Origin of the sequence: Shewanella sp. 5S214 (assembly GCF_041439795.1) — a bacterium.
In the GTDB taxonomy this organism is placed as follows: Bacteria; Pseudomonadota; Gammaproteobacteria; order Enterobacterales; family Shewanellaceae; genus Shewanella; species Shewanella vesiculosa.
In genome coordinates this window covers 1,987-48,321 of the sequence record NZ_JBGOOV010000014.1, presented here as the reverse complement: position 1 = coordinate 48,321, position 46,335 = coordinate 1,987, and the positions used below count along the sequence as shown (strand labels likewise).

General features: G+C 41.5%; 39 protein-coding genes and 2 tRNA genes. 20 read left to right on the top strand and 21 right to left on the bottom strand.

From position 1 onward, the window contains the following. Positions 1-314: 314 nt before the first annotated feature. The 3 genes from ACED29_RS11155 to fadI all read right to left on the bottom strand — a co-directional run bounded on the left by ACED29_RS11155 (position 315) and on the right by fadI (position 4,290). On the bottom strand, positions 315-605 hold the full coding sequence (locus tag ACED29_RS11155) for a hypothetical protein (protein WP_371697690.1): 291 nt from the start codon (positions 603-605) through the stop codon (positions 315-317). A gap of 242 nt (positions 606-847) precedes the next feature. Next, the gene (gene fadJ / locus ACED29_RS11150) at positions 848-2,974 is read right to left on the bottom strand and encodes a fatty acid oxidation complex subunit alpha FadJ (RefSeq protein ID WP_371697689.1); all 2,127 of its coding nucleotides are present in this window, start codon (positions 2,972-2,974) and stop codon (positions 848-850) included. 5 nt (positions 2,975-2,979) lie between these two features. Continuing rightward, entirely contained in the window at positions 2,980-4,290 is a 1,311-nt protein-coding gene (gene fadI / locus ACED29_RS11145; protein ID WP_371697688.1) for an acetyl-CoA C-acyltransferase FadI, read from the bottom strand. Positions 4,291-4,538: 248 nt separating this feature from the next. Between fadI and ACED29_RS11140 the strand changes: the two genes are divergently transcribed. The 15 genes from ACED29_RS11140 (at position 4,539) to ACED29_RS11070 (ending at position 24,569) form a co-directional block, all read left to right on the top strand. Further along, on the top strand, positions 4,539-5,495 hold the full coding sequence (locus tag ACED29_RS11140) for a MoxR family ATPase (RefSeq protein WP_182723297.1): 957 nt from the start codon (positions 4,539-4,541) through the stop codon (positions 5,493-5,495). A gap of 41 nt (positions 5,496-5,536) precedes the next feature. Next, on the top strand, positions 5,537-6,472 hold the full coding sequence (locus ACED29_RS11135) for a DUF58 domain-containing protein (protein WP_273059617.1): 936 nt from the start codon (positions 5,537-5,539) through the stop codon (positions 6,470-6,472). Beyond that, positions 6,473-7,021, top strand: coding sequence for a DUF4381 domain-containing protein (locus ACED29_RS11130; protein ID WP_273059618.1), 549 nt, complete (start codon positions 6,473-6,475; stop codon positions 7,019-7,021). Next, a complete protein-coding gene (locus ACED29_RS11125; RefSeq protein ID WP_371697687.1) occupies positions 7,015-8,022 on the top strand; it encodes a VWA domain-containing protein in 1,008 nt (335 codons plus the stop codon). The genes ACED29_RS11130 and ACED29_RS11125 overlap by 7 nt, the downstream gene beginning before the upstream one ends. Then, positions 8,019-10,121 carry a VWA domain-containing protein gene (locus ACED29_RS11120; protein WP_371697686.1) on the top strand — a complete coding sequence of 701 codons (2,103 nt, stop codon included), beginning with the start codon at positions 8,019-8,021 and terminating at the stop codon, positions 10,119-10,121. Before ACED29_RS11125 ends, ACED29_RS11120 begins: the two co-directional genes overlap by 4 nt. Beyond that, positions 10,115-11,746 carry a BatD family protein gene (locus ACED29_RS11115; RefSeq protein ID WP_371697685.1) on the top strand — a complete coding sequence of 544 codons (1,632 nt, stop codon included), beginning with the start codon at positions 10,115-10,117 and terminating at the stop codon, positions 11,744-11,746. The genes ACED29_RS11120 and ACED29_RS11115 overlap by 7 nt, the downstream gene beginning before the upstream one ends. A gap of 101 nt (positions 11,747-11,847) precedes the next feature. Then, positions 11,848-12,411, top strand: a complete 564-nt coding sequence (locus ACED29_RS11110; RefSeq protein WP_124016313.1) for a sigma-70 family RNA polymerase sigma factor — start codon at positions 11,848-11,850, stop codon at positions 12,409-12,411. Then, on the top strand, positions 12,404-13,111 hold the full coding sequence (locus tag ACED29_RS11105) for a DUF3379 domain-containing protein (protein WP_371697684.1): 708 nt from the start codon (positions 12,404-12,406) through the stop codon (positions 13,109-13,111). The genes ACED29_RS11110 and ACED29_RS11105 overlap by 8 nt, the downstream gene beginning before the upstream one ends. A 135-nt stretch (positions 13,112-13,246) precedes the next feature. After that, positions 13,247-14,707 (top strand): sodium/proline symporter PutP, encoded by a 1,461-nt coding sequence (gene putP / locus ACED29_RS11100; protein ID WP_371697683.1) that lies wholly within the window; start codon positions 13,247-13,249, stop codon positions 14,705-14,707. 441 nt (positions 14,708-15,148) lie between these two features. Beyond that, on the top strand, positions 15,149-16,432 hold the full coding sequence (locus tag ACED29_RS11095) for an OmpP1/FadL family transporter (RefSeq protein ID WP_124016310.1): 1,284 nt from the start codon (positions 15,149-15,151) through the stop codon (positions 16,430-16,432). Positions 16,433-16,674: 242 nt separating this feature from the next. Beyond that, the gene (locus tag ACED29_RS11090) at positions 16,675-17,724 is read left to right on the top strand and encodes an efflux RND transporter periplasmic adaptor subunit (RefSeq protein WP_371697682.1); all 1,050 of its coding nucleotides are present in this window, start codon (positions 16,675-16,677) and stop codon (positions 17,722-17,724) included. Positions 17,725-17,729: 5 nt separating this feature from the next. Continuing rightward, complete coding sequence (locus tag ACED29_RS11085) at positions 17,730-21,011, top strand: efflux RND transporter permease subunit (protein WP_371697681.1); 3,282 nt, start codon at positions 17,730-17,732, stop codon at positions 21,009-21,011. Positions 21,012-21,055: 44 nt separating this feature from the next. Continuing rightward, the gene (locus ACED29_RS11080; protein WP_124016307.1) at positions 21,056-21,268 is read left to right on the top strand and encodes a DUF2892 domain-containing protein; all 213 of its coding nucleotides are present in this window, start codon (positions 21,056-21,058) and stop codon (positions 21,266-21,268) included. 13 nt (positions 21,269-21,281) lie between these two features. Then, entirely contained in the window at positions 21,282-21,659 is a 378-nt protein-coding gene (locus ACED29_RS11075) for a rhodanese-like domain-containing protein (protein WP_371697680.1), read from the top strand. Positions 21,660-22,121: 462 nt separating this feature from the next. After that, the gene (locus tag ACED29_RS11070) at positions 22,122-24,569 is read left to right on the top strand and encodes a S8 family serine peptidase (RefSeq protein ID WP_371697679.1); all 2,448 of its coding nucleotides are present in this window, start codon (positions 22,122-22,124) and stop codon (positions 24,567-24,569) included. Between the two features lie 77 nt (positions 24,570-24,646). Here the strand turns inward: ACED29_RS11070 and ACED29_RS11065 are convergent, their stop codons facing one another. The 5 genes from ACED29_RS11065 to ACED29_RS11045 form a co-directional block, all read right to left on the bottom strand. Further along, positions 24,647-25,249: a histidine kinase gene (locus tag ACED29_RS11065; RefSeq protein ID WP_165870087.1), complete on the bottom strand. Its 603-nt coding sequence runs from the start codon at positions 25,247-25,249 to the stop codon at positions 24,647-24,649. 216 nt (positions 25,250-25,465) lie between these two features. Next, positions 25,466-26,002, bottom strand: coding sequence for a YaeQ family protein (locus tag ACED29_RS11060; RefSeq protein WP_124016303.1), 537 nt, complete (start codon positions 26,000-26,002; stop codon positions 25,466-25,468). Between the two features lie 78 nt (positions 26,003-26,080). After that, the gene (locus tag ACED29_RS11055; RefSeq protein WP_371697678.1) at positions 26,081-26,992 is read right to left on the bottom strand and encodes a bifunctional precorrin-2 dehydrogenase/sirohydrochlorin ferrochelatase; all 912 of its coding nucleotides are present in this window, start codon (positions 26,990-26,992) and stop codon (positions 26,081-26,083) included. A gap of 8 nt (positions 26,993-27,000) precedes the next feature. Further along, entirely contained in the window at positions 27,001-27,360 is a 360-nt protein-coding gene (locus tag ACED29_RS11050) for a rhodanese-like domain-containing protein (protein WP_182698082.1), read from the bottom strand. 115 nt (positions 27,361-27,475) lie between these two features. Further along, positions 27,476-27,796, bottom strand: a complete 321-nt coding sequence (locus tag ACED29_RS11045) for a putative signal transducing protein (protein ID WP_124016300.1) — start codon at positions 27,794-27,796, stop codon at positions 27,476-27,478. A gap of 164 nt (positions 27,797-27,960) precedes the next feature. On the opposite strand from ACED29_RS11045, the gene ACED29_RS11040 reads away from it, so the two are divergent. Next, positions 27,961-28,362: a DUF3224 domain-containing protein gene (locus tag ACED29_RS11040; protein ID WP_124016299.1), complete on the top strand. Its 402-nt coding sequence runs from the start codon at positions 27,961-27,963 to the stop codon at positions 28,360-28,362. 267 nt (positions 28,363-28,629) lie between these two features. On the opposite strand, the gene secF is transcribed toward ACED29_RS11040, so the two are convergent. The 5 genes from secF to queA form a co-directional block, all read right to left on the bottom strand. Next, a complete protein-coding gene (gene secF, locus ACED29_RS11035; RefSeq protein WP_124016298.1) occupies positions 28,630-29,577 on the bottom strand; it encodes a protein translocase subunit SecF in 948 nt (315 codons plus the stop codon). 14 nt (positions 29,578-29,591) lie between these two features. Further along, positions 29,592-31,442, bottom strand: a complete 1,851-nt coding sequence (gene secD, locus ACED29_RS11030) for a protein translocase subunit SecD (protein ID WP_124016297.1) — start codon at positions 31,440-31,442, stop codon at positions 29,592-29,594. Between the two features lie 18 nt (positions 31,443-31,460). Then, the gene (gene yajC / locus ACED29_RS11025; RefSeq protein ID WP_124016296.1) at positions 31,461-31,793 is read right to left on the bottom strand and encodes a preprotein translocase subunit YajC; all 333 of its coding nucleotides are present in this window, start codon (positions 31,791-31,793) and stop codon (positions 31,461-31,463) included. A gap of 25 nt (positions 31,794-31,818) precedes the next feature. After that, positions 31,819-32,943: a tRNA guanosine(34) transglycosylase Tgt gene (gene tgt, locus ACED29_RS11020; RefSeq protein WP_124016295.1), complete on the bottom strand. Its 1,125-nt coding sequence runs from the start codon at positions 32,941-32,943 to the stop codon at positions 31,819-31,821. Between the two features lie 142 nt (positions 32,944-33,085). After that, positions 33,086-34,126, bottom strand: a complete 1,041-nt coding sequence (gene queA, locus ACED29_RS11015; protein ID WP_371697677.1) for a tRNA preQ1(34) S-adenosylmethionine ribosyltransferase-isomerase QueA — start codon at positions 34,124-34,126, stop codon at positions 33,086-33,088. Positions 34,127-34,583: 457 nt separating this feature from the next. Here queA and ACED29_RS11010 point away from each other — a divergent pair, with 457 nt between their 5' ends. The 3 genes from ACED29_RS11010 to ACED29_RS11000 all read left to right on the top strand — a co-directional run bounded on the left by ACED29_RS11010 (position 34,584) and on the right by ACED29_RS11000 (position 36,618). Next, on the top strand, positions 34,584-35,183 hold the full coding sequence (locus ACED29_RS11010; protein WP_124016293.1) for an ACP phosphodiesterase: 600 nt from the start codon (positions 34,584-34,586) through the stop codon (positions 35,181-35,183). Positions 35,184-35,209: 26 nt separating this feature from the next. Further along, positions 35,210-35,800, top strand: a complete 591-nt coding sequence (locus tag ACED29_RS11005) for a protein disulfide oxidoreductase (RefSeq protein WP_182723282.1) — start codon at positions 35,210-35,212, stop codon at positions 35,798-35,800. 164 nt (positions 35,801-35,964) lie between these two features. Beyond that, the gene (locus ACED29_RS11000) at positions 35,965-36,618 is read left to right on the top strand and encodes an RluA family pseudouridine synthase (protein WP_371697676.1); all 654 of its coding nucleotides are present in this window, start codon (positions 35,965-35,967) and stop codon (positions 36,616-36,618) included. A 79-nt stretch (positions 36,619-36,697) separates the two neighbouring features. On the opposite strand, the gene sstT is transcribed toward ACED29_RS11000, so the two are convergent. From sstT to ACED29_RS10970, 6 genes are all read right to left on the bottom strand, one after another. After that, positions 36,698-37,930 carry a serine/threonine transporter SstT gene (sstT, locus tag ACED29_RS10995; RefSeq protein WP_182698087.1) on the bottom strand — a complete coding sequence of 411 codons (1,233 nt, stop codon included), beginning with the start codon at positions 37,928-37,930 and terminating at the stop codon, positions 36,698-36,700. Between the two features lie 497 nt (positions 37,931-38,427). After that, on the bottom strand, positions 38,428-39,330 hold the full coding sequence (locus tag ACED29_RS10990; protein WP_124016289.1) for a chemotaxis protein CheV: 903 nt from the start codon (positions 39,328-39,330) through the stop codon (positions 38,428-38,430). A 523-nt stretch (positions 39,331-39,853) separates the two neighbouring features. Beyond that, positions 39,854-40,333 (bottom strand): dual specificity protein phosphatase family protein, encoded by a 480-nt coding sequence (locus ACED29_RS10985; RefSeq protein WP_124016288.1) that lies wholly within the window; start codon positions 40,331-40,333, stop codon positions 39,854-39,856. Between the two features lie 11 nt (positions 40,334-40,344). Further along, on the bottom strand, positions 40,345-41,628 hold the full coding sequence (locus tag ACED29_RS10980) for a DEAD/DEAH box helicase (RefSeq protein ID WP_124016287.1): 1,284 nt from the start codon (positions 41,626-41,628) through the stop codon (positions 40,345-40,347). A 71-nt stretch (positions 41,629-41,699) separates the two neighbouring features. Beyond that, entirely contained in the window at positions 41,700-42,251 is a 552-nt protein-coding gene (locus tag ACED29_RS10975; RefSeq protein ID WP_371697675.1) for a methylated-DNA--[protein]-cysteine S-methyltransferase, read from the bottom strand. 4 nt (positions 42,252-42,255) lie between these two features. Beyond that, on the bottom strand, positions 42,256-43,791 hold the full coding sequence (locus ACED29_RS10970; protein WP_371697674.1) for a DNA-3-methyladenine glycosylase 2 family protein: 1,536 nt from the start codon (positions 43,789-43,791) through the stop codon (positions 42,256-42,258). A gap of 223 nt (positions 43,792-44,014) precedes the next feature. Here ACED29_RS10970 and ACED29_RS10965 point away from each other — a divergent pair, with 223 nt between their 5' ends. Beyond that, on the top strand, positions 44,015-45,844 hold the full coding sequence (locus ACED29_RS10965) for an ABC transporter ATP-binding protein (protein ID WP_371697673.1): 1,830 nt from the start codon (positions 44,015-44,017) through the stop codon (positions 45,842-45,844). A gap of 319 nt (positions 45,845-46,163) precedes the next feature. Here ACED29_RS10965 and ACED29_RS10960 read toward each other — a convergent pair. Both ACED29_RS10960 and ACED29_RS10955 read right to left on the bottom strand, forming a co-directional pair. Further along, positions 46,164-46,239: transfer RNA gene (locus tag ACED29_RS10960), tRNA-Val, on the bottom strand. Between the two features lie 28 nt (positions 46,240-46,267). Beyond that, a tRNA-Val gene (locus tag ACED29_RS10955) sits at positions 46,268-46,335 on the bottom strand.

The window sequence follows — 46,335 nt, the reverse complement described above, 5'->3', positions numbered from 1 at the left end:
TGCCGGTATTCCTGCAATCAAAGTCCTAGACACACAAACAGCCGGTATTCCTGCAATCAAAGTCCTAGACACTCAAATAGCTTAAGGAGAACCCTATGTTTACTTCTCTAAAAATAGCACTTGGTTTAGCAAAACCAGCTCGTAAAAAAGTAAAATTGCCTGAAGGTTTAAATCACCTTGAAGTTATCCAAGCCAGAGCTTGGTGGAAGTAATTCTTAAGATACTGATGGTTAACCATCAGCCATAAAAAAGGAGCATAAGCTCCTTTTTTGTTATTTGAAATATGAATTTTGATATAACAAACTGAAATGAGATTAGCCTTCTATGCTATAACGGCCATATCGCCAAACCTTCATATCAGCTAAGCGTTTGTGTGTGCTAAACAATGGGTAAGTAAGTGGCCCTAGTATACAACCAACACATCCCCACCGCTTTACTGCTAATCCATGCTTATAAGCTGCAAAACCAAATAGAAAACCACTACTAATACTCAATAAAACAAGCATGAATAACCAACTGAACTGCATTATCGCAAACTCCAAATAAGTCAGTAAATTAAATAACTCAGTAAATCTCATCCCTACCAGCACATCATTACGACTCATCTTTGACTCGCAAGTCATAATATTAACGCCATCAGATCCAAGCTATGACAGCTTAATGGCGAAATATCACCCACATAATAGTTTACGCTATCATCATCAACAATGAGTATTATACCCTAAAGAGGCATCTATCTGATTAAAAATCAGGCAAAAGCATGCCTTAAATAAATAAAAAAGCGGCAAACAATTGCCGCTTTTTTACAACTTGATAACTTTTTATTCGCTAAATAAAAACAGCCTTATTACTTTTTATAAAATTGGCTTCTATCACTGGCCATTTTGACTAACGTGTCGCACGGTGCGAAACGGTCACCGTAGAGTGATTGATAGCCGTGTAAAGTTGCCACTAAATTGCTCGCACCTAAGGTGTCGATATAACGGAACGGGCCACCTAAGAATGGGGGGAAGCCAATACCGAATATCGCACCGATGTCACCATCTCTTGCAGAGGCAATAATCCCCTCTTCCAGACAACGAACGGCTTCATTAAGCATTTGAATGGTACAACGCTCTGCAACATCTTTTGCTTCTTTATCTGAAGCTATTGCGATATCGAGTACCTTATAAACTGACTCATCAACCAATTTGGCTTTTTTAGCTTTAGGCCCGTATTGGTAGAAACCTTTGCCATTTTTACGACCTTTACGGTCATCGGCTAATAACTTGTCAAAAGCTGCGGGGGCTTTAAAACGATCGCCGAGCTCTTTTTCTAAAATTGGCGAAATTTTAGCTCCTACGTCAATGCCCACTTCATCGAGCAACGTCATTGGCCCCACAGGGAAACCAAACTTGACTAACGCGCGATCTAGATGCTCAACACGCTGACCTTCAAGTAATAACTGTGCCGCTTCGTTCATATACAGGGCTAGAATACGGTTAACGTAAAAACCAGCACCATCTTGAACTACGATAGGTGTCTTTCCTTGCTTGCGTGCGAACGCCACTGTAGTAGCAATGGTTTCGGGTGATGTGGTTTTATGCGCAATCACTTCAACTAAGGGCATTTTTTCTACCGGAGAGAAATAATGTAAACCGATCACATTTTCAGGACGGCTTGCCGCTGCAGCAATCTGACCAATAGGTAAAGATGAAGTGTTCGATGCAAAAATGGTGTTTTCACCACATTCACGCTCAACATCCTGAACCATTTTATGTTTAAGCGCTAAGTCTTCAAATACCGCTTCAACCACGATATCGGCATCTTTAATACCGGTATATTCAGTGGTTGTTGTCATTAATGCCATGACATTATCACGCGCGATGGGTGTCATATGACGACGTTTTACGCCTTTATCTAAAAGCTTGTAAGCATATGATAGTGCGTTACTGAGTCCCTGCTCTGAAATGTCTTTTACACGTGCTGGAATTTTAGCTTTAGTAGTCGTAACAGAGGCAATACCACCGCCCATCAAACCACCACCTAATACCATTACTTTTTTAACTTTACGTGGCACAGCGCCTTCAGCACCGGTTTCTTTTTTCATTTCCGTAGTGGCAAAGAACAAGCTACGTAATGCAGCAGACTCTTTTGACATCACCAAATTAGCAAAATGGGTCGCTTCAACCTCAAGCCCTTTCACCATGCCTTTATTCATACCTTGGCGAACACAATCAATAATTTTGGCAGGTGCAGGATAATTACCCTGAGTTTTCTTCATTACCTGTTTACGAGCTTGATCAAACATAATATCGCGAGTAAACGAAGATGATTCTAAAAACTGATTAATTTTAGATTGCACCACAGGTTTTGCAGCTTGTTTGCCTTTTTTTGCTAACTCAATCGCAGTTTCAAGCAAAATAGAGTTAGGGACAACATCATTCACTAAACCCATTTTTAATGCTTGTTTAGGACGAATTTGCTTGCCAGTAAGCATCATATCTAACGCAGTTGCAATTCCGACTAATCGAGGTAAACGCTGTGTACCACCGCCGCCAGGCAGCAGACCTAGTTGTACTTCAGGCACACCTAGCATGGTTTTTTTATCATCGCTACATACACGTAAATGACACGCTAGCGCTAACTCTAAACCACCGCCTAAACAAGCACCGTTGATAGCGGCAACAACCGGAATGGATAAGCCTTCAAGCTCAGAAAAAACCACATGACCTTGTTGTGACAATGCTTTGGCATCAGCTTCACTCTTGCAAGCGGCTAACATTGTGATATCAGCACCAGCAACAAATGAATCAGCCTTGCCAGAAATAACCACCAAGCCTTTAATGCTATTATCAGCTTTAATTTCGGTTAAAATGTCACTAATTTCAGGGCCAAATTGTTCTTTTAAGGTGTTCATGGTTTCACCAGGAACATCCATTGTTAAAATCGCAATACCATCGTCACGACGAGCTAAATTAAATGTTTTTTCCATGCTCATTACTCCACCTCTAAAATCATTGCAACACCTAAACCACCCGCGGCACAAGCTGTCGCTAATCCCGTTCCACCACCACGACGCTTAAGCTCTCGACACACTTGGGTAATCAAACGTGTTCCGGTTGCCGCAAAAGGATGGCCATAAGCCAACGAGCCCCCCAAAACATTAAATTTACTCATGTCGATTTCGCCAATGGCGCGACTACGACCTAACTTCTCTGCAGCAAATTTCTTTGAAGCAAACATTTGCATGTTAGCTAATGTTTGCGCCGCAAATGCTTCGTGCATTTCAATGAGAGTTAAATCTTCTAATTCCATTCCTGCGCGTTTTAATGCTAATGGCGTGGCATAAGACGGCCCCATCAACATATCTTGCCAAACATCAATAGCGGTAAATGCATAACTTTTGATATAGCCAATTGGCTGATAACCTAGAGCTTTGGCTCGACCTTCACTCATTAAAATGATTGCCGATGCACCATCAGTTAATGGCGTACTATTCGCGGCAGTCACGGTACCGTGTTTACGGTCAAATGCGGGACGTAATTTGGCATAAGACTCTAATACAGAGTTTTCACGAATATTATTATCGCGGTCAATAAATTGTTTAAAAGGTGGAATATGAGCTGTCATCACCTCTTGTTGAAGCACGCCAGAATTCCAGGTTTCAGTGGCTAATGTATGTGAACGATGCGCTAATGCATCTTGATCGGCACGACTGATGCAGTAAGTCTTAGCCATTTGTTCTGCGGTTTGCCCCATAGACAAACCCGTTGAATATTCAGCAACCGCAGGCGGGACAGGCATTAAGTCTTTCAAACCTAAACGGCGTGCAATCGCAAATTTCTGCTTAAAAGTGCGTGCTTTATTTAAGTCGACTAAAGCATGTGCCAGCTTCTTTGATACCCCAATCGGTAACACAGAAGAAGAATCCGAACCACCCGCTAAACCGATTTCAATGTTGCCAGTCATAATTGACTCAGCGACGTTAACCGCAGACTGGAAACTAGTTGCACAAGCTCGAGTGACAGAATAGGCATCAGTTGACACATTCATTCCGGTACCCAGTACAATTTCACGGGCTATATTTGGCGCTGCTGGCATTTGTACAACTTGGCCATACACTAGTTGTTCAATTAATTGAGGATCAATTTCAGAGCGAGACAGCAACTCATTTACCACCATTTTGCCCATATCTAGCGCAGATACGCCATGAAAGGCTGTTGCTTGTTTTGCAAATGGTGTTCTTAAACCGGCAACAATCGCAATGCGTTCACCCCGGGAATTCGTTACTTGTTGTCTATCACTCATGTGTCACCCTCTATTATTGTTAGCTCATCTCGGCTCAGCCGGTAAGTTTATATGTTGCCAGATAATCTGGTCAGACCATCAAAGTGTGACCTGATTCTAACTTTTTATTGAACGGTTTTAAACAGGCGTTTACAACTATCTACTTCATAAAGAGTTAAATTGTGTTAATCCTACTAGCCAAAAACCAATAGAATTCATAACATAGGATTTAATACACCCAATGCCAACTAAATAAATTGAGTACTACTATGCCGTTAAGTCGTTTTCACTCACTCCGCGCCTATTTAGATACTGTTGTCTTAGGTCAACCCGTATTAACAGAAAACTTGCTGATAGCACTTATCGCAAATGGTCATTTATTAGTTGAAGGTCCACCAGGTTTAGCAAAAACGCGAGCCGTAAAAGCACTATGCGACGGTGTCGAAGGTGAGTTTCATCGTATTCAGTTTACGCCCGATTTGCTGCCTGCCGATTTAACCGGTACCGATATTTATCGCCAACAAACCGGTACATTTGAATTTGAAGCAGGGCCCATTTTCCATAACTTAATCCTTGCAGATGAAATTAACCGAGCCCCTGCCAAAGTACAATCTGCTTTATTAGAAGCCATGGCTGAAGGCCAAGTTACTGTAGGAAAACACAGTTATCCTCTGCCGCCACTTTTTTTAGTCATGGCAACCCAAAACCCACTCGAAAACGAAGGTACCTACCCCTTACCGGAGGCACAGTTAGATCGTTTTTTAATGCATTTAAACCTCGATTACCCCAATGCCGAAACCGAATGCGAAATCTTACGCCAGTCCCGTAAAGAGGCTAAGACACACCAATTACCAACGATAGATCCTGTTGCGCAAGCAGATGTATTTGCTGCAAGAGATCAGGCATTAGATATTTATTTAGCTGAGCCACTCGAAAAGTACATCGTTGAGATTATTATGGCGACTCGCCAACCAGCAAGATATGGCGCAGATTTAGCAAAATGGCTCGAGTATGGCGTCAGTCCACGCGCCACGATTTCATTAGAACGTTGTGCAAGAGCACGCGCTTGGCTGTATGAACGAGACTTTGTATCGCCAGAAGATATTCAAGCGGTTGCGCCCAATGTTTTACGGCACCGCTTGTTACTCAGCTATCAAGCTCAAGCTGAAGGTGTTACGGCAGATCAAGTGATTGATCATATTCTGAGTCAAGTTGCCGTACCGTAGATGTTGCAATAGGTGCACTTATTATTGAGCATGATTAGATTATGATGAACCAAACCTACTCATTACCCCTTTACAGTGATGGTATGAGCTTAAATGAGCAAGAATTAATTGCTTGCCAAAGCTTGTCGCGCGCCCTCCCCGATCATAAATCGCGGGCAAAAGCAGCCTTGTCGGGCCATCGAAGCAGTCAAATAAAAGGCCGCGGTATGGAGTTTGCTGAAGTTCGTCATTACCAAAATGGTGATGATGTTCGAACCATTGACTGGCGAGTAACTGCGCGAACCGGAGTTGCGCACACTAAGTTATTTGTGGAAGAACGCGAACGTCCTATCCTGCTGTTGATAGATTTGAGCCACAGCTCATATTTTGGCTCGCAATTATTACTTCAATCTGTCCAGATAGCCCATTTAGCGACCACATTAGGTTGGAATGCAATCAATAATGGCGACAGACTTGGGGCGTTAATCGCCAGTGAAACTAATCACTTAGAACTTAAACCGCGAAGTCGCCGCCAAGGTATTTTGCAATTAACGTCGGGGTTAATTGATGTTCATCAGCAGCAATTAAAGCAAATTAATCAATTGTCACCTGATCCAGGCCATATGTTTAAAGCCTGTCAACGTTTACAACGTATTGCAAAACCTGGTTCTCTAATCTGGATTATTACCGACGGTCAACATCTTAACCAACAATGCTTAGCACCATTAACTGAGTTATCACGTCACTGTGATATCGGAGCATTTGTGGTAACCGATCCATTAAGACAAGGAACCTTGGCGTTACCAAAACAATTTGCCTTACCCGTTCGAGATGGCCAACAACAATTGACCTTAACTCGGCAAAGTTACGAGGCTTGGTTAGCGAATCAACAAGCGCAGCAACAACAATTTTTTGCTTTAATGAATTTGATTAAAGTGCAACCAAAATTAATTGATGCCGCTAAACCGCTCAGTGCCCAATTGGATATTTTACGTTAAATGACCACGCCAAACATACCATCACAACCAATGCCAATTGATGCCAACGCATCGGCTTTAGCTCAATTGCACGATATTGCGTTACCCGCCCCGATCAGCACCATGCCGATTGCGCCAGGATATTGGATAATCGCAGCCGTATTGATTATTTTAGCCGTTTGGTTGGGCAAGCGTTTATATAAACAACATCAATATCATGCACCACGCAAAATAGCCCTAACACTCTTACAAAGTTATAATGTCGAAGATGATAGCTTTGCAGCACAAGTCAATAGCTTACTCAAGCGTACCGCATTAACTTATCTACCACGAGAACACCTCGCTAAACTCAATGGTCAACCTTGGTTTGATTGGTTAGATACTCGTCTCGCGCCAGATCAACAACATCAAATAGGAAAATTACTCGTTAAGCGTCACCAAGCGAGCGGCTTAGATCAAGCCGAAAAAGTCCAATTACTCCAGTTAGCACAAGCTTGGCTCAACAATAAGCATGCTTTTAGTGATGCGACCTTAATATCCAACAATCCACATCAGGAGGCCAAATGTTAGCATTTTACTGGCCATGGTTATTACTCTTACTGCCACTGCCGTTATTGATTAAGCGTATTAATATAGACAGTGCCGGTGGACATTTACAGTTACCAGGCATCGCTACTACGATGACGCACTCAAGGGCGGTCAATCAAAAAGTGAGTCGTAAACGGTATTGGTTAATGTGGACTTTTTTTCTATTAGCAATAGCAAGGCCACAATGGTTAGGAGACCCGATTGAATTACCCGCCAAAGGTCGTGATTTAATGATGGCGGTTGATTTATCGGGCAGTATGCAAATTGAAGATATGGTGATAAACGGGCAAACGGTTAATCGATTTACGTTAATTCAGCATGTATTAAGTGATTTTATTGAGCGTCGAAAAGGAGATCGGCTCGGACTCATATTATTTGCAGACCACGCCTATTTACAAGCACCGTTGACCCTAGATCGCCGCTCTGTAGCCACGTTTTTAGATGATGCGCAAATAGGCCTAGTAGGTAAGCAAACCGCTATTGGTGAAGCGATTGCCTTAGCGGTAAAACGTTTTGATAAAGTCGATGAAAGTAACCGTGTACTAATTCTCCTCACTGACGGTTCTAATAATGCTGGCAATATTGACCCCGAAGTCGCAGCCCAAATTGCGGCTAAACGTAATGTCACCATTTACACTATTGGCGTGGGCGCAGAAATATTAGAACGGCGCACTATTTTTGGTAAAGAGCGAATTAATCCTTCAATGGATTTAGACGAGGAGCAACTCAAAAAATTAGCCAGCATCACTAAAGGTCGATATTTTAGAGCTCGTAACAGTGAAGAGTTAAACAGCATTTATCAAGAAATAGACAAGTTAGAGCCGGTAAGCCGAGATCAATTAAGTTACCGCCCAAAAAGTGAATTATTTTATTGGCCTTTATTAATGTCATTACTAATCAGCTTCTTAATCAGTTTGCAGCAACAATGGCCAAATCAGTTATGGCCTAAAATCAAGTCTAACAAAGAGGCGGATCAACAATGATACATTTCATTCGCCCTGAATGGCTATTGGGCATGATTCCAGTATTGATATTAAGTGCATTATTTTGGCGTAGACATAGCCAGCAATCAGCATGGAAACAATATATCTCCCCGCATTTAAGTCAGTTACTGGTGACCCAAACCGTGGAGAAAACTCATCAACCTAAATGGGTACTGATTGCCTGCTGGATAATTGCAGTGATTGCGCTTGCCGGCCCAGCGTTGAATAAACAAAGTTTGCCGGTATTTGCTACTGAGCAAGGTAGAGTGCTCATTATGGACATGTCGCAGTCTATGTATGCCACAGACTTAAGCCCGAATCGCTTATCTTATGCCAAATTTAGAGCTACCGATTTACTAAACGAACTCAAAGAAGGCGAAACAGGACTCATTGCCTACGCTGGTGAAGCTTACACTATCAGCCCGTTAACTCGTGATAGCAGCACCATTTTAAATTTATTACCCACATTATCACCTGATATTATGCCAACCAAAGGATCTAATTTAGCAGCAGCATTATCACTGGCAGAGAAACTATTAGCTCAAGGTGGCCATGTCAGTGGCGACATTATAGTGATGACCGATGGCATTTCTGCACAGCAATTTAATCAAGCAACCAGTGCCGTCAACGACCGTTATCGTTTATCTATTATGGCATTTGGCAGTAAACAAGGCGCCCCGATCCGTTTAGCTGATGGTCAGTTATTGCGAGATAACAGTAATGAAGTGGTTGTCGCTAAAACCGATTATGGTTTATTACAAAAACTAGTAAAGCAACATCAGGGTATCCTAGTGCCAGCGCAAACAGATGGCAGCGATATTTCAACTCTTACACAATGGTTAGCCTCAGACGGCAAAGCGAGTGAAACAGAACTCGCTGGTGAGACTTGGCAAGATCTCGGGCCATATCTGGCAATGTTATTAGTCATCCCAATATTAATGAGTTTTAGACAAGGATTATTAACGGTTATGCTTAATCCTGTTTTGCTATTGTCTGCAGCAATGGCGTTTGGCCTAACTCACAGTCAACCAGCACAAGCGTCGGTGTGGCAAGATTTATGGCAAACCCAAGATCAACAAGCCGAATCGGCCTTTCAGCAAGGTGAGTTTGCTCAAGCTGCTGACACATTTAAAGACACTCAATGGCGCGCCTCTGCACATTACAAAGCGGGTAATTATCAACAGGCACTGGCTGAGTTTGAACAAAATAATACTGCCCAAGGGTTATTCAACCAAGGTAATGCACTGATGCAGTTGAAAGACTACCCAGAAGCCATTACTCGTTATCAAAAAGCGATTGCCGCGCAATCACCTTTTATCGAAGCAGAACAGAATTTAGCCTTAGCTCAACAACTGCTCGAACAACAGAAAAAGGACTCATCAGAACAAGAGTCGGATAAGTCACAACAAGACTCATCCGACTCAAAAGATGATCAAAACTCATCTTCTGAGCAATCTTCTAATAAAGACAAATCACCACAGTCAGAACCGGATAAGTCTCAGCCCGGTGAACAAAAAAACCAGCAAGGTCAACAAGACCAATCGAGTCAGCAAAACCAAGATCAGCGCGCTGAAAATCAATCTAAAGACAGTAATGATAGCTCCTCTGACAGTGATAAGTCAGCTGAAAAAGATCAAAAGCAAAATGAAAAACAATCTCAATCAGCATCCAATGATCAGCCGTCAGGTGAGCAAAAAAATGACTCACAACAAAATAGCTCAGAGCCACAATCATCACCAAAGACTAATGATAACAAGGGCTCACCCAAAAATGATCAATCGCAAGACTCACCTGAAAGTAATGAATCTAGCATGCAAGCCAGTGCGAGCCAAAATGAAGATCAGCCTACTGATGATAAACAGAAGATGAGCGCAGCTAAGGCTTCTGACCTTGCAAACTCCGAAGGTAATTCGCAAGATAAACCAGCTGAAATGGTATCAGCATCGCAGATGAATCAAGATTCACTGCCTGCGGACATGGAAAGGGCTCTTCGCGCTATCAATGAAGATCCCCAAGTATTAATCCGTAATAAAATGCAACTTGAATATCAAAAACGTCGTCAAAACAGTCAACCACGTGAGGATAATGAACAGTGGTAATTAGAACTTTTTTTAGCTTATTGCTATTGATTATTGCAGCTCCTGTATTTGCAATGAGCCAAGTACAAGCAACTGTAGACCGTAACCCTGTGGTTGCTGGTGAATACTTCGTACTCGATGTAACTGCTGACGACGATCTCAGTGCCAACGAATTGGACACTTCGATATTACTGAAAAACTTTATTGTCGGCAGAACCAGTGTAGGTCGCAGTACCAAAATGGTTAATTTTGACACCACAAAAGAAACTCGTTGGCAGATATTATTATCACCTAAATCAGTAGGTAATATCACGATTCCCGCATTTAACATCAAAGGCGTGAGCTCAATCCCGATTAATCTTAAAGTGATCCCACAAGGCACAACAGCCGACAAAGCTGAAAATGTATTCATGAGAATATCGACGAGTGCCTCTGATGCTTATGTCGGCCAGTTAATCACCTATAAAGTAAAATTGTATCTTGCAGTAGAATTACAACGTGGAGTGCTCAGTGCTCCAGCCATTGAAGGGGCACAAATCAAGCAAATCGGTGAAGATAAAGACGGAAGCGAAATTGTCGATGGCCGCCGTTTTAGAGTGATTGAACGTACTTATGGGATTATTGCTGATCTGCCTGGAGAGTTGGTGATTAATGGCGCCGGCTTTTCGGGTGATGTTATTGTCGAGGCTCCTAGGCGTGGAGGTATGTTTGGTTTTAATGAAAGTCGACCAATACAAACTGCAGCCGAAAGGCAGGTAATTCAAATCAACCCTATTCCCCCAAGCTATAAAGGAAAATGGTTAGTCAGCGATATTGCAGTATTAAAAGAAACTTGGCCAGAAGATGTTAATGAATTTGAAGTCGGTAGCCCAATTACCCGTTCAATTAGTTTAATCGCATCCAATACGGATGACACCAGTTTACCAGATATTGATATTCCGCTGACTGAAGGCTTAAAAGCCTACCCAGAAAAACCAGTAAGACAAACTTTTGTTCGCGACAACCAAGTCGTGTCGCAATACAGTATCACTACCGCGATTGTGCCAACAAAACCGGGAACCTATACCCTACCTGAGATCCGTGTACCTTGGTGGAACCCACATCTTAAAAAACAACAATTTGCCACGTTACCAGAACGAACAATTAACGTAATCGGCAGCTCAACGGCAACCACTGACATTCCACCCGTTGATAATTTTAGCGCAGTTCAAGGTCGCGGATATTGGCCACTATTAAGTGCCGTTCTGGGGATGTTATGGCTTATCACCTTAGTATTATGGCGTAAGGCGGTATCGGCAAACCGAGCACAGCCATACACAGATGATGACAATAAAAGTCAAAAAACAAAGCCTAAAACAACCGCAAAAGGCCTCGATGCCATTATCGATGCATGTGACCGTAACGATAGCAGTGCTGCTATTGTCGCAGTACAAGGCTATTTTAGTGAACGCTTAGGAAAATTCATGACGCTAACGCAAATCAGTGGCTTATCTGAGCAATTGTCGGCGGCACTGAATAAATTACAAGCAGATAAATACAGTAATCATCCACAAGCAATTGACAAAAAATCACTTATGGATGCCATTTTGGCTTATCGGCAACCTGATGCAGGTAAAAAATCATTAATTAAACAACTAAATCCCTAATATTTAAACGCTAAATAGCAGACAGGTTCTGCTATTTAGCTTGCTATTAATCCCCCCGCTTTTTAAGCTGTTAGTTATTATTAACTCAACAAAGTTAAAAAATGTTCGATTCCCTGCGAAAGAAAAAGTCCGAACCCGCGGTCTTATCTGAGATGCTAACAAAACAACGACGATACGATAGCCTTGTCAGGGCACTTCATACCGACATATTTCGCTACGCCTTTTGGTTATGTGGTGATAAACATGTTGCTGAGGATATCACCCAAGAGACGTTCTTAAGAGCGTGGCGGTCTTTAGACTCGTTAAACGATGATAAAGCTGCTAAGGCATGGCTGATCACAATTTTAAGGCGTGAAAATGCCAGACGTTTTGAACGTAAACAATTTAACTACAGCGACGTAGAACAAGATTTACTTGAGGATGTATTATCCACAAGTCATGAAGAAGACACTGAACAGTATTGGTTGCGTCGTCAAATTGGTAAACTCGATATTGAATACCGAGAACCTTTGTTATTGCAGCTGATTGGCGGGTTTAGTGGCGATGAAATTGCCGCCATACTTGAACTTAATCGAAATACGGTAATGACGCGCTTATTTAGAGCCAGAAACCAGTTAAAAGACGCTCTCGAAGCACCAGAGGTAAGAGGTCAATCAAATGGATGATCTACAGTTTCGTCGCCAAGCATACGGTGACCCCAATAATCAGTCAGATGAATTTTTAACTCATTTAGCTGAACATGAAGATGATGCAAAATTTATCAAAGATCTAAAAGCATTTGACCATAAACTCATGCAAGCACTCAATATTAGTGTCCCAGATGATTTAGCTGATAAATTGATTTTGCGACAGCAATTAAGCCAACATCAACAAAGCAAAAAACATACTCGCTACATGATGGCGATGGCTGCATCAGTGGCTTTTATCGTCGGAGTCAGTTTTAGTTTATTACGTTTTACGCCAGTAAACTTAAGCGAAAACTCGCTAGCTCATGTACACCATGAAACCAAAGCATTAATCATGGAACAGGATATTGGCTTTAAAGATGTTAATTTTAAACTCGCCAGTGTCGATGGATTGAGTGACTCAAAGTTTATCAAACAACCAGGGCGTGTTTTTTTCACCTCATATTGTGATTTTCAAGGTGTCAAATCATTGCATTTAGTCATGGCTGACGAGAATGGCAATAAGGTCACCTTGTTCATTGTGCCCATTGAGAAGCGTATTGTATTAGAAGAAGCTTTTGCTGATAACCAATATAAAGGTCAAAGTTTTCAAACAGCCGATGCCTATATGGTCTTGGTGGGAGAACCAGCTTCTAATCTTGAGTTTGTCAAAAAAGAAGTTGAAAATACCTTTATTTAAACACTGTCGGTGACAATCTAAAATCCGCTACTTCATTGAATAGCGGATTTTTTTTACACTTGAATAATTCAAAGTGTGAACTATCTCTAACTTCTGCTAGCATGTCGAACACAAAAATAATCTCTTGAGAACTATATGGATATTCAAACACCGATCCTCATTACCTTTATAGGATACTTGGCCTTAATGATGGGTATTGGGTACTGGGCCTACCGCAAAACCGATACTGTCGATGATTATATTCTTGGCGGACGAAAAATGGGCCCCGCAGTCACCGCTCTTAGTGTGGGTGCATCAGATATGTCGGGCTGGTTATTACTGGGTTTGCCAGGGGCAGTGTATCTAAGTGGCTTGGGTGAAGCATGGATTGGTTTTGGATTAGTGTTTGGCGCTTGGCTTAATTGGCTATTTGTCGCTAAGCGTCTGCGTATTTATACCCAAGTGGCCAATAATTCACTAACCTTACCCGACTTTTTTGAGAACCGTTTTAATGACTCTCATGGGCTATTAAAATTAGTTTCCGCATTAACGATTCTGATCTTTTTCACTTTTTATGCCTCCTCAGGCATGGTCGGCGGCGCAATATTATTTGAAAAAGTCTTTGGTCTCGATTATACCGTCGCCTTATTAATAGGCTCATTTATTATTGTATCTTATACCTTTGTCGGCGGTTTTTTTGCGGTGAGTTGGACTGACTTCTTTCAAGGCTGCTTAATGTTAATAGCCTTAATTATTGTGCCTGTATCCATCTTTAGTCAGCCAGACACACAAGCAGGTTTTGAACAGATAGACCCGGCGATGTTGTCGTTTATTAATGAGAACACCACTATTATTGGCCTTGTGTCTTTACTGGCTTGGGGGTTAGGTTATTTCGGGCAACCGCATATTTTGTCTCGTTTTATGGCTATCGGCAGCCCAAAAGACTTAGTCCTTTCTCGGCGTATTGCCATGACTTGGATGATAGTGTCACTATTTGGTGCCTTAGCAACAGGTATTGCCGGCAGCCTTTATTTTGCCGCCGAACCACTTGAAAACTCAGAAACCGTGTTTATTCATTTAGCCCATGCCGCGTTTAACCCTTGGGTTGGTGGTTTGCTTATTGCGGCTATCTTATCTGCCATCATGAGTACTATCGATTCGCAGTTGTTAGTCTGCTCTAGCGTGATCACCGAGGATTTTTATCTTAAATGGTTGCGTCCACAAGCCAGCAGTAAAGAATTAATGTTAGTCGGTCGTATTGGCGTTATAGCCATCGCATTAGTGGCTGGAGTTGTTGCGCTTAATCCTGAAAGCAGTGTTTTAGGGCTAGTCAGTTATGCATGGGCCGGGTTTGGTGCTGCATTTGGTCCAGTAGTGCTGTTATCGCTGTTTTGGCAAGGCTATAGCCGCAACGGTGCAATTGCAACGATTTTAGTAGGTGCTATAACTGTTGTGGTTTGGAAACAAATGACTGGCGGTATTTTTGAGCTATATGAAATTGTCCCAGGGTTTATTTTCGCTATGTTAGTGGGCGTAATCGTCAGTAAAATATCACCACCGACTGATAAAACTATCGCTGATTTCAGTGCTTTTCGTGAGTCTTTGAAAACGCAATAATGGCATTAAAAGTTTTCTTGGTAACTCAGCTTCTTTAATAGAAGTTGAGTTACCTTCTTATCATACCTTGCCCAACTCAACACGAATAAATAAGCTTTAAAAACAACCCCTCCCATGACGGCTAATTGAGTATTTATGAGCAACTTAATACTATGAATTTAATCCAGCAGTTGCTTAACATCCACGATGAATAAAATTTAACTTAAGCTAACCAGGGTGTCGTTATCGCCGAAAATGGAGCTGAAATTCACATATACTGCCATGCTATCAAACACCTAATTCACGACTAAAAACTAGAATTAACTTAATATTAACAATAACTAACATCTGGTCGGAGTTGTTACATAGTTCACATTTACCTAAGATGCCCTAAATTTTGACCGTCAAATGTTTGAAGCGGATAAACTTTGAACAAAACGGTAATAATAAATGGACATAATAATGAATAAATTCCACAAGACTCTCATTGCCACCGCAGTAAGCTTAATCAGTGTACAAGCATCAGCCGCCGGGTTTCAGTTAAATAGTCAATCAGCTACCGGTATCGGTCGTGCAATGGCTGGGGATGCTGTTATTGCTGACAATGCCTCAGTTTTATCTCGTAACCCTGCAGCTATGGCTCTCTTTGATGAAACCGCATTATCTTTAGGTGTCGTTTATGCTGATATCGATGTGTCGGTATCGGATGCAAAAGGCAATTTTGGCGGTCAAGATGTCGCCTTTGGCAGCGAACACAGCGCTGCTGACGCAAAAGTTATTCCGAATTTCTATTATATCAACCCGATTAACGACAAAATGGCCTTCGGAGTTGCGGTATTCAGTAACTATGGCACCGGCACTGATTTAGGCAACTTAGCCAATAAAACACCGACTATAAGCGGCAATGCTGTGCCACTTCCAACTCCAGTTGATTTATTAGGTAACACAGAAGTCGTTACCGTTAATTTCAACACGAGCATGTCTTATCGCGTCAATGATGAGTTCAGTTTTGGCTTCGGTGTTGATGCCGTTTATGGTAGCGGAACCCTCACACGTAAGAGCGACAATCCACAGATCGGCAACTTAGTGGATGTTGATGCCGATGGTTGGGCTTTAGGTGGGATTGTTGGTGTGGTGTATGAAGTTAATCCAGATAATCGTTTTGGTTTAAGCTACCGTATTAGCCCAAAACTTACCGCCAAAGGCGATGTAAATTATCAGTACACTGAATACAATAAAATTGATATTCCTATCGCAGATATTGCTCAGTTTGCCGGTTTTCACCAGCTAACGGATAAATTCGCGCTACATTATACGGCTCAGTGGACCAATTGGAGCTCGTTTGACAAAATCGTCGTCAAAGATGGTGCCAATGGTGTCGACCAAGCCGACTTAAAAGAATACCACTGGAAGGATTCATGGTTTTTAAGCTTAGGGGCAACTTATAATCTCACTCGAGATCTCACTTTGCGCGCAGGTTTAGCATCGGATCAAGGTGTTGTGAATCAGCATTCATCATTATCAATTCCTGATTCTGATCGTACTTGGTATACCGCTGGCGTCAGTTACGACTTAAGCCAAAAATCGAGCGTTGATTTAGGCATCGCTTTTGTGCGCGGAGAAGATGTTACCGTATTAGAAGACAGTAAGCTTCTTGCTCAAATACCTGGTTATAGCAGTGAAATTTCAGCACAAACGCGATCAAATGCTGTTTATTATTCAGTACAATATAACTACAGCTTTTAGTTAGCACTTGTTAATCAGTGCTCTTTAACCATGAGTATTGACTGCCTTTTTTAGCTCATTCACCACGGACTAAAAAAGTATCATCTTTTTTTATCCAAACCGCCATTTAGCAATAATTGGCGGTTTTTTTATCTCCGTAATATGATTAAGATCTAATATATAAAATAATTCTAATATATCGGTTGCGTAACTGCATAAAGTCCATTAGAATTTTCTTATAGACTCCAAAATAGGCTTTTCATATGTCTCGGTTAACAAATTATTTATTCCTCGGTGTTATCCTCACCTCAATAGCATTACCTCTTGCTGTGCAAGCCTATGATGTTAATACATTAAAATTAGCATATTCCGAACAAAATCAACCGCGAATATACGATGCAAAAATTGAAGCAATTAAAGCGGCAACGATTTCAGCCCAAACCTCAGGAAGGATTATTAATATCCATTTTGATGTTAATGATTTAGTACCACAAGGCGCGTCTTTACTGGAAATCACTAATAAAGAGCAAGGTGCTGGGTTTGCGGGAGCGGAAGCTGAACTGGCTAAAGCAGAAGCACTAAACACTGAGGCACAAGCACAATATGCGCGCTATAAAGCCCTATTTCCTAAAGGGGCTATATCAAAAGGCGCCATGGATGAAGCCACAGCCAAAGCAAAATCAAGCAAACAAGCTGTGAGTGCTGCTCAAGCACAATTAATACAAGCCAAAGAAAGCTTAAATTACACAGTCGTGAGTGCGCCTTTTAGTGGCCGAATGACTCAACGTTTTGTTGAGCAAGGTGAAACAATATCTTATGGTCAGGCACTGTTCTCTGGTTATGATACTCAACACCTCAGAGCGGTATTTCAAGTCCCACAACAAGATATTGCTCAGCTTCAACAACAAGCACAAGTTGCGATTCAATTACCTAATGGTAATGAAATCACTTCCGGTGATATTGATGTGTATCAATTTGCCGATCCACTCACTCATCAACATCAAGTGCGAGTCAATCTAAATGCCGCTGATATCGAAGATATCATCGTGGGGCAATGGATTAAAGTAACCGTGGCCTTTCCCAGTAGAAAGAGTCTGGTGGTGCCATTATCGGCGATTCATCAAGTCAGTGACTTAACCTCTGTGTATCGTGTAAGTAACGATAAAATAGTATTAAATCAGGTACGAATTGGCCGAATAGATACTAAAACAAATACTGTAGAAGTGCTGTCAGGTCTTATGGAAGGCGATGAAATTGTTATTGATGCAGGACGTTATTTAATTAATTCCTCAGCAACAAAAGCTCAGGAGTAGACCGAATGACAACCCCCAACGAACCAAATAAACTCGGCATCTCAGGCTCAATAGCAAAGGCATTTCAACAAAGTGCTATCACCCCATTATTGGCTATTTTAGGCTTATTACTGGGTCTTTTTGCGGTAATTATTACGCCAAAAGAAGAAGAGCCGCAAATAGATGTCACTTTTGCAGATGTGTTTATTCCCTATCCTGGCGCCACGCCGACGGAAGTGGAAAATCAAGTCACCTTGCCGGCTGAACGTATCATTTCTCAAATAAAAGGGATTGATACTCTTTATTCATTCTCTCAACCTGATGGTGCGTTGATTATCGCGATTTTTGATGTCGGTATTCCACGTGATGAGGCCGTGGTTAATTTATATAATCAACTGTACTCTAACCGAGATAAATTTAATCATGCCGCTGGCATTGGTGAGCCATTAATTAAACCCAGAGGCATTGATGATGTGCCTATTGTAGGCCTGACCCTCTGGTCTAAAGACCCAAACATCACCGCAGAACAGCTTACCTTAGTGGCATCAGGCTTGGAAACCGAACTAAAGCGGATACCTGGCACGCGAGAGATTTACAGCCAAGGTGGCCACGAAATGGTGTTAAATGTGCGTATCGATCCTGTCAAAATGAGCAGTTTCGGCGTCACGTTCAACGATATTAGTGCCACTTTACAAGATAATAACCAGCTGTCTACGCTAGGATCCTTGACACAGTTTAATCAAGAAATAAAACTACAAACTGGACAGTTTTTACGTACGCTTGATGATGTCAATAATTTACTGATAAAAGTCAATCAACCAGATGCAACATCGGCTAGAAGCTCAACTCCCCATGCCGTTTATTTATCTGATATTGCCGATGTAAGCCTCAAAAGTGATATACCCAAACAACATGTTTGGCATGTCACCGACAAGGGAACTTATCCTGCTGTAACGATTGCGATAGGCAAACAAGCAGGCACCAATGCTGTCGATATCGCTGATGCGGTTTTAGCGAAAATCAAGGCTGTCGATAATGTATTAATTCCCAATAATGTTGATGTTGCCATCTCTCGTAACTACGGTAAAACAGCTGGGGATAAATCGAACACACTTATCTTTAAATTGATTTTTGCTACATCGGCAGTGGTACTGTTAGTTTTATTCACCATGGGAGTTCGTGAGTCTGCCGTGGTGGGTGTGGCTATTATTATTACCCTAGCCATTACTTTATTTGCATCGTGGGCTTGGGGATTCACCCTCAACCGTATTTCGTTATTTGCGCTTATTTTCTCGATTGGCATCTTGGTTGATGACGCTATTGTTGTGGTCGAAAATATCCACCGACATATGGCAATGAGTGATAAACCCATTAGCGAACTTATCCCACACGCCGTTGATGAAGTCGGCGGACCTACCATACTGGCTACTTTTACGGTTATTGCCGCCCTTTTGCCAATGGCATTCGTATCGGGACTCATGGGCCCATACATGAGCCCTATTCCGATAAATGCCAGTATGGGAATGATCATTTCGTTATTAATTGCCTTTATTATGACGCCATGGCTGAGCAATAAGTTATTAAAGCCTCACAAAAAATCTCATAATTCAACTAATTCAACTAATTCAACTGCAAGTACTGACATTGTGGTAGAAGAAGACAATCGATTAACACGCTTGTTTACCCGCATAATGAGCCCTTTTTTAATTGGCGAACATGCACCAAAAGCCCGTAAAGGTTTGGCTTTAGGCATTGCTTTATTGATTGCTTTTGCTGTCGCCTTGCCAGTAATGCAAGCGGTAATATTAAAAATGCTGCCCTTTGATAACAAGTCAGAGTTTCAGGTGATGGTCGACATGCCTGAAGGAACACCAGTAGAACAAACTCAAAGAGTATTGCAAGATCTCAGTCAATATCTCACGACGGTTAAAGAAATTGAGCATTTACAATTGTACGCAGGTACTCATGCACCGATGAACTTTAACGGCTTAGTAAGACATTATTTCTTGCGCAGTAGCCAAGAACTCGGTGAGATCCAAGTTAATCTGGTTGATAAGAAACATCGCGACCGCGACAGCCACACCATTGCATCATCGGTGCGTGAGCCACTACAAAAAATTGGTCTTCGATACCATGCAAATATTAAGATTGTTGAAGTGCCACCCGGACCACCAGTGTGGTCACCCATTGTGGCCGAGGTTTATGCACCGAACACTAAGCTACGCGAACGAGCAGCCAATGACTTATTACAACGATTCAAGGACACTGAACATGTTGTTGATATGGATATTTATTTGCCAGCACAGCAACAAAAATGGCAGGTAATTATTGACCGTAATAAAGCTCGCTTATTGGGAGTCTCTTACGCCAGTATCGTCGATACCATCAGCACAGCCGTTGATGGTAAAGATGTGAGTTATTTGTATCAAGCACAGTTAGCTCAGCCCACGCCAATTAGATTACAACTTGATGAGGCATCTAAAGTAGACCTCAAGCAAGTGTTGTTATTACGCTTACCAACTCAATCGGGTGAAACCGTGCCATTGACAGAGTTAGTCAAGGTACAACAACAGGTTATTAACGCACCAATTATCCACAAAAATATGGTACCTATGATCATGGTTATTGCTGATATGGCAGGCCCTACTGGCAGCCCACTATACGGTATGTTTGACATGGTCAGCCAAATTAATCAACAAAATGAACAAGGTGATTCAAGTTACCCAATTCAACAAAATCTGGTTAATCAACCTGATGGATTAACTGACGTGGCTATTTTATGGGACGGTGAATGGAAAATCACATATGAAACTTTCCGCGATATGGGTATTGCTTATGCTGTTGGAATGATTGCAATTTACTTGTTAGTTGTGGGGCAATTTAAATCATATGTGGTGCCGTTAGTCATTATGGCGCCAATACCATTAACCATCATTGGCGTGATGCCAGGACACGCTATATTGGGTGCTCAATTCACGGCCCCCTCGATGATAGGCATGATTGCGCTAGCAGGTATTATTGTTCGAAACTCTATCTTGCTGGTCGATTTTATTAATCAGCAAACAGCTGCTGGAATACCATTAGAACAAGCCGTTATCCATTCTGGAGCTGTGCGTGCCAAACCGATTATGTTGACAGCATTAGCGGCAATAATTGGCGCATTATTTATTATTGACGACCCTATTTTTAATGGTTTAGCTATTAGTTTAATTTTTGGTATTTTTATCTCGACCATTTTAACCTTGGTAGTAATCCCAGTATTGTATTATTCGGTTATGAAAAATAAACACATTATCACAGCTAAGTAACAAGATTATTCGTTAACTGGGCAACGCCCAATAAGGATCTAAACATGTCATTAGAAAGAAGTATTATGGCCTTTGCAGGCTTCATGGTTTTATTATCGATAGTGTTAACCGCAACTGTCAGTCCACATTTTGTCTGGCTAACGGTGTTTGTAGGCGCTAATCTATTTCAGAGTGCATTCACAGGCTTTTGTCCTGCGGCGATGGTAATGAAAAAATTAGGCATCAAAACTGCAGCGGAAATAGCCTTAAATAAATAACAAGGAATTTATCGTGTTTAAGAAATCTATGCTGTTGTCTATTCAATCGGTATTGGCGCTATTAGTGATATTAGCAGCATCACTCATGCCGACCTGGGCGGCAGAGCAAGAGCCCAGCGTTGCATGGGAGAAGATCGACCGTGGCGTCATGTTGATTGATGTGCGTACTGCTGAAGAGTTTGCAGAAGGACATATTGACGGTGCTATGAATATCCCATTCAATAATATCGTACCCGAGTTAGCAAAGCTCAATATCACTAAAAACACTGAAATAGTGCTTTATTGTCGCAGCGGTAATCGCAGTGATATGGCACAAAAATCACTCGTTAAACAAGGATACAGCAACACCTATAATGCAGGTGGTTTTAACAGTTTAATATCTGCACGATAATATCAGCAATAAATTAAGCCACAGAGCTAATCCTGTGGCTTAATATTATGCTTCAATAGCATCCTACTCATCACCAGCACTACAGAGTAAACCACTGTTATTATTTCAATAACACCAAAAATCGTAAACTATCATTTACACTGTATTTAAGTTAATTATTTATTAGCATTAACAACTTCACTTATTCATTTCTCGGTTAAGCGCTTACATCTAGGTAACTTGATAAAAGTTATACAGATAACTTTTATCAAAATACTGCTTAATAAATTTTAAATTCATAAATGTTACATAATAATTCACGAAAATATCATAAAAAGTACTTGTATTATCAAAGTCAATGTTAACAAGTTATTTACATTTGGTGAAAATATGATTACCTTTTAAATAGATAGGCAAAATAAGCTTATCGGTAAACATAATTATAAAAGACGTTATTTAACTCTGATTAACATGGAAGATAATATGAAAAAGAATAAAAACTCAGCGGTCGTGCTTAGCATGACCGCTCTTGCTTTGGCTATTTCAACTCAAGTCAATGCGGCCCCATCCCCCTTACAGCTTTCTGCTACCAACCAACAAATTGATCAACAATCTCCGTTACCTAAACGTTATATCGTTAAATTTAAGAATGATAATGCGGCACAAACGTTAAGCAGCAGTTCTGTAACGCAAAATGTGGGCGTACAACCTGAAACAAATAGTATGTCTTATCAGCCTCGCTCAAACGAAGTATTCAGTCAATTTCGTGCTTTGAACAGTGTAAAAGCGCGAGAAATGAAGCGTGTTGGTCGAAGTAATAGTTATTCCGTAAAACTCGACTCGCCATCAATCAAAGCATTGCGTTTACGTCAAGACGTTGAATATGTTGAAGAAGATTTACCACGTAGATTGCTTGCAGAAACAACTCCTTGGGGACAAACCTTTGTTGGTGCAACTGTAGTAAGCGACAGCCAAGCGGGTAATCGCACTATCTGTATTATTGACTCTGGTTACGATCGTAGTCATAACGATTTAAATGCAAACAACGTCACCGGAACCAATAATTCCGGAACGGGCAACTGGTATCAACCGGGTAATAATAATGCTCATGGCACTCATGTCGCAGGTACTATTGCTGCCATTGCAAACAATGAAGGTGTGGTCGGGGTTATGCCTAACCAAAACGCCAATATTCATATCGTAAAAGTGTTTAATGAAGCAGGATGGGGCTACTCATCATCATTAGTAGCCGCTATCGACACTTGTGTTAATTCAGGTGGTGCAAATGTCGTCACAATGAGCTTGGGTGGCAGTGGTTCAACCACAACCGAGCGTAATGCATTAAATACTCACTACAATAATGGCGTATTATTAATTGCAGCTGCTGGTAATGCTGGTGACAGCAGTTATAGCTACCCTGCTTCATATGACAGTGTGATGTCAGTGGCCGCCGTTGACAGTAACCTTGATCATGCAGCATTTTCACAGTACACGGATCAAGTTGAAATTTCAGGTCCTGGTGAAGCAATTCTGTCAACCGTTACCGTTGGTGAAGGACGTTTAGCAGATATCACTATTGGTGGTCAGTCCTATTTTAGCAATGGCGTAGTACCGCACAATCGTCTGACTCCATCAGGAACCAGTTATGCTCCTGCCCCTATCAATGCGAGTGCAACCGGAGCCTTAGCAGAGTGTACCGTCAATGGAACCAGTTTTTCATGCGGCAATATGGCGAATAAGATTTGTCTTGTTGAGCGCGTAGGCAACCAAGGTTCAAGCTACCCTGAAATCAACTCAACTAAAGCATGTAAAACTGCAGGCGCTAAAGGTATTATTGTGTACAGTAATAGTGCCCTACCTGGCCTACAAAACCCATTCTTAGTTGATGCCAACAGTGATATTACGGTTCCTTCAGTGTCAGTAGATAGAGCAACAGGGCTTGCACTTAAAGCTAAGTTGGGACAATCAACGACAGTGAGTAATCAAGGTAACCAAGATTACGAATATTACAATGGTACCTCTATGGCCACACCGCATGTGTCAGGGGTTGCTACATTAGTGTGGAGTTACCACCCTGAATGTAGTGCAAGCCAAGTGCGTGCAGCACTTAATGCAACAGCTGATGACTTAAGTGTTGCGGGACGTGATAACCAAACCGGTTATGGGATGATTAATGCCGTTGCAGCAAAGGCCTACTTAGACGAATCATGTACTGGTCCAAACGATCCTGGCCCTGGTACTGGTGACAGTGTACTGGTAAAAGGTGTCGCAAAAACCGGTCTAGCTGGCGCTAAAAGTGATGAGCTATATTTCTCGTTAGACGTCCCTGCAGGCGCAAAAGACTTAACCTTTACCATGAGTGGCGGTACTGGCGATGCTGACCTGTATGTGCAATATGGTGCATCACCGACCAGCAGCAGTTATGACTGTCGTCCATGGAAGAGTGGTAATGCAGAATCTTGTCCTATTGCCACACCACAAACGGGTACCTATTATGTGATGGTGCAAGGTTATAGCGCATTTAGTAACGTCAACCTAGTGGCTAATTATACCGCGGCAACAACCAGTGGTGGCAATACTGGCGGTCCAGCAAGCTATACTAATACTGGTAATTATACGATTCCAGATAATAATACCACTGGTATCACTAGCCCAATCACGGTTACTCGTACTGGCGATTCAGGATCGGTATCAGTGTCTATCGGTATCATTCACACGTATATTGGTGATTTAAAAATCCAGTTAGTGAGTCCTACAGGTCAAACGGTTGTACTGCATAACAATACTGGTGGTGGAACCGATAACTTAACCCAGACTTACACAGCTAATATGGCTGGTGTAGAATCTAGTGGTGTATGGACTTTAAAAGCAGTTGATAATGCCAAACAAGATACTGGGTATATCGATACTTGGAGTTTAAGCTTCCAGTAATCTCCTCTTGTTCAATACAAAAATAGCCACGAAATGTGGCTATTTTTTTACGCTTTACTCATTAACTGATTGAAAACCTAAAAGTGAGGCTGTGGTATTTGTAATACCGCTGGCTGCTGAGTATTGGCAATAACCTTGAATATTGAGGCAAATGAGTTTGGTGTGCTCACATCGACAGCAAGCTTCAATCGCCTTGCAATATCATTGGCTGATAATACTCCGCGAATAGCATGTTGTTCGCGATCAATCACTAAACAATGTTGTTGCCCTGCTGATTGCAATGTTTCAATTACATCACCGATTCGAGCATAATTTAAATCTTCAAAATCGATCGCTTTAAGATCTTCTTTAGGGATCATAAAATCAGCAACACTGAGGTGTTCACGCTGATGTCCTGCGGCCACTCGTTTTAATATCTCTTGATTATGTAATGATTCAAAACTGATTAAGCCAATAAACTGATCGTGATGGTCAATGACTAATTTAAGGCGGACATGTGACTTCTGCATTAAGTGCTCAACATTCACAGCCGATGTACTTGACTCAATAACCATAGGTGTCACTTTCTTGAAATCAGTAAACACGTTTAATGCCGAAGACTGTACTGATATGTCTTCATGGGCTTCTGGTGAAGTTAATTGGTCAATTTTTTCTACTGGGTATAGGGCTAATTTTTTCACAACAACATCCTTAATCAACAGCTACCGTCAAAATAAAACTATTATTATCAGTTATTTATATCTTTTCGGTATTTACTAGATATCTTGATTATCTGCCTGTGTTTTTATTAGCACAAGGCACATTTGATTAAACTTAATTAATTTTCATAAAATTAAGGTTTAATTCACACTGTTGTGATTCGGAGTATGTTAGGCGCTAAATTTAGGTAATTCCCATCATTTTAAGACTTCAGGTTCGATTAACACACTATTATTTGCATCTGAAAACCACACTTGCCCTTCACTAAGGCTTACTTGTAACGCCATGTTACGATTAACAAATATATCCATTTGTTTAACTGCATCTTCAGGAAAATTAATCACGCTTAAATTATCGTAACGCGCGAATGCTTGCTGATTTTGTTGCCACCAAATAGGTACACTTCGGCCGCCATAAGTATAAAGAATGACTCGTTTTGAACGACCACACGCTTTTCTGAGCCACTTTTCATCTGCTTGACCAAATTCAACCCAAAGATCAATTTCGCCACTGAGGTTTTTATCCCAAAGTTCCGCTTCATCATCAACGCACAAACCTTTACTAAACACTAATGATTCTGATGCATTAATCGCAAATGCCAGCAAACGAACCATCATGCGGGTGTCGGTCTCAGATGGGTGTTGGGCTAAGGTAAATTGATGATCGGCATAATAATGACGATCCATATCTGCTATCTGCAAAGAGACTTTAAAGACGGTAGCTTTAGCGGCCATGAAGGGTTCCAACTCATATAAAAAAACCGAGTCTACTACAAAGTAGACTCGGTATAATAGGACATCATTCTTATCGAGTTAAACTGCGCCTGGACGAAGATGTTTTGCCATCGGGAAATGTGCGCTAAGCTGACTGATTTTAGCCAATGAAGACACAATTAGAATACGACTACCATGCTCATATTGATGAGTAATATCACTTAATAACGGTACCTTTTCTCTGCTAGCATCGCGCCTTAATAGTTCATTAATCTCGCCATCGAGCGGGTTATCACTGTAAACCACATCTAATGTCTGTAGCAAAGGCATTGCGGCTATAGGCAACAAATGCGTCGGAGTGTCCTCAGTTAATAAGATAATGTCGCCTTTAATACTCAAATGATCAAAAGCATCAAGATAACGCTGTTCAGTTAAGCCATCAAACTTATCTTGGTTAGTGGTAAAAAACTGTTCCCAAAATAAACGTCTATCTTTACCTGCGGATAATTTATGTTGGACTTCTTCTCGCTTGCTAGCAACAAAATCAAATAATGGTGCTAACGATGGTGGTAACATGGTTTCGAGTCTCGAACGAATCGTTCGCGCAAACACTGGGGCTGCTCCAGCAGTACTTATTGCCACGACTAACCTGCCTCGGTCAACAATAGAAGGCGTAATAAATCGACAAAACTTAGGGTTATCGACCACATTAACCCAAATTCCACGCTCAGTGGCTAATTCGGCAAAGTCCATATTAAGCTGTTCATTAGCTGTGGCCAAATAAATAATGTCGACATTGGCAAAATCAGCGCTGCACACTTCGCGGCGCGAAAGTTTAATACGTCCCTGAGAATAATAGCTTTCAATCTCATTGGCGACGTCTGGCGCAATTACATGAATATTGGCATCAGTACGAGACAAGAGATCTAGTTTACGTGTAGCGACCTCACCTGCGCCAACCAATAATACCTGTAATCCTTGGGTATCTACAAATAATGGGAAATATTGCATTAATCTACTCAGTCTTCAACGATAGGGAATTGATGTTGTATCCAAGCGCGGTATCCACCAATCATCGAGGCGACTTGTGTGTATCCCATAATCTGTAAATTATAGGCCGATAATGCTGCACGTTGGCCGGCACCGCAGTAAAGGAGTAATGGGGTATCTTTGTCAGGGAATCGATGCTCTATATCACGCTCAATAATGCCACGGCTCAAGTGTTTTGCTTTGGGTAAATGCCCTTGCAGCCACTCATTATCTTCTCGAACATCAATTAATTGCCACTGGTCTTGTTGTTGATATTGTTCAATCGTTAGCAAGGTAACATGAGGCATAACTGAATCAACTAAACGGGCGAAAGCTGGAGATGCTTGCATAGGTATCCTTAAGTTAGGTAAGTCGCTTATCAGTAACAAATGAGTACTTTATACGTCATAAACCGCAAAGTGGTTTAGTCTGTAGTTTATGAAAAAAATAAACTTATACAAGCGCTTATTCGTTATGCATTTCACTTCTTTGCGAACTACATTGCCAACACAACTCAAAACTTCCTTCATTTATTTCATGGCACTGAACGCATTGCCATTGAGGTTTTTCAATATCAAGTGCATCCAATAAACTCTGTGCTGCCACAAGCTGACTATCTGCAACCCATAACTCAACAGTCTGCATTTCAATAGGCAAACCGCCAACACCACCGATAAGCGCTTCTCCTTTAAGATCAACGTCTATTCCACTGGTTTCAAGTAACCCTTTCCATGTGTGAGCCTGCAGTAAGTTACCACCAGCCAATAATACTTTTCGTTGTTCCATGCGAGATCCTATGTCATTGCTCTTGCTGGCAAATTTATGTCATCCTACTGCCTAAGCCAAAATCTGTCGAGTATTGTTTATAAATTGGACATTTATAACAAACAATGATTATCTTAATGCAACATGGGTCATTGCACTCAATAACATCAAAAACGGGACTCTACATGACAAAAATAGTCTTAAAAGGTGTATTTCAAATCACCACCTGGAATGAATCGACTTATGCAGAACACCACAACGACAGCAAACAAACCATAGCAGAAATTAGCCAAACATATTCTGGTGACGTCAGTGGTTCTGCGCAAATCCGCTATATTATGTCATACCAAAAAGAAGGTTCGGCTGTATTTGTTGGCATAGAACACTTAACCATTGATACGCCAGAAATAGCAGGCAGTATAGTTCTGCAACACAATGGCGTATTCTCACAAGGCGTGGCACAGAGCCAATTTAACGTAATCGCTGATTCAGGGACCGATAACCTGCTGCAATATATTGGCCACGGCGAATTTACTTCAACCGAAAATGGTCAAGCTGATTACATCATCACTCTACAACATGAATAAAATAACTATTTCTCGTTTAGATACTGATATCGGCACATTTAGAGTATCAGCAAACCTCATACAAACAAGATTGGTTTTTACCGGCGTTGAAATCCTCGGTAGCGACGGATGGGAAGCGCTAATAATCGATCCGCAAACCCTGTGGTACAAAACCTTGTTGGTGGCCTGTAAAACACATTTAACATCTCAAAATAGTGACCTTCCATAAACAATAAACCCCAGCAAGCTGGGGTTTATTGTTAGCGATTAAATAATTAACAATGCATATTAAGGCATCATTGAAGGTTGGTCAGCACCTTCTTTTTCAATCTCTACAGGTAACATGTGCTCACGGTTAATACCCAATTTAACGGCTAAGTAACTTGCCACGTAAATTGATGAATATGTACCGACAAAAATACCTAATAGCAATGCTGTTGCAAAGCCATGGATCATCGTGCCACCTTTTAAGAACAGCGCAATAACGGTAATTAATGTGGTACCCGTAGTAATAACGGTACGGCTCATGGTCTGGGTGATTGAGGTATTCACAATCTCTTCAGGTGTGCCTTTACGCATTTTGAGGAAGTTTTCACGGATACGGTCATACACCACGATAGTATCGTTAAGTGAGTAACCCACAACTGTCAACAAACCTGCCAATACGGTCAAGTCAAATTCAAGCTGTAATACCGAAAACACCCCTAAAGTAACAATAACGTCATGGGCTAACGCCGCAACAGAACCTGCTGCTAAACGCCACTCAAAACGAAATGACACATAGATAAGAATACAGATTAGGGCAACAATAACCGCTAAGCCACCTTGCTCTGCTAACTCTTTACCTACCTGAGGACCAACAAACTCAACTCGCTTTTGAATCACGCCCGCATCAATTGATTGCGCTGCGGCTAATACCGCGGCAACCTGGACATCACTTTTTAGCTCATTTCTGACCGGTAAACGCACCAATATATCGCGGCTTGAACCAAAGTTCTGTACTACTGCACCTTCAGCTTCCGCTGAAGTCATAGTGCCGCGCAAAGCGTTCAAGTCGACAGGAGCTGAAAACTCCATTTCGACTACCGTGCCGCCAGTGAAGTCCAAACCCCAGTTAATGCCTTGAGTCGCAAGCGACCCTAGTGAGGCAATAACCAGAAGCATCGACATAATACTGATGATTTTAGCATGACGAAGAAAGTCGACTGTGTTCTTTACTGAAAATATCTGTAACATATTCAACGTCTCCCTTAGATAGACAATGACTTAACGCGCTTACCACCCCAAACCGCATTCACGATTGAACGTGTGCCTACGATGGCAGTAAACATAGAAGTCGCGATACCTATCATTAAGGTAACAGCAAAGCCTTTCACCGCTCCGGTACCAACAGCAAATAAAATTAATGCTGTCATAAAGGTGGTGATGTTGGCATCTGCAATGGTTGAAAATGCATTACCATAACCTTCATGGATGGCTTGTTGAACGCTACGACCGCCAAGAAGTTCTTCACGAATACGCTCAAAAATCAGCACGTTTCCGTCTACCGCCATACCCACAGTTAATACCATGCCAGCAATACCTGGTAAGGTTAATACCGCACCTGGGATCATCGACATCACACCAACAACCATGATTAAGTTCGCCAATAATGCAAGGTTGGCAATAAAGCCAAATGCACGGTAGTAAACCATCATGAATACAAGTACAACAACCATACCCCAAATCATTGCTTGAACACCATTTTGGATGTTTTCAGCACCTAAGCTTGGGCCAATAGTTCTTTCTTCTACGATAGTCACAGGCGCAATTAAGGCACCAGCACGAAGCAATAACGCTAAACTTTGTGCTTCAGTGTGTTCAAGACCCGTAATCACAAAATTACGACCTAAACGCGCTTGAATGGTAGCAACTGAAATGACCTCTTCAATACGAGTCATTTTCACTGTGCCATCAGGATTACGTGTACCACTGTCTTTATATTCAATAAACAATGTTGCCATTGGTTTACCGATATTGTCTTTGGTGACGTTTGAGAAAATCGAGCCGCCTTTAGCGTCTAGATTAATCGCAACCTGTGGACGGCTATATTCATCGAAAGTTGGTTGCGCACCAGTAATATGATCACCAGTTAACATCACTTCTTTCTTCAATACCGCAATCCCACCTTCACGACGTTGGTACACTTCTGCACCAGCAGGTACACGGCCACTTGCCGCTGCACTCACATCAGCTTTGTCGTCAACCATACGAAATTCAATCGATGCTGTTGCACCTAAAATCTCTTTTGCACGCGCGGTATCTTGCACACCTGGTAATTCAACAATAATGCGCTCAGCGCCTTGACGTTGAACTACTGGCTCAGCAACACCAAGCTCGTTAACACGGTTACGGATAGTGGTAATGTTTTGCTGAAGTGCTTCTTCCTTAATCTGTTTAAGATAAGCATCACTCATGGTAGCAAGCAGCATAAACTCATTACCGCTGCTAGCATCGGTATAGGTCATGTCTTTACTGCGAGTTTTTAAATATGTCTCAGCTTGGTCAACAGTTGCAGCGTCACGAAACTTAATCGCAATCCCTTTTGGGGTTTTACGAATACCAGCGTAACGAATTTTCTCTTCACGAAGTTGGCTTCTGAAATCTGCTATTTTAGCTTCTTCCATTTTACGGATTGCTTCGCCCATATCCACTTCCATTAAGAAGTGAACACCGCCACGCAAATCTAAACCTAATTTCATCGGCGAACCACCAACAGCTTCAAGCCATTTTGGGGTTGCCGGTGCTAAGTTCAATGCAACGGTATATTTCTGGCCAAGCAGTTCAGCAATAGACTCTTTTGCCAACAGCTGCTGCTCAGGATTTTGCACACGAACTAATAACTGACCATTTTCAAGCTCGGCACGCTTTACCGCAATACCCTGACTCTCTAATAAATCAACCACAGTCGTTTGAGTCGATGCAGTGACTTCAGCGCCGCGGGTTGCGACGATCTGTACTGCATGATCTTCACCAAACAAATTTGGTATTGCATAAAAACTACCAATGGCGATGATGAGCATCACCATGATATTTTTCCACATTGGGTATTTATTTAACACACCATAGCCCTCTTGGCTTTATAACGACTGGATAGAACCTTTAGGCAATACCGCTGCAATATAATCCTTTTTGATCGTGATTTGGTTGTTATCGTTAATAGCTAATAACACATAATCACTTTCTTCACCGATTTTGGTTACTTTGCCTAGAATGCCACCACTGGTTAATACTTCATCACCTTTTGAAATAGAGGCCATTAAGTTTTTGTGTTCTTTAACACGCTTTGACTGCGGACGGAAAATCATGAAGTAAAAAATTAATCCAAACATGACTAGCATGAAAATTAACTGCATGGTTTCGCCACCGGCAGCGCCACTGATTGGGTTTGCATATGCATTTGAAATAAACATAGTTCTCTCTTCTTATTAGCTAAAATTAAACGGTTAATTCAGGTACTTCACGACCGAAACTGGTGTAGAACTCCTTAACAAAGGTGTCTAATGTACCTGTCTCAATTGCGCCACGCAAACCTTCCATCAACATTTGATAATATCGTAAATTATGGATGGTGTTTAAACGCGCACCTAAAATTTCATTACAACGATCTAAATGGTATAAATATGCACGTGAATAGTTTTTACAGGTGTAACAATCACACTTAGGATCTAATGTTGATGTATCATCGCGATGACGCGCATTGCGGATTTTAATCACACCTTCACTGGTAAATAAATGACCATTACGGGCATTACGCGTTGGCATAACACAGTCAAACATATCCACACCGCGACGCACTCCCTCAACTAAGTCTTCAGGTTTACCTACGCCCATCAAGTAGCGAGGTTTGTCAGCAGGGATCTGCGGACAAACATGCTCTAAAATGCGGTGCATGTCAGCTTTAGGCTCGCCCACGGCTAGACCACCAACGGCATAGCCATCAAATCCAATATCTAAAAGACCCTTTATACTCTCGTCACGTAAGTCTTCAAATACTCCACCTTGAATAATACCAAACAAAGAGTTTGGATTTTCTAAGCGGTCAAACTCATCTCGCGAGCGTTTTGCCCAACGCAATGACATTTGCATCGATTTACGCGCTTCGTCATGAGTTGCTGGATATGGAGTACATTCATCAAAAATCATCACCACGTCAGAACCCAAAGAATCCTGAATTTGCATTGATTTTTCTGGGTCTAAGAAAATCTTTTCACCGTTAATCGGTGAACGAAAATGCACACCTTCTTCGGTTATTTTACGGATGTCACCTAAGCTGAACACTTGGAATCCGCCTGAGTCCGTTAGAATTGGACGCTGCCAATTCATAAAATCGTGCAAGTCACCATGCTTACGCATGATTTCTTCACCTGGACGCAGCCATAAATGGAAGGTGTTACCCAATAAAATATCGGCACCCGTCGCGCGCACTTCTTCCGGCGTCATCCCTTTTACGGTACCGTATGTTCCCACTGGCATAAATGCTGGCGTTTCTACGGTGCCACGATCAAAAATAAGACGTCCGCGACGTGCACGACCATCTGTTGTATCTAATTCAAATTTCATAAATCACCTTGCCAGATAAACAGTCTGACTCGTTTAGTTTCTATAGTAATGAGGGCAAATCTTAATGCTTCAAGGTTACTGAGACATTAAATCAAAAAAACGCCCACTATTGTGGGCGAGTATTTTAAATCAAATTCGTTGCTTAGGGGGCTTTTTTCGTCACAAACATGGCATCACCATAGCTAAAAAAGCGATATTTCTGCGTAATAGCATGTTGATAAGCGTTCATCACTTCATCAAAACCAGCAAAAGCGCTTAATAGCATGATCAATGTCGACTCAGGCAAATGAAAATTGGTCACCATGGCATCAACGATTTTAAATTGAAAACCGGGATAAATAAAAATATCTGTATCACCACAGAAGGCTTGTAATGGGCCATCGCCACTGGCTCTGGCTGCACTTTCAAGCGAACGAACAGACGTTGTTCCGACGGCAATCACACGATGACCATTGGCTTTGGTTTGTGTGATGAGATCAACGACATCTTGGCCAACATTAGCCCACTCTGAATGCATTTTGTGCTCAAGAATATTATCAACTCGAACCGGTTGAAACGTACCTGCACCTACATGCAAGGTCACAAAAGCAATATTGACACCTTTAGCTTTTAATTCAGCCAACATGGCATCGTCAAAGTGCAAACCTGCCGTTGGCGCAGCCACAGCACCTGGCGTTTGGTTATATACCGTTTGATAACGCTCTTTATCAGCGTCTTCATCTGGACGGTCGATATAAGGAGGCAGAGGCATATGGCCGACATCTTCAAGCACTGCTAATACACTTTTATCAGACAGAAGCTCAAGTTCGAACAAGGCATCATGACGGGCTAACATTTTCATTTGATATCCGCCATCTAAGTCGATAAGAGTATCAACTTTAGGGGATTTAGAACTGCGAACATGGGCCAAAATACGTTTGTCGTCAAGCATACGTTCTACGAGAATTTCAAGCTTCCCACCCGTAGATTTTTGCCCGAATAATCGCGCTGGAATAACTCGAGTGTTATTAAACACCATCAAATCACCAGGGTTGATCAAATTGAGTAAATCGGTGAATTGTTTGTCGGCAAGCTGACCGTTTTCGCCACTTAGCGTGAGTAAACGCGAAGCATTGCGTTGTGCTGTCGGATAGCGAGCAATTAGCTCATCTGGGAGTTCGAACGAAAAATCTGCAACGCGCATGGTATAATCTCAACAGTAAAAACGGCCGCTAGTCTATGGCGAGCGCCGGTTAAGATCAAGTTTACTGATTACTTTTTTGTCGGTTTTTGTTTAATAACCTCTGTAGCAATATCATCTGTATCAATCGAATTGGGCTTAGCGTCATTAAATGGTTGATTCGACTTATATGAATGCTCTTCGTAGCGCATATCTATGTGTACTTTATTTCTCTTAGGTACTGTAGACCGACCTAATAACTTTTTTATCAAACTCTTCATCATCCTTGACCCTTAAGATTAATCATATACCCTTTAACGGCTGTTATATTTGAGCATGTCACAACAATAATGATGTCCAATACTCAATGACATTTTTATATAAATCGTTATGATTAAGTTCACACTCTAGCCTAATTGTAACAGTTCGTTACAAACGGCTTGTATCATACTGTAAAATAATAAAATTAGAAGTACCATTTATGAACTTTCTAGCTCACTTACATTTAGCCGACATCAGCAATACTCACCTAGTAGCTAATTTGTCGGGAGATTTCGCCAAAGGTAACATTAGCCAACATCCGAAGCATCTGCAGCAAGGAATATGGCTACACCGTCAAATAGACCAAATTACTGACAGTCATGAAATTATTATCGATTTGCTCAAGTTATTCCCTAAAACCTCACGTCGGGTAGCCCCCATATTGATTGACCTAGTATTTGATCATTATTTAGCCTTTTATTGGGAAGAGTACCATCATCAGCCACTAGATGAGTTTTGTCAAAAAGCCTACCACCAGCTCAATACGACACTTGAACTCCCTTCGACATTACAAGCAATAGCGCCACAAATTATTGAGCAGGATTGGTTAAGTAGTTATCAAACAAGGCCGGGGTTAAACCAGGCGATTAAGGGGGTAAGTAAGCGATTATCAAAACCTGAATTGTTTGACCATGCCATTAAAGATATTGATAAAATTTATGTTGACATCGAAATTGCATTTAGAACCTTTTATCCGCAATTGATGGCCTATAGCAGATTGTATAGTCGTAAAACGCCTGCTGAATATTTACCATTATAGAGAGAAATAACAGGAGTGAATTAAGAATGCCATCATGGGTAATCAACCTAAAATCTACCCTCAAATCCAAGCGATTTTGGCTTACAAGCCTTCGTGATATCACACTCATTGGAATAGCATTATTTTTTATTGCCAGTTATTTGCAACGAGATATGCGCAAAGGTGCTGCTGTCCCAATTGAAGCACACTCGATAACCAATAAACCCATATCACTGTTTACCTCAACATCTGTTGAGATGGAACAGCAATCCAACTCTTTGAGTATCAGCAATAAACCTACGTTGGTATATTTTTGGGGTACTTGGTGCCCGATATGCCAAGTCACCTCGCCTATGGTTAACTCGGTCAGTTCAGATCAAGATTATCAAGTGGTTTCTATTGCAGTTGCATCAGGTACCGATGCTGAAATAACAACCTTTATGCAGCAGCATGATTATCGTTTTGAGGTGATCAATCAACAAAACCAACCTCAGGCAATATCATTAAGCCAACAATGGGGCGCAATGGCTCTACCCGCGATTTATATCATCGATACGAATAACAATATTCGCTTTGTCACCTCAGGCGTAACCAGCAGTTGGGGCATGTCGTTGCGCTTGTGGTTAGCGACTTGGTAAACAACCTTTAGCCAAACATCTCTATATCAATTGGATAATTGATTTTTTGTTATTAGCAAAATTTTGTTATTATTCTCACCATAAGTGCGCATGGCTGAGTACTCATAAGCATCAGTGCCACACATCTTACCTGAATCAGACTCAATCAAAGAGAACACCTTATCATGCACATCTTTACATATAAGCCGCCATCTATTCCTTGGTTGGACATTCGCTATAAAGACCGTGATATTATCGTGATTAATAAACCTTCTGGGTTATTATCAAACCCAGGACGCTCGCCAGACACATTTGATACCGCAATAACCCGCTTGCAACTATGCCATCCTGAAGCCATTTTGATCCATCGTTTAGATTGCGACACCTCGGGTATTATGATTTTTGCGCGAACCAAAAAAGCCGAATCACATTTAAAAATTCAATTTCAAAATCGCCAAGCCAAAAAAGTGTATATTGCAGAAGTCACTGGCCACGTCGATGAACAGCAGGGGAAAGTAAACTTTGCTATCGGCCCAAACCCTGATTCGCCGCCATTTCAAATGCTCACCAGCACAGGCAAAGCTGCGTTAACCTACTTCCAAGTACTTGAACATAGAACACACTCAACCTTGATGGAACTTAAGCCGCATACGGGTCGCACTCATCAACTTAGGGTGCATATGTTATCCCTTGGTCATGCTATTTTAGGCGATGAATTTTATGGTGATGCAGCAACGATCAATGCCAGTAAACGTTTAAACTTGCATGCACAGTCACTGACAATTACTCACCCTTACAGCCAAGCTGAAATGACTTTTTTTAGTCAGCATCCATTTTAATAATATGAGTGAAGCCAGATTAGACGAAAAAAAATGCTGACGCGGTGACGTCAGCATTTTTTTAATCAGTGTCATAACATTAACTAGCTTGAGCAGCTTCTTTCGCTTCAGCGGCTTCACATGCTGCAGCGGTAAATATTACATCCGTAGAGCTATTCAATGCTGTTTCAGCAGAGTCTTGGATCACTCCAATGATAAAGCCAACAGCCACCACTTGCATCGCAACATCATTAGAAATACCAAATAAGCTACATGCTAATGGAATCAACAATAGCGACCCACCGGCAACACCTGATGCACCACAAGCTGAAACAGAAGCAATAACACTCAATAACAGTGCCGTCATAAAATCGACTTGAATTCCCAATGTATTTGCAGCAGCTAAAGTTAATACCGTAATAGTAATCGCTGCACCGCCCATATTGATGGTTGCACCAAGAGGAATAGACACTGAATAGGTGTCTTTATGCAATTTAAGTTCTTCACATAAAGCCATGTTTACCGGGATATTGGCTGCACTAGAACGAGTAAAAAATGCCGTAACCCCGCTTTCACGTAAACACTTAAACACTAATGGATAAGGATTACGTTTAATTTTGACATACACAATAATAGGGTTAACCACCAAAGCAATAAATAGCATCGATCCCACTAACACCATCAGTAATTGACCATAGCCTGCTATGGCTTCAAAACCTGTTTCGGCAAAGGTAGCAGCCACTAAGCCAAAAATACCGATAGGTGCTAAACGGATAACAAAGCGGACAATATTCGACACTGCATCACTGACATCAGAAAGCATTCTCTTAGTACTGTCACTGGCATGATGCATGGTTATCCCTAAGCCTGCACCCCACACCAAAATGCCAATATAATTACCGGTTAATAATGCATTAACTGGATTATCGACAATTTTAAATAATAAGGTATTGATAACTTCACTAATGCCTTGAGGAGGATTTGAGCCTTCAATTCCGGCGGTTAATAGTAAAGTGGTTGGAAACGCAAAACTAAATAACACTGCGGTTAATGCTGCAGCAAAGGTTCCCAGAAGATATAGCCCAATAATCGGACGCATATTGGTTTGGCTATTTTTCTTTTGATTAGCAATAGATGATGCCACCAAAACAAAAACCAGTATTGGCGCAATCGCCTTTAAAGCTCCCACAAAGAGTGAGCCTAAAAAAGCCACATTGTTGGCACCAGTTGTGGAAATACTTGCCAGGACCACACCCAAAATGATCCCGCTGATAATTTGAAGCACAAGGCTACCGTGAGCGATACGAGCGAATAGTGATGTTTTTTGATTCATTACTTAACCTATGATTATTATATTTATAGCTTTTTATGATCAAGGTTTTACTTATCTTTAGAAAGGGAAACATCAAAATGTTAATCATATCTGAACAGTTATCACCCACTGCATGTGGTGATATAAAACATACGTTTTAATACTGACAACATCATTGATAATATCAATGCTATTACTGAAAACACCCTGCTGTTTTACTCATTGATGTACGATCAATTCAACACGCTCAATTAACACACTTCAATCATTCCGTTTTCAGGGATAGCACTCCCTCATTAAAGTTAAGCATTACCTTGTGAACAGCGAATATACTGAACACTGTAAAAGCCTCATAGCTATATATCAGGATGGTGTGTGATAAGTCTAGTATTGATACAAAATGAGTAAAAAAATTTAAGCTTCGCTCATAAAGAAAGCATTAAATTGAAGCTTACCGACAACTTGCTGCAAAATTGTTAACCATGTTAAAAATGAATAAATATCAAAAAATATCACCATTAACTTGGTTGTAATGCCTGTGCGCCTCTAAGCATTGCTTCAATCAGCTCTTTAGCATCAAATTTCGTTAATGCCTCATTGGCGCCAACTTGCTTGGCTTGGCTGACACTTATTTCACTCGATAATGAGGTATGAAGAATAATATATGCATGCTCAATTGCCGGATTATTTTTAACTTCGAAGGCTAATTCGTAACCATCTAGACCTGGCATTTCAATATCACTTACCAATAAGTCGATAGGTTTTCTTTCTGCGGCGGCTAGCTGCATCATTTGCAATGCATCACGGCCATCTGCGGTGACTTGATACGCTATATTAATGGAGTCCAGAGCATCGGATAATTGTTTACGGGCAACTTTGGAGTCATCCACCAACAAAATACGCAATGGTGATAATTTTTCACGTTGAACATCGGTTAATATTGCTCGATTACTAATGGGATCATCAGGGAATATTTTCGATAATAACAATTCGACATCAAGTAATTGCACTAATTGATCATTAAAACGAGTGACACCAGTTAAAAAGGCATTTTTGCCTAAGTTGCCAGAAGGCGCCTCAATATTACGCCAATTACACTCAATGATCTTATCAATGCCACGCACCAGAAAACCAATGACCATTCGCTGACAATCGGTAATGATGATGTAGCAATCTTTTCGCTCAGATTCACTCACAGGTTTATAGCCAATAGAAGCCGCCATATCAATAACCGGTATAGTCATACCACGAATAGTCGCCGCGCCAAGAATAGCAGGGTGAGAATGCGGGATTTTAGTTAAAGGAGTATACGGTACGAGTTCACGAATTTTTAGAGTACCCAAGGCAAATAATTGTGTTTGATTCAACTTAAAAAGCAACAGCCCCTGTGATTGATTCGCTTTGCTTATTTTAGGACTCATTATTACCCCTTCATCTGAAGACTGAAATCAACTTCACTATAGCATTTATTGGCAATATGTAGACTAGCTTTTATCGTCATTTATCTACAAATAGCATTACAAATCACAAAATTAGCAATTCACCTGATAATAGTCAGCACTGATATAATGCCGATTGCGATCACGCTTCAATACATCATTTTTTGTCATTAATTCTTGATAAATATTACCGAGTTATCAAGTTACGTTAACCGCTTGCCGCAAATGACTATTGCTATCAATACTCTTGTCACCACGATTAGTCTATATGGAACGGAAAAGGCAGCTCAAAAAATAACGTAAACTTCAAATAGCTAAATGCTGTGTGACAATTCACATTATAGGCATTACCTGACATAACTGCCTAAAATATATATCAAATGACTCATGAGCATAAATATTTACGCTGATCTAAGCCCTTTAAAACAACGAAAGGAGACATAGATGAAATCAATGATTGATCTCATCTATTGTCTCCCTGATGCAATATTTAAATTTAACTCAATTAGTTTGAAGCAGATTGGAGCTCGTAGAGTACGTCATACACAAACTGATCCCAACCATCAGCATCAAACGCTAAACCACTGGCATTACGCACTTGACTAACGGCATGTAAGGGCGCTGCACCATTTTCCATCATGTAATAAGCCATTACCACTTCAGTACGATTAATGCCTGAACGACAATGAAGTAACACAGGTAAATTATCAGCTTCACACTCACGAATAAATGCGAGTACCTGAGGTAGTATTTCAGCACAAATGGCTAAATCCTCAGGCTCAGGTGGAATATTGTCAGGTAAATTAAATACTTTATGACGAATACCTAACTCTGCCATGGCCTTAGTGTCGCAACCTTCACCATTGTTTAATGATGCAATTGCACCGAAACCCGCTTGCTGTAACTCAGCTAAGTTCCATGCATCTTTGTTTGGACCACTACGACCTGCAACTTGTCCATCAACTAACCAAAAAATATGTTTCATATTACCTACTACTAATCTGGTTTTTTAGCCCAAATATCAACATTAACTGAGGACAACTTTTTACGTTTCTTTTTACCACTGCCTTCAGGCTTAGCCATTGGCTTAGGTTGTTCCAGCACGTTTTCGGGCACTACATCATCAGCCTCAAATCCAACAACTTGTTCACGCTCAAGGCGGATCTGATTCTTCTTCTCGATAACACTGAAGTGATGATACTCATCATGGGACAGCAAGGTCAACGCTAAACCGACCTCTCCTGCACGTCCACTTCGACCAATTCGATGCATATAATCTGCTGGACTGCGCGGTAAGTCAAAATTAATTACCACTGGTAATTTTTCAATATCAAGACCACGGGCAGCAATGTCTGTTGCAATGAGCACTTGAATCTCGCCGGCTTTAAAACCTTCCAATACCCGACTTCGCGCACCTTGCGCTTTATCTCCGTGAAAGACTTCAGCAGTGATACCACGTTTAGCTAATTTTTGAGCTAAATGATTACAACTATTTTTAGCGCCGACAAAAATGAGCACTTGACGCCATTGATGTTGTTGAAGCAGATGAGCCAGTAAGGCAGTCTTTTTTTCACGATTAACCGTCATGACACGCTGAACTAAGGTGCTTGCTTCAGCACTTTGTAATTGTATCTCAAGCGGATTGACTAACAGCGCTTGCGTTAGTTGGCGAACTTCATCAGGGAAAGTGGCAGAAAACAATAACGTCTGTTTTTTCTTAGGAAGTAAGTCAAGCACCTGAGTAAGCTCTTCAGTAAAACCTAGACTTAACATACGGTCAGCTTCGTCAAGCACTAAGGTTGACACTTGAGATAGCTTTAATGCGTTAGACGAAACTAAATCGAGCAGACGACCTGGTGTTGCGACCACGACATCAGCACCACCGCGTAATGCTAACATCTGAGTGTTAACAGAAACACCACCAAAGGCCGCAACCACTTTAATGTCACCATTTAAGTGAACCGCATAGGATTTAAAGCTGTCGGCAACTTGCTTGGCTAACTCTCTTGTAGGCACTAAAACTAACGCACTAACAAAATTTCCTTTAGATGATACAGCTTGACGACTGACTAATTGATGCAATATCGGTAGCGCAAAAGCAGCTGTTTTACCCGAGCCGGTATTGGCACCTGCTAGTAAATCTTTACCAGTTAGCGTGCTTGGAATAGTTTCAGCTTGAATAGGGGTCGGCTGAAGGTGATTAAGCTCAGCCAATCTTGCCAACAATGGAGTATGCAGGCCAAATTCAGCAAAAGTCGTCGCGAGAGAAGCTTGGGTCATGTATCAAATGCGCTCAAAAAATGAATATCAATCGCGCATTTTAACGTACTTTACCCCAGCAGTCAGATAAATTAACGAATTTGTTCAATCCCTTCTAAGTCGAGTAACCACTGTTTCATCTCAAGCCCATAAGCATAACCAGTTAGCTTGCCGCCCTTGCCTATCACGCGATGGCAAGGGACAATTATCGCTATCGGATTGGCGCCATTTGCTGCACCTACCGCTCTGACCGCTTTAGGCCTACCTATGGTATTAGCGATATCACTGTAACTGCAACGCATTCCAAATGGCAACTGACTCAATGCTTGCCAAACCTCTTGTTGAAACACAGTCCCTTTCGGCGCTAAGGTCACATCAAATTGTTGCCTTGACTTAGCGAAATATTCAGCTAACTGAATCACAGTTTCATCAATGTGGCGCTGCGCCTCTAGTAATATAGCGCGATCAGGCTCGATATCGCTTTGCGGTAAAGCAACTTGGGCATGAACGTTTACCGTTAAACTCCTTTGAGCCAGATCCTCAACCTGTAAATGGGTTAATCCATGCTCAGATGCTTTAAGCGACAGTAAGCCAACAGGACTCGTAACTAAGGCATGGCACTTAGGCGACGTAAAATGGGTCATAAAATTATCCGTTTTTGGCAGCGACAGGATCGTAATCCCAAAGCTGAAAGGTTAAGTAACTGCCCCAAGGTGATGCTTGTTTTGTCATATCAGCAGCAATACTTAAATATGATTTTGGTGTTTCAATGGATTGACCCGCCTGTTCATGTAACGCATACAAGCGCTTTTTGATAACTAAATCAGAACTCAAAAACATATCTGGATCACTTAAGCCGCGCATCTTAGCGTACGCGACAGTCCACGGACCAATACCTTTTACTTCAAGCCAGTCGTCAGGTGTTGAGTCTGCATGTTGATGTACAAATTTCCCCAAAGCATTCAATGCTAATTTTCGAGCACCAGGCATGTTTAGTTCATCCAATGATGCTGCAGCAATAGTTTCTGGCGTCGGAAATAATCGCCAAGTCTTACCATCAATGAGAAGTGCTGTACCATAATGCTTAACCAGTAAATTTAATAACTTAGTCGCTTGCAATACACTCACTTGTTGCCCTAACACAGCTCTACAAGCAGCTTCAAACACACTGCCCGTGGCTGGAATACGCAAGCCAGAGTCAATTTGAGATCCTAATGTAATAATGGGTAACAATGCTTGGCGAATAACGACCATGTCAGCATCTAAATCGAACATACGTCGTAATTGCAGTACAATATGATGTAATGATTTAATATCGTTAGCATCTAGTAAGTAAATACTCACATCCAGCTGGGGTTTATCGATATTAGGCGAAACATAAAAAAAACCGTCAACCCCATCAAATGAAAATGTTCGACCATAACGACCTAACTCATCGTCAATAACTTCCATATTGTCGACCTGACGAAATGCATAAAAAGCTAACATTTTACTCCAACTCAGAGGCGGTCGGTAAGATAATGCTAATGTTATTGGTTTACTGTAAGTTCTCACTTGGTTATCGTTATAAGAATGAGTGTCGTCCGTTGAACCTCGGCTTTTTTGGCGCAAATCACTCGGGGTTAACAGTAACTGTTGTTTGAAAAATTCATTAAACCGCCTGATGCTATTAAAGCCTGCAGCCATAGCAACTTCAGTCATTGATAATTGTGTTTGGTGTAATAACTGTTTAGCAAACATCAACTGCTGATATAACGCAAAGCGTTTAGGCGATGTCCCCATTCCTTGATTAAAGAGTTTATGTAGATAGCGACTGCTAATGCCGAGCTTTTGTGCCAACGACTCGACAGTTCCAGCGTTGTCGCCACTTAAAAAGCCTTGTTCAATTAACTTGATGGCTCGCATTAATGTTGTTTGAGTGCCTAACCACGCAAAGGAGCTTGGAGCACTATCTGGTCGACATCTCAGGCAAGGCCGGAGCCCTGCATTCGCCGCTTTTATAGCAGAATCAAAGTAACGAACATTTTTTTCATAGGGCGCTGGGGCGGGACAGATTGAGCGGCAATAGATCCCGGTGGTAAGTACCCCAGTAAAAAATTGACCATCAAAGCGTGCATCACGACTCAATCTCGCCTGTTGGCAGATCTGAGCTGTAATATTGCAATCGCTGTTAATCTGTACCATTAATTCCGTTAGCCTCGTTAACTTTAGTCAAGTGCAATAGATAAACTGAACCTTTTTCAGTGCACTGCGTATTTGAGTAATTATCTTACCTAAACACAACAACCACGACTAGCGGAAAACGGAACTCAATCGTTTCGTATAATGTAACAATTTAACCGATTACATTTGGTAGATTTACGTTATCCTAGTCAGCAGAATTTTCACCATTACGTTAGAGCATTAGATGTTTAAATTTTTTGAATCATTGACCCAAGCACTGCCACAAGAAGAGCCGACCCAGCCCCCCAATACCCTGTATGCATTTTGCCGCCATTATACCCGCGGATTTGGGTTACCTTTAATTGTGATGTCGGTGCTAACGGCCATATTGGCGATCTTGGAAGTCTCGCTCTTTGGGTTTATGGGCAAATTAGTCGATTGGTTAGTGACCAAAAACCCGCAAACCTTATGGCAAGATGAAGGTACAACATTAATTATCATGTCGGTGCTTGTGTTAGTGGTTATTCCGCTGATTGTCTGGCTGCATGCGTCTATCGTGCATCAAACACTATTGGGCAACTACCCTATGGCGATTCGCTGGCAAGCACATCGCTATTTGCTCAAGCAAAGCATCTCATTTTATCAAGATGACTTTGCCGGACGAATAGCCACTAAGGTTATGCAAACATCGCTTGCGGTCCGTGAAACTGTGATGAAATTACTCGACGTTCTCATGTATATCTTGGTTTATTTCACCTCGATGCTGGTGATGATTGCCGCTGCTGATGTGCGCCTGATGCTGCCCATGCTGGTATGGTTGGCTGCTTACGTCTTAATTCAGTGGAAATTAGTGCCAAAGTTAAAGGCGATATCCACAGAGCAAGCCGATGCTCGTTCAACCATGACCGGGCGTATTGTTGACAGTTATACCAATATTTCTACTGTAAAGCTGTTCTCACATACCACCCAAGAAGCTGACTATGCTCAAGACAGCATGACACATTTCTTAAAAACTGTTTATGGCCAAATGCGCCTGGTAACGATCATTAATGTCTTAGTACAAATCATTAATTACGTGTTGGCGTTTACTATCGCTGCGGTATCTATTTGGTTATGGGCTGACAATGCGATTACGGTTGGCGCAATTGCCATTGCTGTAAGTTTAGCCCTTCGTTTAAATGGTATGTCACAGTGGATCATGTGGGAAATCAGTTCGCTATTTGAAAACATTGGTACCGTTACCGATGGAATGAATACTTTATCGAAACCGATTGCGATTCAAGATAAACCCAACGCCAAAGACATTACTGTAGATCAGGGTAAAATCGATTTTAACCAAGTGAGTTTTCATTATGGCGAAAAAGCAGGAGTCATTGAACAGCTAAACCTGAATATTAAAGCTGGCGAAAAAGTCGGTTTAGTAGGACGCTCTGGTGCAGGAAAGTCGACATTAGTAAACTTACTAATGCGTTTTCATGATGTTGAAAAAGGCCAAATACTCATTGATGACCAACCTATAACAGATATTACCCAAGACTCATTACGGGCAAACATTGGTATGGTTACTCAGGACACATCTTTGCTGCATCGCTCAATTCGTGAAAACATTTTGTACGGCGATCCACATGCCAGTGACGAGCAACTAGTAGCGGCTATCACTCAAGCACAAGCAGCAGAGTTTATTGATAATTTAACTGACCCATTTGGTAACAAAGGACTCGATGCCCAAGTTGGTGAGCGCGGAGTCAAGCTATCTGGTGGCCAACGCCAACGCATTGCCATAGCAAGAGTATTGCTAAAGAATGCGCCCATTTTATTACTTGATGAAGCAACATCAGCGCTCGACTCTGAAGTCGAAGCCGCGATTCAAGAATCATTGTATGAATTAATGGAAGGCAAAACAGTGATAGCGATAGCGCATCGACTGTCGACGATTGCTGCTATGGATAGGCTAATTGTGTTAGATAAAGGCTGTATTGTTGAGCAAGGAACCCACCAAGAACTCATTGACGCTAAAGGCATATATGCACAGCTTTGGGCTCACCAAACCGGTGGTTTTCTGGGTTTAGATTAAAACCTACCCGAGATAGTTTGTAACTAACCTCTACTGCAAAAGCCACTCACACAATGAGTGGTTTTTTTATTGTGGTATAAACAATAGGATTCAACACAAACAGCTATATTCGCGACTAGGCCAATACTAAAAATGAACAGATATGATAATGGAAATCAAAAAATCATGATGTTTTGTTTAATTAGGTTGGGATTATTTTTGATGGTGTTTGATGGTGTTTGATGGTGTTTGATGATGTTTGATGATGTTTGATGATGTTTGATATTGAGGATGAAGCTAGATGGTGTTTGATTATGTTGATATTGAGGATGAAGCTAGATGGTGGTCGCTACTGGGCTCGAACCAGTGACCCCCTCCTTGTAAGGGAGGTGCTCTCCCAGCTGAGCTAAGCGACCTGGGATATAGCGCAAAACTAAATTGATATGGTGGTCGCTACTGGGCTCGAACCAGTGACCCCCTCCTTGTAAGGGAGGTGCTCTCCCAGCTGAGAT

Coding starts and splice junctions, on each gene's coding strand:
- ACED29_RS11155 (WP_371697690.1), bottom strand. CDS start 605: ATGAGTCGTAATGATGTGCTGGTAGGGATGAGATTTACTGAGTTATTT.
- fadJ (WP_371697689.1), bottom strand. CDS start 2,974: ATGGAAAAAACATTTAATTTAGCTCGTCGTGACGATGGTATTGCGATT.
- fadI (WP_371697688.1), bottom strand. CDS start 4,290: ATGAGTGATAGACAACAAGTAACGAATTCCCGGGGTGAACGCATTGCG.
- ACED29_RS11140 (WP_182723297.1), top strand. CDS start 4,539: ATGCCGTTAAGTCGTTTTCACTCACTCCGCGCCTATTTAGATACTGTT.
- ACED29_RS11135 (WP_273059617.1), top strand. CDS start 5,537: ATGATGAACCAAACCTACTCATTACCCCTTTACAGTGATGGTATGAGC.
- ACED29_RS11130 (WP_273059618.1), top strand. CDS start 6,473: ATGACCACGCCAAACATACCATCACAACCAATGCCAATTGATGCCAAC.
- ACED29_RS11125 (WP_371697687.1), top strand. CDS start 7,015: ATGTTAGCATTTTACTGGCCATGGTTATTACTCTTACTGCCACTGCCG.
- ACED29_RS11120 (WP_371697686.1), top strand. CDS start 8,019: ATGATACATTTCATTCGCCCTGAATGGCTATTGGGCATGATTCCAGTA.
- ACED29_RS11110 (WP_124016313.1), top strand. CDS start 11,848: ATGTTCGATTCCCTGCGAAAGAAAAAGTCCGAACCCGCGGTCTTATCT.
- ACED29_RS11105 (WP_371697684.1), top strand. CDS start 12,404: ATGGATGATCTACAGTTTCGTCGCCAAGCATACGGTGACCCCAATAAT.
- putP (WP_371697683.1), top strand. CDS start 13,247: ATGGATATTCAAACACCGATCCTCATTACCTTTATAGGATACTTGGCC.
- ACED29_RS11095 (WP_124016310.1), top strand. CDS start 15,149: ATGAATAAATTCCACAAGACTCTCATTGCCACCGCAGTAAGCTTAATC.
- ACED29_RS11090 (WP_371697682.1), top strand. CDS start 16,675: ATGTCTCGGTTAACAAATTATTTATTCCTCGGTGTTATCCTCACCTCA.
- ACED29_RS11085 (WP_371697681.1), top strand. CDS start 17,730: ATGACAACCCCCAACGAACCAAATAAACTCGGCATCTCAGGCTCAATA.
- ACED29_RS11080 (WP_124016307.1), top strand. CDS start 21,056: ATGTCATTAGAAAGAAGTATTATGGCCTTTGCAGGCTTCATGGTTTTA.
- ACED29_RS11070 (WP_371697679.1), top strand. CDS start 22,122: ATGAAAAAGAATAAAAACTCAGCGGTCGTGCTTAGCATGACCGCTCTT.
- ACED29_RS11060 (WP_124016303.1), bottom strand. CDS start 26,002: ATGGCCGCTAAAGCTACCGTCTTTAAAGTCTCTTTGCAGATAGCAGAT.
- ACED29_RS11055 (WP_371697678.1), bottom strand. CDS start 26,992: ATGCAATATTTCCCATTATTTGTAGATACCCAAGGATTACAGGTATTA.
- ACED29_RS11050 (WP_182698082.1), bottom strand. CDS start 27,360: ATGCAAGCATCTCCAGCTTTCGCCCGTTTAGTTGATTCAGTTATGCCT.
- ACED29_RS11045 (WP_124016300.1), bottom strand. CDS start 27,796: ATGGAACAACGAAAAGTATTATTGGCTGGTGGTAACTTACTGCAGGCT.
- ACED29_RS11040 (WP_124016299.1), top strand. CDS start 27,961: ATGACAAAAATAGTCTTAAAAGGTGTATTTCAAATCACCACCTGGAAT.
- secF (WP_124016298.1), bottom strand. CDS start 29,577: ATGTTACAGATATTTTCAGTAAAGAACACAGTCGACTTTCTTCGTCAT.
- yajC (WP_124016296.1), bottom strand. CDS start 31,793: ATGTTTATTTCAAATGCATATGCAAACCCAATCAGTGGCGCTGCCGGT.
- tgt (WP_124016295.1), bottom strand. CDS start 32,943: ATGAAATTTGAATTAGATACAACAGATGGTCGTGCACGTCGCGGACGT.
- queA (WP_371697677.1), bottom strand. CDS start 34,126: ATGCGCGTTGCAGATTTTTCGTTCGAACTCCCAGATGAGCTAATTGCT.
- ACED29_RS11010 (WP_124016293.1), top strand. CDS start 34,584: ATGAACTTTCTAGCTCACTTACATTTAGCCGACATCAGCAATACTCAC.
- ACED29_RS11005 (WP_182723282.1), top strand. CDS start 35,210: ATGCCATCATGGGTAATCAACCTAAAATCTACCCTCAAATCCAAGCGA.
- ACED29_RS11000 (WP_371697676.1), top strand. CDS start 35,965: ATGCACATCTTTACATATAAGCCGCCATCTATTCCTTGGTTGGACATT.
- sstT (WP_182698087.1), bottom strand. CDS start 37,930: ATGAATCAAAAAACATCACTATTCGCTCGTATCGCTCACGGTAGCCTT.
- ACED29_RS10990 (WP_124016289.1), bottom strand. CDS start 39,330: ATGAGTCCTAAAATAAGCAAAGCGAATCAATCACAGGGGCTGTTGCTT.
- ACED29_RS10985 (WP_124016288.1), bottom strand. CDS start 40,333: ATGAAACATATTTTTTGGTTAGTTGATGGACAAGTTGCAGGTCGTAGT.
- ACED29_RS10980 (WP_124016287.1), bottom strand. CDS start 41,628: ATGACCCAAGCTTCTCTCGCGACGACTTTTGCTGAATTTGGCCTGCAT.
- ACED29_RS10975 (WP_371697675.1), bottom strand. CDS start 42,251: ATGACCCATTTTACGTCGCCTAAGTGCCATGCCTTAGTTACGAGTCCT.
- ACED29_RS10970 (WP_371697674.1), bottom strand. CDS start 43,791: ATGGTACAGATTAACAGCGATTGCAATATTACAGCTCAGATCTGCCAA.
- ACED29_RS10965 (WP_371697673.1), top strand. CDS start 44,015: ATGTTTAAATTTTTTGAATCATTGACCCAAGCACTGCCACAAGAAGAG.